This is a genomic window from Nonomuraea sp. NPDC000554 (assembly GCF_040300065.1).
Taxonomy (GTDB): Bacteria; Actinomycetota; Actinomycetes; order Streptosporangiales; family Streptosporangiaceae; genus Nonomuraea.
This window is the reverse complement of sequence record NZ_JBEPDC010000002.1, coordinates 456,972-512,645: the sequence shown is the minus strand read 5'-3', so window position 1 is coordinate 512,645 and position 55,674 is coordinate 456,972. Positions and strand designations below refer to the sequence as shown.

Below are 55,674 nucleotides of genomic sequence, written 5' to 3'. Positions count from 1 at the left end.
TGTTGGGCTGCCGTCGGGGGCGCGGTCTCGTTTGTGTCGGGCGCCGTGAGGTTTTGCGCCACGGGTGCGTGGCGCCCTTTGCGTCTGGGGGCCGTCCGGCGCTGGCGTGGGTGGTTCGGCGCGCCGCCGTGCCGGTGAGGCCCACGGTCTTGTACGGCTTCGCATGGGTTGCCCGCACCGCCGTACCGGGCCGGCGTCCGTCGAGCGCTGGTCGTGAAGGCTCACGGGGTGCTCGCCGATACAACGCGTTCTTGGACGGGCTCACGCGATTCTCATGCGCGTCTCATCGCCCGGTGAGGACGCCCGCTTAGCGTGCGGATGTGCTGAACATCGTCGCGCGTCCGAAGGCTCGTCAGGCGGGGCTGGGCCTGTTGCTGCTCGCCACCGCCGTGCTGTACGTCTGGGGGCTCGGAGCCTCCGGGTGGGCGAACGGGTTCTACTCCGCCGCTGTGCAGGCCGGTAGCCAGAGCTGGAAGGCGTTCTTCTTCGGGGCGTCCGACGCGGCTGGGGCGATCACCGTCGACAAGACGCCTGCTTCGCTGTGGCCGATGGCGTTGAGCGTGCGGCTGTTCGGGCTGAACTCGTGGAGCATTCTGGTGCCGCAGGCGCTCATGGGCGTGGGTGCGGTGGCCGTGGTGTACGCGACCGTGCGGCGGCTGTTTCCCGCTTGGGCGGGGTTGCTCGCGGGCGCGGTCATGGCGCTCACGCCGGTGGCCGTGTTGATGTTCCGGTTCAACAACCCCGACGCGTTGCTGGTGTTGCTGCTGACCGTGGCCGGATACTGCGTCGTCCGGGCGCAGGAGCGGGGGGCCACCCGGTGGCTGGTGCTGGCGGGAGTGGCGGTGGGGTTCGCGTTCCTGGCCAAGATGCTGCAGGCGTTCCTGGTGTTGCCCGGGTTCGCGCTGGTGTATCTGGTGACCGGTCCGGTGGCGGTCTGGCGGCGGGTGCGGCAGTTGCTGCTGGCCGGGCTGGCCATGGTGGTGTCCGCCGGGTGGTGGGTGGCGGTCGTGGCGCTCGTGCCCGCCGCTGACCGGCCGTACATCGGCGGGTCGCAGGGGAACAGCGTCCTGGAGCTCGCGCTGGGCTACAACGGGATCGGGCGGCTCAACGGGGCGGACTACGGCGGGCTGGGGAACCTGAACCAGCAGGCCGGGTGGCTGCGGTTGTTCGACACCGAGGCCAGCGGGCAGATCTCGTGGCTGTTGCCGGCGGCCTTGGTGCTGCTGGCCGTCGCCACCTGGGTGACCCGGCGGGCGCCTCGGGCGGATCCGGTCCGGGCCGCCTTCTGGACGTGGGGGAGCTGGCTGGTCGCCACCGGGCTCGTCTTCAGCCTGATGCAGGGGATCTTCCACGCGTACTACACCGTCGCGTTGGCTCCGGCGATCGCCGTGCTGGTGGGGATGGGGATTGCCCTGCTGTGGGAGCGGCGGGCCTTCGCCGCGTCGGCCGTGGTCACCGCGGTGACGGCGGTGTGGGCGTACGTGCTGCTGTCGCGCAGCGCCGAGTGGAACTCGTGGCTCGGCCTCGTCGTGGGCGTCGTGGGGCTGGCCGCCGCCGGCGTGCTGGCCTTCGGGCGGTTGCTCGCCGTGCCGAGGTGGCGCGGGTGGGTGCTGGGGGGAGTGGTGGCGGCGCTGCTGGCGGGACTGGCGGGGCCCGCGGCGTACGCGCTCGACACCGCCTCCTCGCCGCACACCGGGGCGATCCCGGCAGCGGGCCCCTCGACGGGCGGATTCGGTGGGCGGCCCGGCGGCGCGTTCCAGAGAGGCGCGTTCAGGCAGCCGCCCGGCGGCTTCCGGCAGCCTGGCGGCGGCGTGCGGGGTCCGGGCGCTGACGGTGGCTTCCGGGGGACGGGCGGGCGGCCTGGCGGCATGGGCGGGCTCCTGGAAGCCGGGACGCCCGGGGCGGAGCTGACCGCGTTGCTGGAGGGCGGCGCGTCCGGCTACACGTGGGTGGCGGCGACCGTCGGGTCCAACAACGCGGCCGGGTATCAGCTCGCCACCGGCTCGCCCGTGATGGCGGTGGGCGGCTTCAACGGCACCGACCCCGCGCCGACGCTGGAGCGGTTCCAGCGGTACGTGGCCGAGAAGAAGATCCACTACTTCATCGGGGCCGGCATGGGCGGCGGCCGCAACACCGGCCGCGGCACCGGAGGCTTGGGAGGCACGGGAGGCACCGGCGGCAGTGGCGGGAGCGACGAGGCGGTCAGGATCGCGTCCTGGGTGGGGAGCACGTTCACCGCCACCACCGTCGCCGGCGTCACCGTGTACGACCTGACCCGCTGACCTGGAAGCTGCTCAGGCTGCGCGGACTTTCATGATCGCGCTCGTGTCCATGTAGTCCCTCGTGTGGACGATCAGCCCGTCCCGGATGCGCAGGATCAGCAGGCCAGGCACGGGGAGGACCTGCCCGCCGACCGTGACGACCGTCTCGTGCTCCGCGACCACCACCTCCGGGTCGGTGGTCTGGTGCATCACCACGGCGCGGATCTCGCTGACCTCCGCGACCATCGCGCCCCACATGGCGGTGTAGCCCGCGCGGACCTCTTCGCGCCCCTTGAACGGCGGCAGGCCCCCGAAGGGGAACTCGTGCAGGCCGTTCTCGGCGTACAGGTCGGCCAGTTCGTCGGGCGACTTGTGCCGCATCGCGGCGCGGTACCTGGTGACGATCTCGGCGTGGGACATGCGAAACCCCAATTCCTCAACGGGTGTTGACTCAACGAGCGTAGAGCGAAATGAGGGCGTCGGTCAACGGATGTAGAGTCGGCGCTGTGAGTGAGCTCCCGCGGGCGGAACGCCGCCGCAGAACCGAGCGGCGCATCCTCGACGCGGCTCGCGAGCTGTTCGCCGAGCGCGGCTTCGAGCGCACCACGATCAGGGCCGTCGCGCAGTCGGCCGGGGTCGATCCCGCGCTGGTGATGCAGTACTTCGGCAGCAAGCAGGAACTCTTCAGCGCGGCCGTGCGGGTGACGCCCGCGCCGGTGGCCGGGCTGGGCCCCGAGGAACTGGTCGAGCAGGTGCTGGCCTCGCTCGGGATGAAGCTCGGGGAGATGCCTCAGGCGTCCCTCGCGATGATGCGGTCCATGCTGACCCATCCGGAGGCCGCCGCGTCGGCGCGGGCCGTCCTGAGCGGGCAGATCGCGCAGATCGGCGAGTCGATGTCGGGCGAGGACGCCCGGCTGCGTGCCGCCCTGATGACAACGATCATGCTCGGCGTCACGGTCGGCCACCAGCTGCTCGAACTGGACGAGCTCCGCGACGTGCCGCCGGAGAAGATCGCCCGGTTGCTGCGTCCCTGCCTGCGCGCGCTCGCCGGGCCGGACGTCCCATAACCGCGCAGTAACAAGTTATTGGAATGCGTTCCAATTTCTTCGATCACCGCTACCGTGATGGCAGCACGTTGTCTCCTGAGTGCACTCCGCGACGAGGGAAGGTGACCGGTGGGCGTCGAGGTCGTGGTCGACGGGCTGACCAAGTCGTTCGGCCGGCAGGTCATCTGGGAGGACGTCTCGCTCACCCTGCCCGCGGGCGAGATCTCGGTGCTGCTCGGCCCCTCGGGCACCGGCAAGTCGGTGTTCCTGAAGACGCTGGTCGGCCTGCTCAGGCCCGATCGCGGGCACATCTGGATCGACGGCCACGACCTCGCCAACTGCAGCGAGAACAAGCTCTACGAGCTGCGCCGCCTGTTCGGCGTGCTGTTCCAGGACGGCGCCCTGTTCGGCTCGCTGAGCCTGTACGACAACGTCGCCTTCCCGCTGCGCGAGCACACCAGGAAGAGCGAGTCCCGGATCCGCGAGATCGTCATGGAGAAGATGGAGCTGGTCGGTCTGACCGGCGACGAGGCCAAGCTGCCGGGTGAGATCTCCGGCGGCATGCGCAAGCGGGCCGGTCTCGCCAGGGCGCTGGTGCTCGACCCGGAGATCATCCTGTTCGACGAGCCAGACTCCGGGCTCGACCCGGTCAGGACCGCCCTCCTCAACCAGCTCATCGTCGACATCAACGCCGAGACCGAGGCGACGTTCCTGATCGTCACGCACGACATCAACACCGCCCGTACGGTCCCCGACGACATCGGCATGCTGTTCAGGCGGGAACTGGTCATGTTCGGCCCCCGCGAGATGCTGCTGTCGAGCGACGAGCCCGTGGTTCGGCAGTTCCTGAACGCCAGGAGGCACGGGCCGATCGGGATGTCCGAGGAGAAGGACGTCTCCGAGCTGGAGGCCGAGGCCCAGCTCGGCCACGACTCCGGCGTGCTGCCGCCGATCCCGCCGCAACTCATGCCGACCGGCAACCGGATCCGCCGCACCCAGCAGGCGCCCGGCACCTGGCTGGCGGCCAACGGGGTCATCCCGCCGCAGGGCTCGTTCGTGGACGAGCGCGGGCGCAACTGGCTGGAGGAGTACCCCCGCCTGGTCAACGCCCATCTCAACGGCGTCAGCTAGACCACGGGCCCGCCGAGCTGCCATCTCCCGTCATTCCGGGCATGCCAGCAGGGCTCGCGGGTTATGATCCGGCGGGCGGAAGGGGGAGCACACGTGGCGGAGCTTGCTCGACCCTCTCGCATCCCGGTCACCGTGCTCGCCGTCCTCGCCGCGGTGCTCGCGGTGGGGGTGGTCTGGGCGTACCTGAAGGACCGCGACGCGCAGGCCAGGGCGGACGACCGCGAGGCGGCCCTGCGCGCGGCGGGGAACCACGCGGTGAGCCTGCTGTCGCTCAACTACAAGACCATCGACGCCGACATGCGGCGCATCCTCGCCACCTCCACCGGCGGGGCGAGATCGGCGTACGAGGCCAACGCGGGCCGGCTCAAGGAGACCACGGTCGCCAACAAGGTGATCCAGCACGGCGTGCTCCGCGCGTCCGGGATGGTCTCCCAGGCGGAGACGGCCGCGCAGGTGCTGGTGGTGGCCGACGTGGACATCCGCTGGGACGGCTCCAAGACCCCGGCGCAGGAGCGCTTCTACCGGTGGGCCATGGACGTGACCAAGGTCGGCGGCGTCTGGCTGGTGTCGAAGGCGGTGCAGGTCGAGTGAGGTGGGTGGGGATCACGCTGCTCGGCGTCGTCGTGGCGGCCCTGGCCGGGGTGGGCCTGTTCCTCGGGCTGGACCTGCGGGCCATGAGCCAGGCACAGGACGCGGGAGCCGAGGCCATGGCCTCGGCCCGGGCCGTCGCGCCCGACCTGCTCTCCTACGACTACCGCACGATCGAGCGGGACCTGGCCAGGGCGGGCGGGCACACCACGGGCCAGCTCACTCAGCACTACAAGGACCTGTCGGCCACGCTCGTCCCGAAGGTCAAGGCGCAGAAGATGGTGCAGACGACCACCGTGGTCGCCGCCGCGGTCGAGCAGGCGGACGTCGACCGGGTAGAGGTTCTGCTCTTCGTGAACACGGGTACGGTCAAGGAGATCGCCGGGAAGGCCGAGCCTCAGCAACTCGTGAGCAAGAACCGGGCCAGGTTCGTCATGATCCGGCAAGATTCTCGCTGGCTGGTGGCCGATCTCTCGACGCTCTTGGGCGCGGCGTGACCCCTCGGCGCGCCGCTTACTTCAATTGTTACCAAAAAACAGGTTTAGCGAAGCCTTCGTCATGGGTATCTCAGTCACAGCTACACCGGTTGTCGGCATGGGTTCGACCCTCGGTGTGACGGAGCGTTAACCGTCCCCGTTCGCGGGTATCGTCTTGGGCCTGACGGTAGGCGTCCGATCACACAGGGGAGAAAACCCAGCGTCCGGGCCCAGAGTCGGCGAAAAGTCGGGCTTGCGGGCTTGACGTATTCGCTCGAACGGGCGATGCTGCGACCAACGTGGAGCATGCAGCGAGAGCGAAGTTGCCAGGCGTGTGCCGTTCGGCTACACTGCCCCTTTGCGCTGCCCTTTGACGACCCGCTCCGCTGCTCACGTTGCGAGGTTGTCTGGCGTGCGTGTAGTCAGTCCGCCGCGAGCCCTCGGAAGGACATCTGTTGGCAGCCTCGCGCAACGCCTCCGCCGTACCCGCCGGTCCCCGTCGCGTCTCATTTTCGCGCATCCAGGAGCCCCTCGAAGTTCCTGACCTTCTCGCCCTGCAGACCGAGTCGTTCGACTGGCTGCTCGGGAACGAGAAGTGGAAGGCCCGGGTAGAGGCGGCTCGTCAGGCCGGGCGCAAGGACGTCCCGACCCAGTCGGGCCTCGAAGAGATCTTCGAAGAGATCAGTCCGATCGAGGACTTCTCGGGGACCATGTCCTTGTCGTTCCGCGACCACCGGTTCGAGCCGCCCAAGTACTCAGTCGATGAGTGCAAAGACAAGGACATGACCTTCTCCGCCCCGATGTTCGTGACGGCGGAGTTCATCAATAACACCACCGGTGAGATCAAGAGCCAGACGGTGTTCATGGGCGACTTCCCGCTCATGACGCCGAAGGGCACCTTCATCATCAACGGCACCGAGCGTGTCGTGGTCTCCCAGCTCGTCCGGTCGCCCGGCGTCTACTTCGAACGCAACGTCGACAAGACGTCCGACAAGGACCTGTACGGGTGCAAGGTCATCCCCTCCAGGGGTGCCTGGCTCGAGTTCGAGATCGACAAGCGCGACAGCGTCGGTGTGCGCATCGACCGCAAGCGCAAGCAGGCCGTCACCGTGCTTCTCAAGGCACTGGGGTGGACCAACGAGCAGATCCTCGAGCGCTTCGGCCAGTACGAGTCGATGCGGGCCACCCTGGAGAAGGACCACACGGCCGGCCAGGACGACGCCCTGCTCGACATCTACCGCAAGCTGCGGCCGGGTGAGCCGCCGACCAAGGAGTCGGCGCAGACCCTGCTGGAGAACCTCTACTTCAACCCCAAGCGGTACGACCTCGCCAAGGTGGGTCGTTACAAGATCAACAAGAAGCTCGGGGTCGACTCGGAGATCACGCAGGGCACGCTGACCGAAGAGGACATCGTCGCGACCATCGAGTACATCGTCCGGCTGCACGCCGGCGAGGAGTCGATGCCCGCTGCCCAGGGCGCGCCGACCGACACGGTGATCGTCGAGGTCGACGACATCGACCACTTCGGCAACCGCCGCCTGCGCAGCGTCGGCGAGCTGATCCAGAACCAGGTCCGCCTGGGCCTGGCCCGCATGGAGCGCGTCGTGCGCGAGCGGATGACCACGCAGGACGTCGAGGCGATCACGCCGCAGACCCTGATCAACATCCGCCCGGTCGTGGCGTCGATCAAGGAGTTCTTCGGCACCTCGCAGCTGTCGCAGTTCATGGACCAGACCAACCCGCTGGCCGGCCTGACGCACAAGCGGCGTCTGTCCGCGCTGGGCCCCGGTGGTCTGTCGCGTGAGCGGGCCGGCTTCGAGGTCCGCGACGTGCACCCGTCCCACTACGGCCGGATGTGCCCGATCGAGACCCCTGAAGGGCCGAACATCGGCCTGATCGGCTCGCTGGCCTCCTACGGCCGCATCAACGCATTCGGCTTCGTCGAGACGCCGTACCGCAAGGTCGTCGACGGCAAGGTGACCGACCAGATCGACTACCTGACCGCCGACGAGGAGGACCGCTTCGTCAAGGCGCAGGCCAACACGGCGCTCAACGCCGACGGGTCGTTCGCCGAGGCCCGCGTCCTGGTCCGCACCAAGGGCGGCGAGACCGAACTGGCCCGTGCCGAGGAGGTCGACTACATCGACGTGTCGCCGCGCCAGATGGTGTCGGTGGCCACCGCGATGATCCCCTTCCTCGAGCACGACGACGCCAACCGCGCGCTCATGGGCTCCAACATGCAGCGCCAGTCGGTGCCGCTGCTCAAGAGCGAGGCGCCGCTGGTCGGCACCGGCATGGAATACCGTGCCGCCACCGACGCCGGCGACGTCATCAGCGCCGAGAAGGCCGGCGTGGTCGAGGAGGTCTCCGCCGACTACGTCACCGTCATGAACGACGACGGCACCCGCACCACCTACCGTGTCGCCAAGTTCAAGCGTTCCAACCAGGGCACCTCGTTCAACCAGAAGCCCATCGTCGCCGAGGGCGACCGGGTCGAGGTGAACCAGGTGATCGCCGACGGGCCGTGCACCGACAACGGCGAGATGGCGCTGGGCAAGAACCTGCTCGTGGCGTTCATGCCATGGGAGGGCCACAACTACGAAGACGCGATCATCCTGTCCCAGCGTCTGGTGCAGGACGACGTCCTCTCCTCGATCCACATCGAGGAGCACGAGGTCGACGCCCGCGACACCAAGCTGGGTCCCGAGGAGATCACCCGCGACATCCCGAACGTCTCCGAGGAGGTCCTGGCCGACCTCGACGAGCGCGGCATCATCCGGATCGGCGCCGAGGTCGTCCCCGGCGACATCCTCGTCGGCAAGGTCACGCCCAAGGGCGAGACCGAGCTGACCCCCGAGGAGCGGCTGCTGCGCGCGATCTTCGGTGAGAAGGCCCGCGAAGTGCGTGACACCTCGCTGAAGGTGCCACACGGTGAGCAGGGCAAGGTCATCGGTGTCCGCGTGTTCTCCCGTGAGGAGGGCGACGAGCTGCCGCCGGGTGTCAACGAGCTGGTCCGCGTCTACGTGGCCCAGAAGCGTAAGATCACCGACGGCGACAAGCTCGCCGGCCGGCACGGTAACAAGGGCGTCATCTCGAAGATCCTGCCGGTCGAGGACATGCCGTTCCTGGAGGACGGCACCCCGGTCGACATCATCCTCAACCCCCTCGGTGTGCCCGGTCGAATGAACGTCGGCCAGGTGCTGGAGACCCACCTCGGCTGGATCGCGGCCAGAGGCTGGGACATCTCCGGCGTCCAGGAGGCCTGGGCCGAGCGGCTGCGCGACAAGGGCTTCGACAAGGTCGAGCCGCGCACCAACATGGCGACCCCGGTCTTCGACGGCGCCCACGAGGAGGAGATCGTCGGGCTGCTCGACAACACCGTCGCCAACCGCGACGGCGACCGGATGGTCCAGCAGAGCGGCAAGGCCCAGCTCTTCGACGGCCGTTCCGGTGAGCCGTTCCCGTACCCGATCTCGGTCGGCTACATCTACATCCTCAAGCTGCTCCACCTGGTCGACGACAAGATCCACGCCCGGTCGACCGGCCCGTACTCCATGATCACCCAGCAGCCGCTCGGCGGTAAGGCCCAGTTCGGTGGCCAGCGCTTCGGTGAGATGGAGGTGTGGGCGCTGGAGGCGTACGGCGCCGCCTACGCGCTCCAGGAGCTGCTGACCATCAAGTCCGACGACGTCCTCGGCCGCGTGAAGGTGTACGAGGCCATCGTCAAGGGCGAGAACATTCCCGAGCCGGGCATCCCAGAGTCCTTCAAGGTCCTCATCAAGGAGATGCAGTCGCTCTGCCTCAACGTCGAGGTGCTCTCCAGCGACGGCATGTCCATCGAGATGCGCGACACCGACGAGGACGTCTTCCGCGCCGCGGAAGAGCTCGGAATCGACCTGTCCCGGCGTGAGCCGAGCAGCGTGGAAGAAGTCTGAGGGGGAGATCGCACATAATGCTGGACGTCAACTTCTTCGACGAGCTTCGGATCGGGCTGGCGACGGCCGACGACATCCGTCAGTGGTCGCACGGTGAGGTCAAGAAGCCAGAGACCATCAACTACCGGACTCTCAAGCCGGAAAAGGACGGGCTCTTCTGCGAGAAGATCTTCGGTCCGACCCGCGACTGGGAGTGCTACTGCGGCAAGTACAAGCGCGTCCGCTTCAAGGGCATCATCTGTGAGCGCTGTGGCGTCGAGGTGACTCGCGCCAAGGTGCGTCGTGAGCGGATGGGCCACATCGAGCTGGCCGCGCCCGTCACGCACATCTGGTACTTCAAGGGCGTTCCTTCGCGCCTCGGCTACCTGCTCGACCTGGCCCCGAAGGACCTTGAGAAGGTCATCTACTTCGCGGCCTACATGATCACGCATGTCGACACCGAGATGCGTGAGCGTGACCTGCCCTCGCTGGAGGCGAAGATCTCCGTCGAGCGGCAGCACATCGAGCAGCGCCGCGACGCCGACGTCGAGACCAGGCAGAAGAAGCTCGAAGGCGACCTGGCCGAGCTGGAGGCCGCCGGCGCCAAGGGCGACCAGCGCCGCAAGGTCCGCGAGGGCGCCGAGCGCGAGATGCGTCAGCTCCGCGACCGGGCCCAGCGCGAGCTGGACCGCCTCGACGAGGTCTGGAGCCGCTTCAAGAACCTCAAGGTCCAGGACCTCGAGGGCGACGAGCTGCTCTACCGCGAGATGCGCGACCGCTTCGGCCGCTACTTCAAGGGCGGCATGGGCGCGCAGGCGATCCAGGACCGCCTGATCAGCTTCGACCTCGACGCCGAAGCCGAGAACCTGCGCGAGACGATCCGCAGCGGCAAGGGCCAGAAGAAGGCCCGTGCGCTCAAGCGGCTCAAGGTCGTGTCGGCGTTCCTGAACACCACCAACTCGCCGCGCGGCATGGTCCTCGACTGCATCCCGGTCATCCCGCCGGACCTGCGCCCGATGGTGCAGCTCGACGGTGGCCGGTTCGCGACGTCCGACCTGAACGACCTGTACCGCCGGGTGATCAACCGGAACAACCGCCTCAAGCGTCTGCTCGACCTCGGCGCGCCCGAGATCATCGTGAACAACGAGAAGCGGATGCTCCAGGAGGCCGTCGACGCGCTGTTCGACAACGGCCGTCGCGGTCGCCCGGTCACCGGGCCCGGCAACCGTCCGCTGAAGTCCCTCAGCGACATGCTGAAGGGCAAGCAGGGCCGGTTCCGTCAGAACCTGCTGGGCAAGCGAGTCGACTACTCCGGCCGTTCGGTCATCGTCGTCGGCCCGCAGCTCAAGCTGCACCAGTGCGGCCTGCCCAAGCAGATGGCGCTGGAGCTGTTCAAGCCGTTCGTGATGAAGCGCCTGGTCGACCTGAACCACGCGCAGAACATCAAGTCGGCCAAGCGGATGGTCGAGCGTGCCCGTCCGGTCGTGTGGGACGTGCTGGAAGAGGTCATCACCGAACACCCGGTGCTGCTCAACCGCGCTCCGACGCTGCACCGTCTGGGCATCCAGGCGTTCGAGCCGCAGCTGGTCGAGGGCAAGGCCATCCAGATCCACCCGCTCGTCTGCACCGCGTTCAACGCGGACTTCGACGGCGACCAGATGGCCGTGCACCTGCCGCTGTCGGCTGAGGCCCAGGCCGAGGCTCGCATCCTGATGCTCTCGACCAACAACATCCTCAAGCCGGCCGACGGCAAGCCCGTGACGATGCCCACCCAGGACATGGTCATCGGCCTGTACTGGCTCACCACGCAGAAGGACGGCGCCGAGGGCGAGGGCCGGGTCTTCGGCTCGATCGCCGAGGCGCAGATGGCCTTCGACCGTCGCGAGCTGGAGATCCAGGCGAAGATCCAGATCCGGCTCAAGGACGTCCTGCCGCCTCGCGACTGGGTCGCGCCCGAGGGCTGGGAGCAGGGCGACCCGATCCGCCTGGAGACGACGTTCGGGCGGTGCCTGTTCAACCAGACGCTGCCCGCGAGCTACCCGTTCGTCAACTTCCAGGTCGGCAAGAAGCAGCTGTCCACGATCGTGAACGAGCTGGCCGAGACCTACCCCAAGGTCGAGGTCGCCAACTCGCTCGACGCGCTCAAGGACGCCGGCTTCCGCTGGGCGACCCGCTCCGGTGTGACGATCTCGATCGACGACGTGGTCGCGCCGCCGAACAAGTCCGACATCATGGAGAACTACGAGCGCCGGGCCGACAAGGTCCAGCGTGAGTACGAGCGTGGTCTGATCACCGACGAGGAGCGCCGCCAGGAGCTCATCGAGATCTGGACCCACGCGACGGCCGACGTCGAGACCGACATGGTCAACGCCTTCCCGGCGACCAACCCGGTCTGGATGATGGTCAACTCCGGCGCCCGAGGCAACAAGATGCAGGTGCGCCAGATCGCCGGTATCCGTGGCCTGGTGTCCAACACCAAGGGTGAGACCATCCCGCGTCCGATCAAGGCCTCGTTCCGCGAGGGCCTGTCGGTGCTGGAGTACTTCATCTCCACCCACGGTCAGCGAAAGGGTCTGGCCGACACCGCCCTGCGTACCGCCGACTCGGGTTACCTGACCCGTCGTCTGGTGGACGTCGCGCAGGACGTCATCGTCCGCGAGATCGACTGTGGCACCGACCGCGCGGTCCCGCTGCACGTCGGCGAGCGCGACGCGTCCGGCAACCTGGTCAAGGCGGAGAACGCCGAGTCCAACGTGCACGGCCGCATCCTGGCCGAGGACGTCGAGGTCGACGGCAAGGTCATCGTGTCGGCGGGCTCGGACATCAACGACATCCACGTCACCAAGCTGGTCGACGCCGGAATCGAGACGGTCCGCACCCGCAGCGCGCTGGTCTGCGAGGCCAAGATCGGTGTCTGCGCGACCTGCTACGGCCGCTCGCTGGCCACCGGCAAGCTCGTGGACGTCGGCGAGGCGGTCGGCATCATCGCCGCCCAGTCGATCGGCGAGCCCGGCACGCAGCTGACGATGCGTACCTTCCACACCGGTGGTGTGGCCGGTGCCGACATCACGCACGGTCTGCCCCGAGTCCAGGAGCTGTTCGAGGCGCGCATCCCCAAGGGTGTCGCCCCGATCTCCGAGGCCGAGGGCAGGGTCCGCATCGACGAGACCGACAAGGCCAGGAAGCTGGTCATCACCCCCGACGACGGGTCGGAGGAGATCGCCTACCCGGTCTCGATGCGCTCGCGCCTGCTGGTCTCCGACGGCCAGCGCGTCTCGGTCGGCCAGCAGCTGGTCGCCGGTGCGGTCAACCCGAACGAGGTGCTGCGCATCCTCGGCCCGCGTGCGGTGCAGCTGCACCTGGTGGCCGAGGTCCAGCAGGTGTACCGGTCGCAGGGTGTGTCGATCCACGACAAGCACATCGAGATCATCGTGCGCCAGATGCTCAAGCGGGTGAACGTGCTGGAGTCGGGCGAGACCGACCTGCTCCCCGGCGAGCTGGTCGAGCGTCCGCGCTTCGAGCAGATGAACCGCGAGACGGTGGCCGAGGGCGGCTCTCCCGCCGCCGGCCGTCCGGTGCTCATGGGCATCACGAAGGCGTCGCTCGCCACCGAGTCGTGGCTGTCGGCAGCCTCCTTCCAGGAGACGACCAGGGTCCTGACGGACGCGGCGATCCACGCCAAGTCCGACTCGCTCCTGGGCCTGAAGGAGAACGTCATCATCGGTAAGCTCATCCCGGCCGGTACGGGTATGCCCCAGTACCGCAACATCCGGGTGGAGCCGACCGAGGAGGCCAAGGCCGCGATGTACACGGTCGGCGGCTACGACGGCTCGGCGGCCGACTACACCTTCGGCACGGGCAGCGGCGAGGCCGTCCCGCTGGAGGAGTACGACTTCGGCCAGTACAACCGGTAACACGGCGTAAGGCGACGCGCCCGGTCTCTTCGGAGACCGGGCGCGTTCGTTTTGAGACGACTTCCGTCGGTCGTGGGACCGTGCGGCCGTGACCGTTCAGGTGCCCGCAGGCGGGACTGGGTGTCAGGGGCATCGGGGCCTGTTCTGCCAGGTGGGACGTTCGTCGGCCATCTCGGACGCAGCCGGTTGACGTAGTGCGAGAGCACTCGTTGTGGGTCGGCGTGTGGCGGGAAGATTTTCGGATATATCGGAGTAACTCGGTCTTTGCTCAGGTCTGTGCTGGATCGTCGCGGGCCTTTCCGATGCTCTTTGTCGATTGCTTCGGCTCGCGTCCTGGCGCGTGGGTGCGGCTGCGGCGGGTGCGGGTGCTGGTGGCAGGCGCGCGGGTGCCGCGTCGGGCCACGGTGACGCTGGTGAGGCGCGGTGCTGGAGTGGGGATCGTCATCACGGGCTTGGGCTGCCGCGCCGGTTCTCCGCACCTTGCCGGCGCCCCTGTGCGCGCCGCTGTGGCCCTGCTCTACCGGCGGCCGGGCTTGAGGGGTGGCTGGCACGCTGCGCGTCGGTGAGCGGGCGAACGGCGTCCCCGATCGGGCGGTCCTGGGGCCGGTCAGGCACACCGTGGAGGGGGCGGTGTGTGCAGGGTGGTGCACAAGATCGCGCAGTGACTCGATGTCCCCGTATGCGGCGTCCGGGGGGAGGGGCGGGCGGCCGAGGCAACGGTCATGGGTACGAACGATGGTGCCGCCACCATGGAGCCGGCGCGCCAGGTGCACGTGTTGTGGGTGTCGGCCATCCTCGGTGGCAGCGCGCGAGGACTTCCCCTTGCACGGCGTCCTGTCCGTCCACAGGATTCTGTTCGTCCACTGGGGCGTAGGGCGCGGTGCCGGGTGTTCATGTGATGGACCCGCGGCGCGCCTTGCCGCAGTCACGTTCGCCCGGCGTCGGCCCCGACGCGGGCCTGCGCCGCGTGCGGGAGGCGCCCGGCCCGTCCGCTGTCCTGTCGAAGCGCGCCGAAACGCTCCCCGAGCCGGATATCATGTCTCGGGAGCAGTAGCCGGGCATGGATCGAGCAGGCTCAGTGACCAGCGGAGTGACAAAGCTTGTCCGCTTTGTCGCGCTGCTTTGACGTGTCGCATGGGCCTGGGTAGTCTTGTGCATCGTGCCCGTTGCTAGCGGGCTCTCGACCGTGCGCTCATTGCGGGAGCGCGGGACGGCTTCCTGGCTCGTAGTCCTCGTGGATGTGTTTGTGCGAAGAGCGCGACACGCCCGAGCGCGGGGGCGCGGGAGCAAGGAATACCAGCAGGTCATGACACCGGCAGAACCTGCGAAATGAACAAACAGACGTAACACCGGCCAGGCACGAAACGGAGTGGCAGTGCCCACTATTCAGCAGTTGGTCCGCAAGGGCCGGCAGGACAAGGTCGCTAAGACCAAGACTCCTGCCCTCAAGGGGAGTCCGCAGCGGCGCGGTGTGTGCCAGCGCGTTTACACCACGACTCCGAAGAAGCCCAACTCGGCACTGCGCAAGGTGGCCCGCGTTCGGCTCACGAACGGCATCGAGGTCACGGCCTACATCCCCGGTGTGGGTCACAACCTGCAGGAGCACTCCATCGTGCTCGTGCGTGGCGGTCGTGTGAAGGACCTGCCGGGTGTTCGCTACAAGATCATCCGTGGCTCGCTCGACACCCAGGGTGTCCGCAACCGCAAGCAGGCCCGTAGCCGTTACGGCGCGAAGAAGGAGAAGAGCTAACAATGCCTCGCAAGGGTTCTCCTGGCCGTCGTCAGCTGATGGCTGACCCGGTTTACAGTTCGCCGCTGGTCACCGCTCTGATCAACAAGGTGCTCCTGGACGGCAAGCGCTCCATCGCGCAGTCGATCGTCTACGGCGCCCTCGAGGGCTGCAGGGAGAAGACGGGCAACGACCCGGTCGTCACCCTGAAGCGCGCGCTCGACAACGTCAAGCCGACCCTCGAGGTCCGCAGCCGTCGAGTCGGTGGCGCGACCTACCAGGTCCCGGTTGAGGTGCGCGCCGCGCGCAGCACCACCCTGGCCCTGCGCTGGCTGGTGCAGTACTCCCGCGCCCGCCGCGAGAAGACCATGACCGAGCGCCTCATGAACGAGCTCCTCGACGCCAGCAACGGCCTCGGGGCGAGCGTGAAGAAGCGCGAGGACACCCACAAGATGGCCGAGTCCAACAAGGCCTTCGCCCACTACCGCTGGTAACCCCGGCGGGTTCGACGAGACGACGAGGACGCGAGAGAAGTGGCCACCACGACCGCTCTTGACCTGGCCAAGGTCCGAAACATCGGGATCATGGCCCATATCGACGCGGGCAAGACCACCACGACCGAGCGCATCCTGTTCTACACCGGCATCAACTACAAGATCGGTGAAGTCCACGAGGGCGCTGCCACCATGGACTGGATGGAGCAGGAGCAGGAGCGCGGCATCACGATCACGTCTGCCGCGACGACCTGTGAGTGGCTCGGTCACACCATCAACATCATCGACACCCCGGGCCACGTCGACTTCACCATCGAGGTGGAGCGTTCGCTCCGCGTCCTCGACGGCGCGGTCGCCGTGTTCGACGGTGTCGCTGGTGTCGAGCCGCAGTCGGAGACGGTGTGGCGCCAGGCTGACCGCTATGACGTACCCCGCATCTGCTTCGTGAACAAGATGGACCGCGTCGGCGCGGAGTTCCACCGCTGCGTCGACATGATGATCAACCGTCTGGGCGCGACCCCGGCGGTCATCCAGCTTCCGTGGGGCGTTGAGGCCGACTTCAAGGGCGTCATCGACCTCATCAGGATGAAGGGTCTCATCTGGAGCGCCGAGGCGGCCAAGGGCGAGATGTACGACACCGTCGACATCCCGGCCGACCACGCCGAGGCGGCGCGCGAGTGGCGCGACCGGCTGATCGAGACCGTCGCCGAGAACGACGACGAGCTGATGGAGCTCTTCCTCGAGGGCGTCGAGCCCACCGAGGACCAGCTGGTCGCGGCCATCCGCCGCGCCACGGTGAGCAGCGCCATCAACCCCGTGCTGTGCGGCACCGCGTTCAAGAACAAGGGCGTGCAGCCCCTGCTCGACGCGATCGTCGCCTACCTCCCCGCCCCGACCGACATCCCGGCCTTCAAGGGCCACGCGGTCGGCAAGGAGGACCAGGTGATCGAGCGTCACGCGGACCCGAGCGAGCCGTTCTCCGCGCTGGCCTTCAAGATCGCCAGCGACCCGCACCTGGGCAAGATCACCTATATCCGCATCTACTCGGGCACGCTCGAGGCCGGTTCACAGGTCATCAACTCTGTGAAGGGCAAGAAGGAGCGGATCGGCAAGATCTACCAGATGCACGCCAACAAGCGTGAAGAGCGGCCCACGGCCACCGCTGGTCAGATCGTCGCCGTCATGGGTCTGAAGGACACCACGACCGGTGACACGCTGTCCGACCCGTCGAACCAGGTCGTGCTCGAGTCGATGACGTTCCCGGCTCCGGTCATCAACGTCGCCATCGAGCCCAAGACCAAGGGCGACCAGGAGAAGCTGTCCACCGCGATCCAGCGCCTGGCCGAGGAGGACCCGTCCTTCCAGGTCCGTCGCGACGAGGAGACCGGCCAGACCGTCATCTGGGGCATGGGCGAGCTTCACCTGGAGATCCTCGTCGACCGCATGCGGCGCGAGTTCAAGGTCGAGGCCAACGTCGGCCGTCCGCAGGTCGCCTACCGCGAGACCATCCGCCGCAAGGTGGAGAAGATCGACTACACCCACAAGAAGCAGACCGGTGGTTCCGGTCAGTTCGCGCGGGTCATCATCAACCTCGAGCCGCTCGGTGAGGGCAACGACGGCTACGAGTTCGAGAACAAGGTCACGGGTGGTCGTGTCCCGAGGGAGTACATCCCGTCGGTCGACGCGGGCGCTCAGGAGGCCGCCGAGTTCGGCGTGCTGGCCGGCTACCCGATGGTGGGCGTGAAGGTGACGCTGACCGACGGTGCCGCGCACGACGTCGACTCCTCGGAAATGGCCTTCAAGATTGCCGGCTCGATGGCCTTCAAGGAGGCCGCGCGCAAGGCCGACGCTGTGCTCCTTGAGCCGATGATGGCCGTCGAGGTCACCACGCCCGAGGACTACATGGGTGACGTCATCGGCGACCTTAACGGTCGTCGCGGACAGATCCAGGCGATGGACGAGCGGGCAGGCGCCCGAGTCGTCCAGGCGCTCGTGCCGCTGTCTGAGATGTTCGGCTACGTGGGCGACCTGCGTAGCAAGACGCAGGGGCGCGCGAGCTACAGCATGCAGTTCGACTCCTACTCGGAGGTGCCTCCGGGCATCGCCAAGGAGATCGTCGCGAAGGCCCGGGGCGAATAGTCCCGGGACCCCAATGGCGGGTGCCGAGTGATCGGCGCCCAGCCGCCATAGGGGCCTCGGCCCCTGGTGAGGCGGTGCGAGCCGCCTCACCGCTTAGGGGTTCGGGAACACCCGGGCCCGAGTGTGCAGACGAAAGTCAGTCAGATTCTCAAGGAGAGAACCAGTGGGCAAGGCCAAGTTCGAGCGGAACAAGCCGCACATGAACATCGGCACCATTGGGCATATCGACCACGGTAAGACCACTCTGACCGCGGCGATCACCAAGGTGCTTCACGACCGTTTCCCCGAGCTGAACCAGGCTACGCCGTTCGACAAGATCGACAAGGCGCCCGAGGAGAAGGCCCGCGGTATTACGATCTCCATCGCGCACGTCGAGTACCAGACCGAGAAGCGCCACTACGCCCACGTGGACTGCCCCGGTCACGCCGACTACGTGAAGAACATGATCACCGGTGCCGCTCAGATGGACGGCGCGATCCTCGTGGTCGCCGCCACCGACGGCCCGATGCCGCAGACGAAGGAGCACGTCCTCCTGGCCCGCCAGGTCGGCGTTCCCTACATCGTCGTGGCCCTGAACAAGGCCGACATGGTCGACGACGAGGAGATCCTGGAGCTCGTCGAGCTCGAGGTCCGCGAGCTCCTGTCCGCTCAGGAGTTCCCCGGCGACGACCTGCCGGTCGTCCGCGTCTCCGCGCTCAAGGCTCTTGAGGGCGACGAGAAGTGGGCCGACAGCATCATCGAGCTGATGAACGCCGTCGACGAGAACGTGCCCGAGCCGCCGCGTGAGACGGACAAGCCGTTCCTCATGCCGGTCGAGGACGTCTTCTCGATCACCGGTCGCGGTACGGTCGTCACCGGCCGTATCGAGCGCGGTGTCGTCAAGATCAACGAGCAGGTCGACATCATCGGCATCAAGCCGGAGAAGACCACCACCACCGTCACCAGCATCGAGATGTTCAACAAGATGCTCGACGAGGGTCACGCGGGTGACAACGCCGCCCTGCTGCTCCGCGGCATCAAGCGCGACGACGTCGAGCGCGGCCAGTGCATCATCAAGCCGGGCACGACCACCCCGCACACCGAGTTCAACGGCCAGGTCTACATCCTGTCCAAGGACGAGGGCGGCCGCCACACGCCGTTCTTCAACAACTACCGTCCGCAGTTCTACTTCCGTACGACTGACGTGACCGGTGTGGTGAACCTCCCTGAGGGCACCGAGATGGTCATGCCGGGCGACAACACCGAAATGCGCGTTGAGCTGATCCAGCCCATCGCCATGGAGGAAGGCCTCAAGTTCGCGATCCGTGAGGGTGGCCGCACCGTCGGCGCCGGTCGGGTCACGAAGATCATCAAGTAGCACGACCGCGGGGCGGCGGTCGGCCCCCACACCGGGGGCCGACCGCCGAACCACGAGGGGCGGGAACCGGCACGGTTCCGGCCCCACAGGGCTCCACGAAAAAGCCGTGATCTCGCAGTCACTTCGGCGTGACCGAAGTAACTGCCGGATCACGGAAGAAACGGCAGACGCCATACGTCTGCCACGTGGGGTCATGCGGGCTCGACCTGCATGAACAGCGGCAACAGGCCGCACGATACTTTTTCAGACGACAGCGAAGGACACCGAGGCCACTATGGCGGGACAGAAGATCCGCATCCGGCTTAAGGCCTATGACCACGAGGTCATCGATAGCTCGGCCAAGAAGATCGTCGAGACGGTGACGCGGACTGGCGCGAAGGTCGCGGGCCCGGTGCCGCTGCCGACCGAGAAGAACGTGTACTGCGTCATCCGCTCGCCGCACAAGTACAAGGACAGCCGCGAGCACTTCGAGATGCGCACGCACAAGCGGCTGATTGACATCATCGACCCGACGCCCAAGACCGTCGACTCGCTCATGCGGCTCGACCTCCCCGCGGGCGTCGACATTTCGATCAAGCTCTGAGGGAACGCACTGACATGGCTAAGACGATCAAGGGCGTCCTGGGCAAGAAGCTCGGCATGACCCAGGTCTTCGACGCGGACAACCGGATGGTTCCGGTGACCGTGGTCGAGGCCGGTCCGTGTGTGGTGACCCGCGTCCGCACCGCCGACAAGGACGGCTACTCCGCCATCCAGCTCGGCTTCGGGCAGGTCGACCCCCGGAAGGTCAACAAGCCGCTCGGCGACTACCTGCGTAAGCACGACATCACCCCGCGCCGTTACTTTGCGGAGATCCGCACCAACGACGCGAGCGACTACACCCTCGGCCAGGAGCTGCTGGCCGACACCTTCGAGGCCGGCCAGTTCGTCGATGTGACGGGCAAGAGCAAGGGCAAGGGCTTCGCCGGTGTCATGAAGCGGCACGGCTTCGGTGGTCTGGGCGCGTCGCACGGTACGCAGCGCAAGCACCGCTCGCCGGGTTCCATCGGTGGCTGCGCCACCCCGGGCCGCGTTTTCAAGGGTCTGCGCATGGCTGGTCGGATGGGCAACGTCCGCACCACGGTGCAGAGCCTCAAGGTTCACGCCGTCGACGTCGAGAAGGGCCTCATCCTGATCAAGGGTGCGATCCCCGGCGCCAACGGCAGCCTGGTCCTCGTCCGCACCGCTGCCAAGAAGGGGGCTGCCAAGTGACCAGCATTGACGTCCTCGACGCCAGCGGCGCCAAGACCGGCTCCGTCGACCTGCCCGAAGACATCTTCGGCGCCAAGGTCAACATTCCTCTGATCCACCAGGTGGTCGTGGCTCAGCTCGCCGCTCGCCGGCAGGGCACCCACAAGGCCAAGACCCGTGGTGAGGTCAGCGGCGGTGGCAAGAAGCCGTACCGCCAGAAGGGCACCGGCCGCGCCCGTCAGGGCTCGACCCGTGCGCCGCAGTTCACCGGCGGTGGCGTCGTCCACGGCCCGGTGCCGCGCGACTACTCGCAGCGGACTCCCAAGAAGATGAAGGCCGCCGCGCTGCGCGGCGCCCTGTCCGACAGGGCGTCCGGCGGTCGCGTGCACGTGGTGAGCAGCCTGGTCGCCGGCGAGACGCCGAAGACCAAGGCGGCGCTCACCGCCCTGCGCAAGATCACCCAGGCCAAGTCGGTGCTCGTCGTCGTCGGCGAGACCGACGAGATGACCTGGCTGAGCCTGCGTAACGCTCCCGAGGTCCACCTGCTGGACGCCGGGCAGCTCAACACCTACGACGTTCTCTGCTACGACGACGTGGTCTTCACCCAGGAGGCGTACGACCAGGTCGTGGCGAGGCTGTCGGCTCAGGCGGCAGCTCAGAGTGAGAAGGAAGACGCCTGATGGAGAAGATCGCCGACCCGCGCGACATCATCATCAAGCCGGTCGTCTCCGAGAAGAGCTACGGCCTGATCGATGAGAACAACAAGTACACGTTCCTGGTGAAGAAGACCGCGAACAAGACCCAGGTCAAGATCGCGGTTGAGCAGATCTTCGGGGTCAAGGTCACCAGCGTGAACACGATCAACCGGCAGGGCAAGCGCAAGCGCACCCGTACCGGTTTCGGCAAGCGTCCCGACACCAAGCGCGCGATCGTGAGCCTGGTCGAGGGCGATCGGATCGACATCTTCGGTCAGATCGGCTAACAGCCATAGAAGTAAGCGGGCCCGCAAGGGCCTGCGCGGGGCCGAGACCGCCGCACTCCTGTGCGGCGGGCTCACCCATGTAACCGACGAAGGATGAACGAAAAAGATGGGCATCCGTAAGTACAAGCCGACGACGCCGGGTCGCCGCGGTTCGAGTGTCTCGGACTTCTCCGAGATCACCCGCAGCACGCCCGAGAAGTCGCTGCTTGCGCCCCTTCACAGCAAGGGCGGCCGCAACGTACACGGCCGGGTCACCGCTCGCCACCAGGGCGGCGGTCACAAGCGCGCCTACCGGATCATCGACTTCCGTAGGCATGACAAGGACGGCATCCCGGCGAAGGTCGCTCACATCGAGTACGACCCGAACCGCACTGCCAACATCGCTCTGCTGCACTACGCCGACGGCGAGAAGCGCTACATCATCGCGCCGACGGGCCTCAAGCAGGGCGACCGTATCGAGAACGGCCCTGCGGCCGACATCAAGCCGGGCAACTGCCTGCCGCTGCGCAACATCCCGACCGGTACCTTCATCCACGCGGTGGAGCTCCGTCCGGGCGGCGGCGCCAAGCTCGGCCGTTCCGCGGGCGCTCAGATCCAGCTGCTCGCGAAGGAAGGCCAGTACGCCACGCTGCGTATGCCGTCCGGTGAGATGCGCATGGTCGACGTGCGCTGCCGGGCGACGGTGGGCCAGGTCGGCAACGCCGAGCAGGCCAACATCAACTGGGGCAAGGCCGGCCGTATGAGGTGGAAGGGCAAGCGCCCGACCGTCCGCGGTGTCGCGATGAACCCGGTCGACCACCCGCACGGTGGTGGTGAGGGCAAGACCTCCGGTGGTCGCCACCCGGTGAACCCGAAGGGCAAGCCCGAGGGCCGTACCCGCCAGGCCAACAAGGCCAGCGACCGGTTGATCATCCGTCGTCGCAGCAAGAGGAAGAAGCGGTAGGAGCAGCCGAAATGCCACGTAGCCTTAAGAAGGGTCCCTTCGTGGACGAGCACCTTCAGAAGAAGGTCGACGTCCAGAACGAGAAGGGCACCAAAAACGTCATCAAGACGTGGTCGCGGCGCTCCATGATCGTTCCCGACATGCTGGGGCACACGATCGCCGTTCACGACGGCCGCAAGCACGTCCCGGTGTTCGTCACCGAGTCGATGATCGGTCACAAGCTCGGAGAGTTCGCCCCGACGCGGACGTTCCGCAGCCACGTCAAGGAAGACCGCCGCAGCCGGCGATAACGGCCTTCAGAAGTAAGAGGAGTAAGCGATGGAAGCCAGGGCTCAGGCGCGGTTCGTCCGCGTCACGCCCCAGAAGGCCCGCCGCGTGGTGGACCTTATTCGCGGGCTGCCCGCTTCGGAGGCGCAGGCCGTGCTGCAGTTCGCTCCCCAGTCGGCGAGCGAGCCGATCTACAAGGTGCTCTCCAGCGCCATGGCGAACGCAGAGCACAATTTCGATCTCGACCCTCAGTCGCTCGTCGTGAGCCGCGCGTGGGTCGATGAGGGCCCGACGCTGAAGCGGTTCCGTCCGCGTGCCCAGGGTCGTGCCTATCGGATCAACAAGCGGACGAGCCACATCACTGTGATCGTGGAGTCCCGCGAGCCGAAGGGAAGGACCCGATAGTGGGCCAGAAGGTTAACCCGCACGGGTTCCGCCTCGGCATCACGACCGACTTCAAGAGCCGGTGGTACGCCGACAAGCTGTACAAGTCGTACGTCGCCGAGGACGTGTCGATCCGCCGCATGCTGCAGAAGGGCATGGAGCGGGCCGGCATCTCCAAGGTCGAGATCGAGCGCACGACCGACCGCGTCCAGGTCGACATCCACACCGCGCGTCCGGGCATCGTCATCGGCCGTCGCGGGGCGGAGGCCGACCGCATCCGCGGTGACCTGGAGAAGCTGACCAAGAAGCAGGTCCAGCTCAACATCCTCGAGGTGAAGAACCCCGAGATCGACGCCCAGCTCGTCGCGCAGGGCGTCGCCGAGCAGCTCTCCAGCCGTGTCTCGTTCCGTCGCGCCATGCGCAAGGCGATGCAGTCGGCCATGAAGAGCGGCGCCAAGGGCATCCGGGTTCAGTGCTCGGGTCGTCTTGGCGGCGCCGAGATGTCGAGGTCGGAGTTCTACCGCGAGGGTCGCGTGCCGCTGCACACGCTCCGCGCTGACATCGACTACGGCTTCTACGAGGCCCGCACCACCTTCGGCCGCATCGGCGTGAAGGTCTGGATCTACAAGGGCGAGGCTCCGACCAGCCGCGCCGAGCGCGAGGCGGCCGCCGCCGGTGCTCGCGCCGGCCAGCGTCGCGAGCGCGACGACCGTCGCGGTGGCGGCGACCGTCCCCGTCGCGGTGGCGCCGGTGGCGCCCGTCGCGGTGGCGGCCGCTCGGACCGCGCCCCCCGCACTGAGGCAGCCGCACAGGCCGCCCCCGAGACCGGCCCGGCTGCGCAGCCGGGTGCTGAAGGGAGCTGACCATGCTGATCCCGCGCAGGGTCAAGCACCGCAAGCAGCACCGGCCCGACCGCAGTGGTGCCGCCAAGGGCGGCACCAGGGTCGTGTTCGGCGAGTTCGGCATCCAGGCGATTGAGCACTCCTACGTGACCAACCGCCAGATCGAGTCGGCTCGTATTGCGATGACCCGTCACATCAAGCGTGGTGGAAAGGTGTGGATCAACATCTACCCTGACCGCCCGCTGACCAAGAAGCCGGCCGAGACCCGCATGGGCTCCGGTAAGGGTTCGCCCGAGTGGTGGATCGCGAACGTCAAGCCGGGGCGCGTCATGTTCGAGCTTTCCGGCGTCGCCGAGCCGATTGCCCGTGAGGCACTCACTCGCGCGATCCACAAGCTCCCCATGAAGTGCAAGATCGTTAAGCGTGAAGTTGGTGAGGCGTGATGGCTAAGGGCCTGACCGCCGGCGAGCTGCGGGTGGAGGACCAGGACACCCTGGTCCAGAAGCTCAAGGAAGCCAAGGAGGAGCTGTTCAACCTCCGCTTCCAGTCAGCGACCGGTCAGTTGGAGAGCCACGGGCGGCTGCGCGCCGTCCGCCGCGAGATCGCCCGTATCTACACCGTGATGCGCGAGCGGGAGCTCGGCATCGTCACGGTCGAGAAGGAGACGAGCGATGGCTGAGACCGAGACCACTGAGACCACCGACGCGCGGAACTTCCGCAAGGTCCGCGAGGGCCTGGTCGTCAGCGACAAGATGGACAAGACCGTCGTCGTCGCCGTCGAGGACCGCGTCAAGCACCGTCTGTACGGCAAGGTCATCCGCCGTACGACCAAGTACAAGGCGCACGACGAGGGCAACGCCTGCGGCGTCGGCGACCGCGTGCTGCTGATGGAGACCCGCCCCCTCTCCGCCACCAAGCGGTGGAGGGTCGTGGAGATCCTCGAGAAGGCCAAGTAAGGCTCTCTCGGATATACCGCGCCTCGTGGGGGTGGAGACACCCCCACGACGGCGTCCAAGGACGGGCGAGCCTCCGCTCGCCCGTCGCCTGCGGTGCGGCTCCACGCGGAGCTGTGGCCGGAGGAACAAGACAACGACGGGTTCCGCCAGGCTCAGCGATGAGAACCGGCGCGACTAACAGGAGCTAACGTGATCCAGCAGGAGTCGCGGCTCAAGGTCGCCGACAACACGGGTGCCAAGGAGATTCTCTGCATCCGCGTTCTCGGTGGCTCGGGCCGACGCTACGCCGGTATCGGCGACGTCATCGTCGCCACTGTCAAGGACGCCCTGCCCGGCAGCACGGGCGTCAAGAAGGGCGACGTGGTCAAGGCCGTCATCGTCCGCACGGTCAAGGAGCGCCGCCGGCCTGACGGCTCCTACATCCGCTTTGACGAGAACGCCGCCGTCATCATCAAGGACAGCGGCGACCCTCGCGGCACTCGTATCTTCGGCCCGGTGGGCCGCGAGCTGCGCGACAAGAAGTTCATGCGCATCATCTCGCTCGCCCCGGAGGTGTTGTAATGCCGAAGCTGCATGTGAAGAAGGGTGACCTCGTCCAGGTCATCGCCGGCAAGGACAAGGGTGCCAAGGGTCATGTGATCGCTGCCTACCCGCGGGAGGACCGCGTGGTGGTCGAGGGCGTCAACATGATCAAGAAGCACTCCAAGGAGACCAACCAGGGTCCGCGTGGCGCCAAGACGGGCGGCGTGCAGACCATGGAGGCCCCCATCCACGTGAGCAACGTGAAGAAGCTCAAGGACGACAAGCCCGCCGACAAGAAGGCCGACAAGGCCGACGAGACGGGTGAGGACAGCTGATGACTGCCACGACCACCGAGACCGAGCGCCCGACGCCGCGCCTCAAGACGAAGTACCGCGAGGAGATCGCGGCCAAGCTTCGCGAGGACTTCGGCATCGAGAACGTCATGCAGACCCCTGGCCTGGTGAAGATCAAGGTCAACATGGGTGTCGGCGAGGCGGCCCGCGACTCCAAGCTCATCGAGGGTGCCGTCCGCGACCTCACCGTGATCACCGGTCAGAAGCCGGCCGTCGTCCGGGCCCGCAAGTCCATCGCGCAGTTCAAGCTGCGTGAGGGCATGCCGATCGGCGCGCACGTCACGCTTCGCGGCGACCGGATGTGGGAGTTCCTCGACAGGCTGCTGTCGCTGGCGCTGCCCCGTATCCGCGACTTCCGCGGTCTGTCGCCGAAGCAGTTCGACGGCAACGGCAACTACACGTTCGGTCTGACCGAGCAGGTCATGTTCCACGAGGTCGACCAGGACAAGGTCGACCGGCCGCGGGGCATGGACATCACTCTCGTGACCACCGCGAAGAACGACGACCAGGGCCGGGCGCTGCTGAAGCTCCTCGGCTTCCCGTTCAAGGAGGCCTGACATGGCGAAGAAGTCGCTGATCGCCAAGGCAGCGCGCAAGCCCAAGTTCGAGGTTCGCGCGTACACCCGCTGCTCGCGCTGCGGGCGCCCGCGCGCCGTCTACAGGAAGTTCGGCCTGTGCCGCGTGTGCTTCCGCGAGATGGCGCACCGGGGCGAGCTGCCTGGCATCACCAAGTCCAGCTGGTAGTTACCCTAGGGGGCGGCCACTTGTCGCCCCCTAGGTGGCTGCGAGCCGTACATATCGATAGAAATGTCAAACCCAGGGGCTCTCGACGAGAGTCCCGATGACCGCGCCGAAGGTCCACCGGCAGAGCAGTGCTGAGGCACTGGGCTTCGCTGGATGTGAAACCGCGGCGAGGAAGGCCACTGGCCATGACGATGACCGACCCGATCGCAGACATGCTCACGCGTCTGCGTAATGCGAACTCGGCGTACCACGACAGCGTGTCGATGCCGTACTCGAAGATCAAGGCGCACATCGCCGAGATCCTCCAGCAGGAGGGTTACATCCAGGCTTGGACCGTCGAGGACGCCAAGGTTGGAAAGAACCTCGTGGTGGAGCTCAAGTTCGGGCCAACCCGTGAGCGTTCGCTCGCGGGCCTGCGCCGGGTTTCCAAGCCCGGTCTGCGGGTTTATGCGAAGAAGGACAACCTGCCTCGAGTCCTGGGCGGGCTGGGCGTCGCGATCATCTCGACGTCCGCCGGTCTCATGACCGACAAGCAGGCCGGCAAGCGTGGTGTGGGCGGGGAAGTCCTCGCCTACGTCTGGTAGAGGGGAGGAACACAGCATGTCGAGAATCGGACGGCTGCCCATCCCTGTGCCCAGTGGCGTAGACATCACGATCACCGGCCGGGATGTCCAGGTCAAGGGCCCGAAGGGCACGCTTTCTCACAAGGTCGCCGAGCCCATCGCCGTGGCTCGTGACGACGACGGCGCCATCGCCGTCACCCGGCCCAACGACGAGAACAAGGTCCGTGCGCTGCACGGCCTGTCCCGGACGCTGATCGCCAACATGGTGCAGGGCGTCACTCAGGGGTACTCCAAGACCCTGGAGATCGTCGGCGTCGGTTACCGCGTCCAGGCCAAGGGGCCGACGCAGCTGGAGTTCTCGCTGGGCTTCAGCCACCCGGTCATCGTCGACGCTCCTGAGGGCGTCTCCTTCCGCGTCGAGAAGCCGACCCTGTTCCACGTCGACGGCATCGACAAGCAGAAGGTCGGCGAGGTCGCGGCCAACATCCGCAAGTTGCGCAAGCCCGACCCGTACAAGGGCAAGGGCGTTCGCTACCAGGGCGAACAGATCCGCCGCAAGGTCGGAAAGGCTGGTAAGTAGGCATGGCTCCGAAGACTGCGTTCAGCAAGCACACGGCTGCCCGCACGCTCTCGCGGGCCCGCCGTCACCGCCGCGTCCGCAAGAACGTCGTCGGCACGGCCGCGCGTCCGCGCCTGGTCGTCAACCGTTCGACCCGTCACCTGTTCGTGCAGATCGTGGACGACACGGTCGGCCACACGCTGGTGAGCGCGTCCACCATGGACGCCTCGCTGCGCACGCTGGAGGCGGACAAGACCGAGAAGGCCAAGAAGGTCGGCGAGCTCCTCGCTCAGCGGGCCAAGGATGCCGGGATCACCGCTGTCGTCTTCGACCGTGGTGGCAACCGCTACGCCGGGCGCATCGCCGCCCTGGCGGACAGCGCCCGCGAAGGCGGGCTCGAGTTCTAATGGCTACTGAGATGAGGAACCACTGATGGCTGCAGCTCCGCGTCGCGGTGGCGGCACCGGTGGCGAGCGGCGGGACCGTCGTGACGATCGCCGCGGTGGCGCCGCCGACAAGGGCGTCTCGTACATCGAGCGCGTAGTGAAGATCAACCGAGTGGCCAAGGTCGTGAAGGGTGGTCGTCGCTTCAGCTTCACCGCCCTGGTTGTCGTCGGTGACGGCAACGGCCTGGTCGGCGTCGGCTATGGCAAGGCCAAGGAAGTCCCCGCGGCCATCGCCAAGGGTGTCGAAGAGGCGAAGAAGCACTTCTTCAAGGTGCCTCGCATCCAGGGCACCATCCCGCACACGGTGCAGGGCGAGGAGGCGGCCGGTGTCGTCTTCCTGCGTCCGGCCTCGGCCGGTACCGGCGTCATCGCCGGCGGCCCGGTGCGCGCGGTCCTGGAGTGCGCCGGCATCCACGACGTGCTGTCGAAGTCGCTCGGCTCCGACAACCCGATCAACATCGTGCACGCCACGGTGGCCGCTCTGAAGGGCCTGTCCCGGCCCGAGGAGATCGCCGCCCGCCGTGGCCTGCCGATCGAGGACGTCGCTCCGGCCCGGATGCTGAAGGCTCAGCGCGAAGGCATCGCCGAAGCGGCGGCCGCCAAGGCGGTGAGCTAGTCATGGCACGCCTGAAGATCACTCAGGTTCGCTCGAAGATCGGTGGCAAGCAGAACCAGCGTGACTCGCTGCGTTCGCTTGGCCTGAAGCGAATCGGCGACGTCGTCGTCAAGGAGGACCGGCCCGAGATTCGCGGGATGGTCTCCGTGGTGACGCACCTCGTCGAGGTGGAAGAGGTCGACTAGTCATGACTGACAAGGCTCCGCTCAAGATTCACGACCTGCGTCCGGCCCCCGGCGCCAACAAGGCCAAGATCCGCAAGGGTCGCGGCGAGGCGTCCAAGGGCAAGACGGCCGGTCGCGGCACCAAGGGCAGCCGCGCCCGTACCACGGTTCCCCTCGGCTTCGAGGGTGGCCAGGTGCCGCTGCAGAGGCGTCTGCCGAAGCTCAAGGGCTTCTCCAACGCGCTGTTCAAGACGACCTACCAGGTCGTCAACCTCGACCGGATCAGCGAGCTGTTCCCCGAGGGTGGCGAGGTCACCGTCGAGGCGCTGGTTGCCAAGGGTGCTGTTCGCAAGAACCAGCTCGTCAAGGTGCTGGGCACCGGTGAGATCTCCGTCGCGGTCGACGTGAAGGTGCACGCCTTCTCGTCCGCCGCGAAGGAGAAGATCGCCGCGGCCGGTGGCTCCGTTACCGAGCTGTAAGAGGTATTACGAGGCGTGGGGGCTCCGACAATGGGCCCCCACGCCCGTAGTGCGTTAGAGTTCGCGAGACGGCAGGCATCTGTCCGGCTCGTATGACCTGATACTTCAGATGGCAGATCCCCGCACCATCGCATACTCACATCGCCTCATAGGCGCGCAGGAGGGACCGTGCTGACCGCGTTTACCCGGGCGTTCCGGACACCGGACCTGCGCAAGAAGTTGCTCTTCACGCTGGGCATCATCGCGCTGTTCCGGCTGGGTTCGGTACTTCCGACCCCGGGCGTCCACGTCCAGAACATCGCGGCCTGTTTCGATCAGGTCCGCAACGGCCAAAACGGCAACATCTACGGGATGGTGCAGCTGTTCAGCGGCGGCGCGCTCCTGAAGCTGTCGGTATTCGCGCTGGGCATTATGCCGTACATCACCGCGAGCATCATTTTGCAGCTGCTCGTCGTGGTCATTCCCAGGCTTGAGGCGCTCAAGAAGGAGGGCCAGGCCGGGCAGACCAAGATCACGCAGTATACGCGTTATCTGACGATCGGTCTCGGCATCCTCCAGTCGACGGCGTTCATCGCGCTCGCGCGCTCTGGTCAGCTCTTCCAGGGCTGCGACCGGGACGTTCTGCTCGACCCCGACAACGTCTTCATGATCATCACGATGGTCGTCATCATGACGGCCGGCACGTCCGTGATCATGTGGCTGGGCGAGCTGATCACCGACCGTGGTGTCGGCAACGGTATGTCCATCCTGATCTTCACCCAGGTCGTCGCGGTCTTCCCGTCCGAGCTGGCCAACATCTTCTCCGCGAACAAGTTCACCTTCGCGGTCGTCATGGTCGTCGGCGTCTTCATGATCGCCGCGGTCGTCTTCGTCGAGCAGGCGCAGCGGCGCATTCCCGTCCAGTACGCCAAGCGGATGGTCGGGCGCCGGATGTACGGCGGCACGTCCACCTACATCCCGCTCAAGGTCAACCAGGCCGGCATCATCCCGGTCATCTTCGCGTCCTCGTTGCTCTACCTGCCGCAGCTGCTGACCTCGCTGTTCGCGAACGCCGAGAACCCGAACGCGGTCGTGCAGTGGATCTCGCAGCACCTCGTCAAGGGTGACACGCCCATCTACATGGGCACGTTCTTCCTCCTGATCGTGTTCTTCACGTACTTCTACGTGTCCATCACGTTCAACCCCGCTGAAGTCGCTGACAACATGAAGAAGTACGGTGGGTTCATTCCGGGCATCCGACCGGGCCGGCCGACGGCTGAATACCTGAACTTCGTGCTCACCCGTCTGACCGCGCCTGGCGCGCTCTATCTGGGTCTGATCGCCATGATCCCGATCGTCGCGTTGGCGGTGTCCGGTGCGAGCCAGAACTTCCCGTTCGGAGGGACGAGCATTCTGATCATGGTTGGCGTCGGCCTTGATACGGTGAAGCAGATCGAGAGCCAGCTGCAGCAGCGCAACTACGAAGGTTTCCTGCGGTAGTGCGTCTCGTTCTCGTCGGGCCCCCCGGAGCGGGTAAGGGGACACAAGCCCAGTACATCGCGTCGAACCTGTCCATCCCGAAGATCTCGACAGGTGACATCTTCCGTGCCAACGTCTCTGGCGGCACGGAACTCGGCAAGCTCGCCAAGACCTACATGGACCGCGGCGACCTAGTGCCTGACGAGGTCACGATCGCGATGGTTCGTGACCGTCTCTCGGAGGAGGACGCGCAGGACGGTTTCCTGCTCGACGGCTTCCCGAGAAACGTGCCGCAGGCCGAGATTCTCAAGAAGATGCTCAACGAGTGGGGCCAGTCTCTCGACCTGGTCCTCGAGTTGGTCGTCGACGACGACGAGGTGGTCAGGCGGCTCGCGGGGCGGCGTACCTGCAGCCAGTGCGGGCGCATCTGGCACGTGGAGTTCGACGACAAGCAGGACGACCGGTGCGACGCCTGCGGCGGCACGCTGTTCCAGCGTGACGACGACAAGGAGGAGACCGTCAGGCACCGCCTGGAGGTCTACCAGGAGCAGACCGCGCCGCTGGTCTCGTACTACGCCGACGAGGGCATCCTGGTGGGCGTCGACGCGACCGGCCCGGTCGAGGAGGTCACCGCGCGCGCCATGGAGGCGATTCGCCCCTACATGGGATAGTTTCTGCCGACGTACTGCGGAGGTGGCACGGAATTCCGTGCCACCTCGCGGCTATTGTGGGGGAATTGGGCTCCCACGTCGGCCCGTTCAAACCCCGGGGGGTGCCGAAAGAATGTTCAAGAAGAACCGACACGGAATCCAGATCAAGTCGCCGGAGCAGCTCGAGAAGATGCGCGCGGCGGGTCTGGTGGTCGGGCGTACGCTCGACCTGCTCGCGCGCTCAGTGGAGCCCGGCATGACGCCGCTCGACCTCGACGTGATCGCCGAGAAGGCGATCAGGGACGAGGGCGCGATCCCGTCCTTCAAGGGATACCAGGGCTTTCCCGCGTCGATCTGCGCGTCGGTCAATCACGAGGTCGTGCACGGGATCCCGACGAACGCCCGCAAGCTCCGCGAGGGCGACATCATCTCGATCGACTGCGGCGCCATCCTCGACGGCTGGCACGGCGACTCGGCCGTCACGGTGCCCGTCGGCGAGGTGGATCCGAAGCTGACCGAGCTGATGCGGATCACCGAGGAGGCCATGTGGCGCGGGATCGCCGCGCTCAGCGCCGGCCGCCACCTGTCCGACATCGGCCACGAGGTGGAGCGGTACGTCAAGTCGCAGGGACGCTTCGGCATCCCGCCTGAGTACGGCGGGCACGGCATCGGCACCGAGATGCACATGGACCCGTGGATCGCCAACCAGGGCAAGCCAGGGAGGGGGCCCGCGCTGGAGGTCGGGATGTGCCTGGCGATCGAGCCGATGGTCAACCTCGGCACCGAGCGCACCCGCGTGCTGGCCGACGACTGGACGGTCGTCACCGTCGACGGCAAGCCGTCCGCACACTTCGAGCACAGCGTCGCGGTGACACATAATGGTCCTTGGGTGCTAACCGCCCTCGACGGGGGCAAAGAGCGCCTCGCCCAACTGCAGAACTAGCCGGGAGTGGTGGGTATGGCGCAGAGCCCCGAGATGCGTGCCTCCGACGTCGACCGCGACCGGGTGGCCGCCATACTCCGCGAGCACACCGCCGACGGCCGCATCACCATGGACGAGTTCAACGAGCGGCTGGAGCAGCTCTACAAGAGCAAGACCTACGGCGAACTGGCCAAGCTCACCGCCGACCTGCCCGACGTGGACCTGCGCGCCAGGCCCGCCAAGGTCGCCCCCACGCCCGCGCCGAGAGCCGGCATGCATCCCGGCATTCGCGCGGCCTGGGGAGCCTGGGCCGCGGTGAGCTCCATCAACTGGGTGATCTGGTTGATCACCAGTATCGCGAGCAGTCACCTGATCTACCCCTGGCCGCTCTGGGTGATGGGGCCGTGGGGCGTGGTGCTGGTGATGAGCACGATCTTCGGGAACGCGCCCGGCAAGCAGCGGTGAACTGCCGCTGTGTGGAGGAGTGCACTGTGTGTATTTCTCCGCAGAAGGGATGAACGATTCTTCCTAGCGTGAGTGGTGTCGAAAGCACCACTCTCCCGGAGGAAACGACATGCGTAAGCTCCTTGCGGCCGCCGCCCTCACCGGCGCCATCGCCACTGGCCTGGCCTGGCCGTCGCCCCCACCCCCGCCAACGCGTCGAGCGCGTCTCAGGCGAGCACGGTGCACAACTGGGGCAAGTTCTACTCCAGCAACCACAAGGCCTACACGTTCGGCTCCACGTACGCGTCGCACGGCAAGGTCTACACGAAGTGGCACGGCAAGGAGTCGACCCCGAGGCTCGGGTACGTGTGGTTCAAGTACTACTCGAACGGCGGCTGGCACACGTTCTCCCGCAAGTGGGACGGGACGCACAGCGAGAGCTGGTCGGGGCGGGGGATCACCAAGGTCTACACCTACACCTGCTGGGGCAGCGCCAGCACCTTCTGCGGCAAGGTGTACCGCATCTACTAGTCAGCGCGGCGCCTCAACGAGTGTCCGCGGCACGGTGAAGGTGAGTGGCGTCAGGCAGTCGGGTGGCTGGGATGACGTCCCTCTCAGCGAGTTGGCGGCCACTCCTTGCTTCCGCTCGTAAGGCCCACCGGTTGGCTCCGGTGGGCCTTACGTTGTTCCTGCGGGCCTCCTGCGGGCCTCCTGCGGGTGGGGCGGCCGATTCCGCTGGTGTGGCCTTGTTCCGCGGTGAGCGTCGACGGGAGGGAGCGGCGGCTTGGGCCGCGAGGCCCTGCGGGCTGCTTTGCCGGTCCTTGCGGGAATGGCGGAGCGCGGTGACAGGTTGGGGTAAACTGGCTCATGGTTGTGTCAGGACACCTGGCACGCGCTTCGCGTTTTGGGCTCAGGTGTCGTACACTCCTTAGTCGGCTCACTATGACTATCACGCGTCGGCGGTCCTTGCAGATCGCCGCTCTCTTCGAAGCGTGAAGTCGCGGCTGCTTAGTGAACCGGAGCCTCAGACGACCGATCAGTGAAACGCGAGGGATTTTGGCCAAGAAAGACGGCGCCATCGAGATCGAGGGCACTGTGGTTGAGTCGCTCCCGAACGCCATGTTCCGGGTGCAGCTCGACAACGGCCATAAGGTCCTGGCCCACATCAGCGGACGGATGCGGATGCACTACATCCGAATCTTGCCTGACGACCGGGTGGTCGTGGAACTGAGCCCCTACGACCTCAGTCGTGGGCGGATCGTCTACCGATACAAGTAAGACGTCTGAGGAACACGAAGGACTATGAAGGTAAAGCCGAGCGTCAAGAAGATCTGCGACAAGTGCAAGGTGATCCGCCGGCACGGTCGCGTCATGGTGATCTGCGACAACCTGCGCCACAAGCAGCGCCAGGGCTAGTCGCCGCAAGGCTTCTCCGAGTCCGCCCCAGCAGGGTGCGGGCTCGACGCATGAGAAGCCTGAGCCAGTAATCGCGCGTCACACCTGGGCAGGCGGCGCAGGCCGTACCACTCAGGAGACCCCCGGTCGGAGGCCGGGGCCCTCACCCCGGGCATGGGGAGGGGTAGTGAGGCGCAAGACCTCCGCCAAAGTGAAGGAGAATGCCCGACCATGGCTCGCCTGGTTGGCGTCGACCTCCCCCGCGAGAAGCGGCTGGAGATCGCTCTCACCTACATCTACGGAATCGGCCGCACCCGGGCCCAGGAGATCCTCCAGGCCACCGGTGTCAGCGGCGACATTCGCGTGCACCAGCTCACCGACACCGAGCTCGTCCCGATGCGTGACTACATCGAGGCGAACTTCAAGATCGAGGGTGACCTGCGCCGCGAGGTCCAGGCCGACATCCGTCGCAAGATCGAAATCGGTTGCTACCAGGGCATCCGGCACCGCAAGGGGCTGCCTGTCCACGGTCAGCGCACGCAGACCAACGCGCGCACCCGCAAGGGCAAGAAGAAGACCGTGGCCGGCAAGAAGAAGCCCGGTAAGAAGTAGTCCGCGCAGCCGCAGGACCGAACACCTCAGGAGTGAAGGCAAAGGATGCCTCCTAAGAGCCGCCAGGGTGCGCCGAAGAAGGTGCGCCGCAAGGAAAAGAAGAACGTCGCTCACGGGCACGCCCACATCAAGAGCACGTTCAACAACACGATCGTCTCGATCACCGACCCGAACGGGAACGTGATCTCCTGGGCCAGCGCCGGCCACGTGGGTTTCAAGGGCTCCCGTAAGTCCACCCCGTTCGCCGCTCAGATGGCCGCTGAGAACGCCGCCCGCCGGGCCATGGAGCACGGCATGCGCAAGGTCGACGTCTTCGTCAAGGGTCCCGGCTCCGGCCGCGAGACCGCGATCCGCTCCCTCCAGGCCACCGGCCTCGAGGTCGGCTCGATCCAGGACGTCACGCCGGTTCCGCACAACGGCTGCCGTCCGCCGAAGCGCCGCCGCGTCTGATCCCCAGGAGATATTGAGAAATGGCTCGTTACACGGGCGCGGACTGCAAGCTCTGCCGTCGCGAGAAGACCAAGCTCTTCCTCAAGGGCAGCAAGTGCGAGTCCGCCAAGTGCCCCATCGAGATCCGTCCTTACCCGCCGGGTGAGCACGGCCGCGGACGTCCCAAGGAGTCCGAGTACCAGCTTCAGCTTCGCGAGAAGCAGAAGACCCGCCGCATCTACGGCGTCCTCGAGAAGCAGTTCCACAACTACTACGAGGAAGCCAGCCGCAAGACCGGCAAGTCGGGTGAGGTCCTGCTCCAGATCCTGGAGAGCCGCCTCGACAACGTGGTCTACCGCGCTGGTTTCGCCCAGTCGCGCGACGCCGCTCGCCAGCAGGTCCGTCACGGCCACATCACGGTGAACGGCAAGAAGGTCGACATCCCGTCGTACCGCGTGCGCGAGCACGACATCATCGAGGTCCGCGAGTCCAAGCGGAACCTGCTGCCGTACGAGGTGGCCCGCGCCACCGCCGGCGAGCGCACGGTTCCGGCCTGGCTGGGCGTCGTGCCGGAGAAGCTCCGCGTCCTGGTGCACCAGCTGCCCGTCCGGCAGCAGATCGACACCCAGGTCCAGGAGCAGCTCATCGTTGAGTACTACTCCAAGTAGTCACTCATAGTTCGGGTACAGCATTGCGCTGTACCCGAACTAAGCTGTTTATCGGAGTGGCGTCATATAGCGGTCGCCACACGACAGGGGGAGAACCCGCATGCTGATCGCTCAGCGTCCGACTCTTCTCGAAGAGTCCATCGACGACACCCGGTCCAAGTTCGTCATCGAGCCGCTGGAGCCGGGCTTCGGTTACACCATCGGCAACTCGCTCCGCCGCACGCTGCTGTCGTCCATTCCGGGCGCGGCCGTGACGAGCATCCGGATCGAGGGTGTGCTGCACGAGTTCTCGACCGTTCCCGGGGTCAAGGAAGACGTCACCGACATCATCCTGAACCTCAAGGAGCTGGTCGTCTCGTCCGAGCACGACGAGCCGGTCGTGATGTACCTGCGCAAGCAGGGCCCGGGTGAGGTCACCGCCGCCGACATCGCGCCGCCGGCCGGTGTCGAGGTGCACAACCCCGAACTGCGCATCGCCACGCTGAACGGCAAGGCGAAGCTGGAGATGGAGCTGACCGTCGAGCGCGGTCGCGGCTACGTCTCCGCCGCGCAGAACAAGCAGCCCGGCCAGGAGATCGGCCGCATTCCGATCGACTCGATCTACTCGCCGGTGCTCAAGGTCACCTACAAGGTCGAGGCGACCCGAGTCGAGCAGCGCACCGACTTCGACCGCCTGATCCTCGACGTCGAGACCAAGCCGGCCATGAAGCCGCGCGACGCGGTGGCGTCCGCCGGTAAGACGCTCGTCGAGCTCTTCGGCCTGGCCCGTGAGCTCAACGTCGAGGCCGAGGGCATCGACATCGGCCCGTCGCCGACCGACGCCGCCCTGGCCGCCGACCTGGCGCTGCCGATCGAGGAGCTGAACCTGACCGTTCGCTCCTACAACTGCCTCAAGCGCGAGGGCATCCACACCGTGGGTGAGCTCGTCGCCCGCAGCGAGCAGGACCTGCTTGACATAAGGAATTTCGGCGCCAAGTCGATCGAAGAGGTCAAGCAGAAGCTGCACGAGATGTCGCTGGCGCTCAAGGACTCCCCGCCCGGGTTCGACCCGAGCGCGGTGGCCGGCGCCGGTTACGACGACGACGACAGCGCGTACGTCGAGACCGAGCAGTACTGATTTCCGCGAGATCCCTCGCGAGCCCCCGCGCCAGGCGGCCCAGCCGCCCGGCGCGGGTGACAGGAACGGACCACACCTGACGGGTGCGTCCGGCCCGACTCCGGTACCTGGCACGGCCGGGGCGGGTTAACTCACAAGGAGAACGCAATGCCCAAGCCCACCAAGGGGGCACGCCTTGGCGGCAGCCCGGCGCACGAGCGGCTGATCCTGGCGAACCTCGCCACGGACCTGTTCCGCCACGGCAAGATCCGCACCACGGTCACCAAGGCCAAGCGTCTCCGCCCGCTGGCGGAGCGTCTGATCACCAAGGCGAAGAAGGGCGACATCCACAACCGTCGCCAGGTGCTCACCGTCGTCAAGGACAAGGGCGTCGTCCACCAGCTGTTCACCGAGATCGCGACGACGTTCGCCGAGCGTCCCGGTGGCTACACCCGCATCACCAAGGTCGGGCCGCGCAAGGGCGACAACGCCCCGATGGCGGTCATCGAGCTGGTGACCGAGCCGCTGAACGCGGTCCGCGTCTCCCGCCCCGAGGCTCCGGCCGCCGCCGCTGCGGCGCCTGCCGCCGAGGAGGCCCCGGCTGCTGAGGCTCCCGAGGCTCCGGCCGCTGAGGCTGCTGAGGCTCCGGCTGCTGAGGCCGAGGCCGCCGAGGCCCCGGCCGCTGAGGGTGGCGAGGCGAAGAAGGACGAGGCCTGATCCGTCAGGCCGCCAGGAACGGGTCCGGCCCCCTCGCGGGGGCTCCGGGCCCGTTTCGCATTTCACCGGCCCGTTTGTGCTGGGTTGTTGAGTTTTCAGGAGGATGATCGTGGTACGGCTCCGCCTCGACCTCGCGTACGACGGGACGGGCTTCAGAGGGTGGGCCCGCCAGCCTGGGAAGCGGACCGTCCAGGGGGAGATCGAGGAGGCCCTCGGCAAGATCCTGCGTCTGCCCGAGCCGCCCATGCTGACGGTGGCGGGACGCACCGACGCGGGCGTCCACGCCCGGGGGCAGGTGGCGCACGTGGACCTGCCTGTGACCGCCCTGGCCGAACTGGACCGCAACCGCCGCGCTGCCGTTGCCACTGTCCTCGGTGAGGTAGGTGGTGCTGGTGAGGTGAGCGGTACCGGCGGTGGTCCCCGTGAGGTGGGGGCAGCCGTCGAAGGCGGTGCCGTCGTCGTGGGCGTGGCTGCGGCGGGAGGCCCGGGTGCGAGTGGCCCGTCGGATGCGGGTGGCTTCGCGATGGGCGCTTCCGGGACGTGGGGCGCCGCGAACGGCTTCGTCGCGGGTGCTGGGGCCCTGGGCGTGTCCGGAGGGGACAACCCCGCGGTTGGTGTGTCCGGTGAGGACGGCCCCGCGGGTGAAGGGCCTGGCGCGGGCGAGGAGTTGCCCCTGGACGCGGGTGAGCGGCTTGCTGCGCTGGTGCGACGCCTGGCCGGGGTGCTTGACCCGGATGTGCGGGTTCATCGCGTCACAGTCGCTCCTGAGGGCTTTGACGCTCGGTTCGGCGCGATGTCGCGCCGGTACGCCTATCGGGTGAGCGACGCGCCCGGAGGTGTGGACCCGTTGCGGCGCCACGAGGTGGTCTGGCACAACCGGCCGCTCGACCTCGACGCGATGAACGCGGCCGCCGCGCGGCTGCTGGGTGAACACGACTTCGCGGCGTTCTGCAAGAAGCGCGAGGGAGCGACCACGATCAGGGAGCTCCAGCGGCTCGAGTGGGTACGCGATGACGACGGAGTCCTGGTCGCCACGGTGGTGGCAGACGCGTTCTGCCATTCGATGGTGCGGGCCCTGGTGGGGTCGCTGCTGGCCGCCGGTGACGGGCGCAGGCCGGTGGAGTGGCCGGGCGAGGTGCTGACGCGCGCCGTACGGGACTCGGGGGTGCACGTGGCGCCCGCGCACGGGCTCTGCCTGGAAGAGGTCACGTACCCGCCGGACGAGGAACTGGCGGCACGGGCGGCCCTGACCCGCCGGGTCCGGACGCTCTGACGGGAGCCTGGCGGGGCTCCCGCACGAGGGTCAGCCCTTGGCGAGGCGGCGTTCCAGGACGAGGGACATCTGGTCGCGGAAGGCGCTGCTCAACTTGCTGAGGGCCTTCTCCTTGGACGTGGGAGTGTGCCCGTCGGCGTAGGTGGCGTAGCTGAACACGATGTAGCGCCCCCAGACGAGCCCCGCCGCGTAGCCGCCCGCGATGTGGACGCGGTCGCCGCCCGTCCCCGCCGCCGCCGGAAGTGCGCGGAACCACAGATTGCGGCCGAGGTTCTTCGCCTGGTCAGCCTCGATGGCGGCGTCCCTGGTGGGCAGGACGGCGATGCCGGTCGTCACGGCGTACCGCTTCTTGGAGTCGACGTAGGTCGCCCTGAGCACGCGGCTGCACTTCTGCTCCCGCAGCGCGTCGGCGAACGGACCCGCGGCCGCCTGGCCGCAGTTGGTCGCCAGGTTCGTCTTGACCCTGTCGAACGCCGATCCCGCCGCTTGGATCTTCTTCTGCGGGAACGCCTCCGTGAGTGACAGCTTCTTGGGGTCCGTCTCCTCGGAGTTGAGCATGGACGCGCTCGGCTGCTCCGGGGGCGGGCTGGTCGAAGGGGAGGCGGTGGGGGTGGGCGCGGCGGCCTGGGACTTGGCGGGTGAGGCGCTCGGGGTGCTGGACGTCGCCTTGTAGGCGAAGAAGCCTCCGGTGGCGACTCCGGCCATCGCGAGCACGCCGAGCGTGACCAGCAGGGCCTTCCTGCTCCTGCCGCGCTGGGGGGCGGGAGGCGGGAGCTGGAACTGCGGCTGCTTGAACGCGCCCGGCGGGAAGGCGGGGGCGCCGTGAGGCGGGGTGGGCTGGTCGCCGGGAGCCGGGGGGAGGGCCAGCGGCGTGCGGGTGGCCGGTTGGGTGGGCTTCCCGCTCCAGATGTCCGCGCCGAACGGGAGCTCTGGGAGTTGGTCGCCCTGAGGGGACTCGTGGGCGGGCAGCGGTGGCCACACCGGCACGTCTCCGGGCTCGGCCGGACGCGCCTGGACGTTGGGGTCGAACAGCGACGGAGGCGTGTCGTCGGAGGGCGACGGGCCCGCGTTGAGGGAATGCGGCGCGGTGGCGTTGGGGTCGAGCCGCTGGGGCGGGGGGATGTTCGGGACGAGTTGGTGCGGCGCTGTCGCGTTGGGGTCGGTGTCTTCCGGAGCTGTGGTGTTCCAGCCCGCCTGACGTGGTGCGGTCGGGTTCGGGTCGGTGTCTTCCGGTGTGGGGGTGTTCCAGCCGGTCTGTCGTGGTGCGGTCGCGTTGGGGTCGGTGTCTTCCGGCGTGGTGGCGTTCCAGCCCGCCTGACGTGGTGCGGTCGGGTTCGGGTCGGTGTCTTCCGGCGTGGTGGCGTTCCAGCGCGCCTGTCGTGGTGCCGTCGCGTACGGGTCCAGCGGCTGCGGCGTCGCAGGGGTGGCTTCGCCGGCGGGGGCGCCGGACGCGGGCTCGTCCTCGGTGTCGGGGTCGAGTTCGCCGGTGGCGGCCGGCCACGGCGGCATGGCGGGCGGGCCGCCCGGGGGCCACACCTGCATGCCGGCTGCCGCCGCGGTGAAGGCCGGGGGCGGCTCCCATGGGGGAGCGCCCGGGGGCGCCCAAGGGGAGGCGTCGGCGGGCGTCGGGCCGGCGGTCACCGGCGGGTGGTCGTGGTTGACGACCGGGCCGCTGGTGGGCGGGAGGGCGGACTCGTCCGGGGAGTCCGCGAACCAGTCGTACGGCGCGGCGTCGTCCTCGGACACTTCCCATGGCTGCGCGCCCGGGAAAGCGGGGAGGCCGCTCTCGCCGGCCACAGGCTCGGGCGGGCTGGTCTGGGGGACGCCTCGCCACGCGTCGGGGGACCACGCCTCGAACGGCGGCGGGCCGGAGGGCTCGTTGCCCGGTGAGGTGTCGTCCGGTTGTGGAACGTTCTGATCGGTCGGCGGCTGCTGGCCGAAGCTCGGCGGCGGCGTCGCCGGTGTGGCCGAGCCGTCGGATTCCCTACGCTCGTGCTCAGACCCAGGTCCCCGCATAGGGCGAGCCTAGCGAGAGTCGCGAGATCGTCATGCCGGTATGGGCGTTCCCGGCCGGATCGGCAGCCCTGTTTGCCCTCCTAACTCGTCGAAAGACCGAGTTCAGGCCGGGTAGCCGGTCAGGGTCCGGGAGTCCAGGGCCTTGAAGACGCTCGCCTTGGTGAAGTCGTCGATCGCCTCGAAGAGCCGCTTGGTGCCCTTCTTGTCGGGCTTCGTGCCGTCCTTGGTCTGCACCCAGGCCATCACGGCGTAGTGGCCGTGAGTCCACACCTTGGTGCCGCCGCTGCCCGTGCCGACGAGCTTGGTGACGGAGTCCTTGCCGGCCAGCGGCTTGACGTAGTTCTTCTGGTCGCCGATGGCCGCCACCTTGCCCGCGTTCGTGGCGGTGCTGAGGTTGGCGACGCCGACGGTGCCGATCACCTTGCCGGCCTTGTCGCGGAAGCTGGCGCGTACCACCTGGGTGCACTTGGCCTTCTTGAGCGCCTTCTGGAGCTTGTCGCCGATGACCACGTCAGCGCACTTCTTGGCCTTGCCGGTGACCGTCATCTGGTACGAGCGGCCCTCGAAGGCGAGCTTCTTCCTCGGGAACAGCTCCTTGACCGTGAGCGGCTCCGGGTCGGTCGAGCGGTTCTCCGCGTAGCCGTACTTGCCGGGAGGCGTCGTCGGGAGCGGCGCGGACGACGGCCGACTCGCCTCGGTCTCCGCCGACTGCGGCCCATCGGCGTTCCACATCACCCACAGGCCGGCGCCGAGCAGGCCCAGCACCGCCACTCCGCCGATCGCGAACCAGAGCGGGCCGCGGGAGCGCTTGCCCTCGGCGTAGGGGCTCCACGTCTGGGCTCGGGGGGCGGCAGGCTCGTTGGCCTTGTCGCGAGGCTCCTTGGTCTTGTCGCGGTCCTTACGTGAGCGGCGGGGGACGCTGCTCTGCGTGCTGGACTCGCCTTCCTCGGGAAAACCCATGCGGGTGACACTATCGCGAGGCGGCTCAGGGGTAACCGAAGTCCTGCGTCCACCAAGGCCCGCCGGGCCCGGCCACGACACCCACCCCGATGGTGCCGAGCCGGCAGTTGAGGATGTTCTTCCGGTGGTCGGGGCTGGCGAGCCAGGCGTCCACCGCCTCTTGGGGGGACGAGTAGCCGCGTCCGATGTTCTCGGCGGCGCCCAGGCCGTACCCGGCGCGCTCCATCCGGTCCCACGGCGAGGAGCCGTCGGGGGAGTCGTGCGAGAACCGGCCGGTACGGGCCATCTCCAGCGAGTGCGTACGGGCTGAGCCGGCGAGCCTGGAATCCACCCTGAGCCCGCGGCACCCGTGCTCGACCCTGGCGGCGTTGGTGAGCGTGACGACCTGGGACGCCATCGCCGGAAGCGCTTCGACGGGCTGCCCGCCGAGCACCTGGGTGGGGTCCTCGGCGGTGAATCCGGGCACCTCGCCCGTCGGACGTCTGGTCGGCTTGGACGTCACCCTGCCGCGCGGGACGGCCGTGGTGATCTCCCTGGCCACCCGGCCGGCGTGTTGCTGCGACTTCTTGGGCGTCGGCACGGCTTTCAGCGCGGCCGCGGGCGGGGTGGTCTCGTTGAGGTAGACGTGGCCGGTCGGCTCGGCCGTGTCGGACAGCCGTCCGAGCAGCACACCCGTGAACAGGGCGGCCATGAGGCAGGCGAGCGCCCCCAGATGGTTCCGCCGCCTTGCGCTCCGCTGGGTGTGCCGGTTGAGAAAGCTCTGCCACATGCCGGAGCCAACGATAGAGAGGACAGGTCCTGGTGAAGAAGGGGTCCCAGGGAACCGAAATCGAACCGTTCTGTGTCAGGTAGACTCGACGCGGGTTACCGGTCTTTGACCACCACCCGTTGGGGCAGGTAGCCTAATCGTTCGTTGTGTGCATAGGTCCCGCGTGACCGATGCGCGGCGCGTCCGGCGTCATCTCCCATCAGCGACCCATTCGGGCGGGGAGACGGAAGGTCCGGGCCGTCGTGTGCCCGCACCGACCGACCAATGTAGCTGTCACATCCGACAGCGCCGAAGACGCGAGCATAAAGAAGGCTACGACCGTGCGCACGTTCTCACCGAAGCCCGCCGACGTCCAGCGTCAGTGGTACGTCATCGACGCGACCGATGTCGTGCTGGGCCGGCTGGCCAGCCACGTCGCGACCCTGCTCCGCGGCAAGCACAAGCCGATCTTCGCCAACCACGTCGACACCGGTGACTTCGTCATCGTCATCAACGCCGACAAGATCGCGCTGAGCGGCAACAAGCTTGAGCAGAAGAAGGCGTACCGCCACTCGGGCTACCCGGGCGGTCTGCGTTCCGTCAGCTACGGCGAGCTCATGGAGAAGCGGCCCGACAAGGCCGTCGAGAAGGCCGTCAAGGGCATGCTGCCGAAGAACTCCCTCGGCCGGAAGATGGCCAAGAAGCTGAAGGTCTACGCGGGTTCCGAGCACCCGCACCAGGCCCAGCAGCCGGTGCCGTTCGAGATCACCCAGATCGCCCAGTAGTAGTTCGAAAGAGTTAGAGGAGAACCGTGGCTGAGCCCACCGGTGTCGAGACGGCCGTCGAGGCCGAGCTGGAGGACTACTCCGGCGAGGAGTTCCCGTCCGAGTACACCACCGAATCCACCGCCAGTGCTGACGCTCCCGTGCGCAAGCCCGTCACCACGGGCAACTCGTACGGCACCGGCCGCCGCAAGGAGGCGATCGCCCGCGTGCGCATCGTCCCCGGCACCGGCAAGTGGACGATCAACGGTCGTTCGCTTGACGTCTACTTCCCGAACAAGGTCCACCAGCAGATCGTCAACGAGCCCTTCGTGGTGCTCGGGGCCGAGGAGGCCTTCGACGTCATCGCGCGCATCGACGGCGGCGGCGTGACCGGCCAGGCGGGCGCGCTCCGCATGGGCCTGTCCCGCGCGCTGGCGATCCTGGACGTCGAGGTCAACCGCCCGCCGCTGAAGAAGGCCGGCTTCCTCACCCGTGACGCCCGCGCCACGGAGCGGAAGAAGTACGGCCTCAAGAAGGCCCGTAAGGCTCCGCAGTACAGCAAGCGCTAAATTGGGGCGCCTTTTCGGCACCGACGGGGTACGTGGGGTCGCGGGTCGCGACCTCACCGCCGAGCTCGCCATGGACCTCTCGGTCGCGGCGGCTCACGTCCTCGGCGATGCAGGCGCGTTCACCGCTACCGGGCGCCGCCCGGTAGCGGTCGTAGGCCGGGACCCGCGTGCCTCGGGAGAATTTCTCGAGGCCGCCGTGGTCGCCGGCCTCGCGTCGTCTGGAGTGGATGTGCTGCGCCTCGGCGTGCTGCCCACCCCGGCCGTCGCCCACCTCACGTCCGCGCTCGGCGCCGACCTCGGCGTCATGCTGTCGGCGTCGCACAACCCGGCGCCCGACAACGGCATCAAGTTCCTGGCGCGCGGCGGCTTCAAGCTGTCCGACGCGGACGAGGACGAGATCGAGCGGCGGCTCGGCGAGGAATGGAGCTTTCCCGTCGGCTCGGCGGTCGGGCGCGTCCGCGACGCGTACGGCGAGGCCGACCGCTACATCTCGCACGTGCTGACCAGCATCGACGGCAGGCTCGACGGCCTCGACATCGTCGTCGACTGCGCCCACGGCGCCGCCCACATGGTGGCCCCCGAAGCGCTGGTGCGTGCCGGGGCCAGGGTCGAGGCGATCGGCGCGAGGCCCGACGGCCTCAACATCAACGCCGGGCACGGCTCCACCCATCTCGACAAGCTGCAGCAGATCGTGGTCTCGCGCGGCGCGGACCTCGGCATCGCCTACGACGGCGACGCCGACCGCTGCCTCGCGGTTGACCACACGGGCGCGATCGTCGACGGCGACCAGATCATGGCGATCCTCGCGGCCGCCATGCACGCCGAGGGCACGCTGGCCAAGGACACCGTGGTCGCGACCGTGATGTCCAACCTGGGTTTCAAGCTGGCGATGCGCGACGCGGGCATCAACGTGATCGAGACCGCGGTGGGCGACCGCTACGTGCTGGAGCGGATGAAGTCCGACGGCTACAACCTGGGCGGCGAGCAGTCGGGGCACGTCATCATGCTCGACCACGCCACCACGGGCGACGGCCTGCTCACCTCGCTCCACCTGCTGTCGGTGGTGGCGGCCTCGGGCAGGTCGCTCAGAGAGCTGGCGGCCGTCATGACCCCGCTGCCGCAGATCCTGATCAACGTCAAGGACGTCGACAAGGCCAAGTCCACGGCGTCCGAGCTCACGGCGGCCGTGGCTGAGGCCGAGGCGGAGCTCGGGGAGACGGGCCGCGTCCTGATCAGGCCGAGCGGCACCGAACCGATGATCCGCGTCATGGTCGAGGCCTCCTCGGAGGACCAGGCCACCAAGGTCGCGGAACGCCTCGCGGACGTCGTCCGCGCCGCCTGCGTCTGACTTCCGGCCCGGCCTGCACCAGGCAGCTGCGTGCAGGCCGGGACGTCGGCGGGCTACTCGTCGCCCGTGAGGGAGAACGCGCGCAGGCGCTGTCCGGCCCAGAAGACGGCGACGACGGTCACGATCACCAGGGCCGGGATCGCGAAGCCGAGAGTGACGTCGGCCTTCAGGAACGGCGAGTCGGAGACCTGGTCGGCGATCGACTGGGCCCACTGCTGGATGGAGAAGTCCTTGGCCCCGCGTACGAGGTTGCCGATGAGGCCCTCCCAGACCAGGGCGTAGATGATGCCGATCGTCACCGCGTGGCGGGTGATCACCCCCAGCAGGAGGAAGACGGCGGCGTAGGCGATACCCGCTACCAGGGCGCCCAGCGCGTAGCCGGGGGCGATGCCGTCCTCGTTCCCCACCAGCAGCCAGGCCGCGACGTACGTCGGGACCGCGGCGAACACCGCCAGCAGGGACGCCGCCACCAGGAACTTGGTCTGGGCGATGGCGGGGCGGGAGATCGGCTTGGACATCAGGTGGATGATCGTGCCGTCGTCGATCTCGGGGGCGATCACGCCGGTGCCGGTGATGAGGCCGAGCAGCGGCAGCATGGTGCTGATGGCGAAGTTCTGCATCAGCATCCAGGCCGAACGCTGGTCGTCGTTGCCCGTCAGGCGGAGCAGCAGGGCCAGGCCGATCAGCGCGAGCGGAAGCAGGATCAGCAGGACGATCCGGCGCCTGCCGAGCAGTGCCCGGTAGGTGATGCCGGCAACGACTGTGTTCATGGCCTCACTCCGTTCGGCGGCTCGGTCGCTGAGGTCCGGCGTCTTCCTTCGTCGCTGTGGTCGCTTCGCTCCCGCCGCTCCTCTGTCCAGACGCCGGCGCTCCCTCGCGGGTTCATGGCCTCACTCCGTTCGGCAGCTCGGTCGCTGGGGTCCGGCGTCTTCCTTCGTTGCTGTGGTCGCTTCGCTCCCGCCGCTCCTCTGTCCAGACGCCGGCGCTCCCTCGCGGGTTCATGGCCTCACTCTGTGAGGCGGCTGGGGGGCGGTGGGTCGGCATCAGGTGCTCCGGGTGATCAGGTAGGCGAAGACGCTTTCGAGGTCTTCGTCGGCGGGGGAGACCTGGTGCAGGCTGATCCCTTCTGCGCGGGCGACGCGCGGCAGCAGCCAGGCGAAGCGCCGGTACTCGACGGCGCGCACCTCCAGCCCGTCGGGGCCGAGTTCCACGCCGCCCGCCGAGCTGTCGACGATCAGGGCGGCGGCGAGCTTCCTGTCGTCGCTGGAGCGGATCCTGAACAGGTGGGGCCTGTCGGTCATCAGCCGGCGGATCTCGCGGAAGTTGCCGGACGCCGCGTGCCTGCCCGCCACCAGGACCTCGATGTGCTGGGCGACCCGCTCGACCTCCTCCAGGATGTGCGAGCTGAACAGGATGGTCTTGCCCGAAGCCCCCATGGAGCGGATGAGGTCCATCAGGTGCATGCGCTGGCGCGGGTCCATGCCGTTGAACGGCTCGTCGAGCAGCAGCACGGGCGGGTCGTGGACGAGCGCGGCGGCGACCTTCACCCGCTGGCGCATGCCCTTGGAGTAGGTCTCGACGCGGCGGTCCTTGGGTTCCTCCATCTCGACCGTGGCCAGCGCCTTGCGGGCGGCTTCGACAGGGTCGGGCAGGCCGTGCAACCTGGCCGCCGACAGGACGAACTGCCAGCCAGTGAGGAAGCCATACACTCCCTCCCGCTCCGGCACGAGACCGATATTTCGGTAAACGTGGTGGTTCTTCCAGACCGGTTTGCCGTCCAGCGCGACCGTGCCGCCCGACGCGGGCAGGAAGCCCGACATCATGTGCAGCAGCGTCGACTTGCCGGCGCCGTTGGGGCCGAGCAGGCCGGTGACACCCGGGCCGATGGTCATCGTGACGTCGTTGACGGCCACCACGTTGCCGTACCAGCGCGAGACCTGGGAGAGCTCGATCTTCATCGCGAGGCCGCCTTCCGGTAGCGAAGCGCGAGGACCGCCGCCGCGACGGCGACCAGCACGACCACGATGACGGCGGGGACGGGCCCGGGCGGGTAGCCGCCCTCGGAGTTGGGCGTGGTGCCGAACAACCACACCTGCACGGCGTCGACCAGCCAGAACGGGTTGATCAGCCAGGCCCACCTGGCCGCGGCGTCGTTGCCGGTGGAGAGCAGCGTCGCGTAGATGACCGGGACGGACGCCGACGCGAGCAGGTACACGGCGATGACCGAGGCGACCCCCAGCCCGCGCCTGGGCGTCAGCGAGGCGAGCGCCAGCCCGAACGACGACAGCAGGACGGACAGCACCGCCGCCATCGCCAGCGCGCCCAGGTACTCCTTGGTCTGCGGCGGGCCCTTGAGGTCCACGAGCAGCTCGCCCACGTAGATCAGCGTCAGCGGGACGGAGACCAGCAGGAACAGCGCCGCCGTCATGGCCACGACCTTGGCGCCGACGTACTCGCCGATCGTGACGGGACGCGACAGGTACAGCGGCAGCACCCGGTAGCGCAGGTCGGGAGCCACCACGGTGGGCGCCTGCGAGGCCAGGAAGATCGCCAGGACGGGCTGCATGAAGACGGCGAACCCGCTGTAGCTCATCCCGCGCTGCTTCATCAGGGCCATCATCGCGACGGACACCACGGCGGGCAGCAGCATGATGGCGCCCAGGGCGAACGGCATGATCTTGCTGCGCGCAGTGCGTCCGAGGCCGAAGATGCCGCGCAGGCTGTGGACGGCGAGCGCCCGCGAGGAGTAGCCGCGGCCGTGCCGGGGGCCGTCGTAGTGGCGGTAGCCGATGTCGTAGATCTCAGACACGCTCGGCCTCCTCCCTGAAGACGTCCTCGATGCGGTGGCGGCCCTGCTCCAGGCGGATCAGGCACAGGTCGAGGTCGACGGTGGCGTCGCGGATGGCGTCGAACGTCTCGGGCCCGAGCACCTTGACGAGCAGCAGGCGCCCGTGCGGGGTGACGGTCTGGCCCAGCTGCGCCAGGCGGTCCGCCAGCGGCTGCGTGCCCTCCTCCACCTCGACCGTGACGGTCTGGGTCGACTGGGTGAACTCGGCGATCGCGGACGAGCGCAGCAGCCGCCCGGCGTCGATCACGACGACGTGGTCGCAGATGCGTTCCAGCTCGCCGAGCAGGTGGGACGTGACGAGCACGCTGATGCCGAACTCGGTGCCGATGCGCCTGATCAGCATGAGCATCTCGTCGCGTCCGCGCGGGTCGAGGCCGTTGGTGGGCTCGTCCAGGAAGATCAGTTTGGGGTCGTGCACGAGCGCCTGGGCCAGCTTGACCCGCTGCTTCATGCCCGTGGAGTAGCCGCCGATCGCTCGGTAGCGCTCTTCGGCCAGGCCGACGTGGCGCAGCACGTCGGCGGCGCGTTCGCGGGCCGCCGTGCGCGGCAGCCCGGACATCTGGGCGAGATGGACGACGAACTCGGTGGCGGACACGTCGGGCGGCAGACAGTCGTGCTCGGGCATGTAGCCGACACGGCGGCGGATCTCCGGGCCCTGCTCGGTCACGTCCAGGTCGAGCACGCGGGCGCTGCCCGCGGACGGCGGCAGCAGGCCCAGCATGATCTTGATCAGCGTCGACTTGCCCGCGCCGTTCGCGCCGACCAGCCCGGTGACGCCGGGACCGACGCTGACCGTGAGCTGGTCGAGCGCGGTGACGGTCGGGAAGCGTTTGGTCAGCCCCTCGGTCGCGAGGATGTGCATGATCCGGACCCTACCCGCAGGTGTGACCGTCCGGCCTCGTTCAAAGGGATGAACGGCGTCCTACCTGAGGCCAGAATCTGCGCTGGACCATCAGCGTCACGGTGCCGGAGATGATCATCCCGAGGATGTTCAGCGCGAGCTGCGCGACCGAGCCGGGAACCTCCTTCCAGTCGCTCAGCGCGAGCGCGACCGCCACGTACCCGGCGGCGGGGACCGTGGTGACCGAGATGAAGACGCCGACCAGCGCGGACGACTTGCCCGCCGTGACCGACAGCACCCCGGCCGCGCCCGCGAGCAGCGCCACGATGAACGACCAGCGGTCGGGCTTGACGATGAACTGGACCTCCGCGTTGATCCGCAGGTTGTGCAGGTCGATCCACCCCAGCCAGTACGAGACCAGCGCGCAGGCGAACGTCACCGCGATCCCGGCCGCGAAGCCGAGGACGAGCGTCCTGAGGGACGTGGTGACCAGTCGCCACCTGCCGCCCAGGAGACCGAAGCAGATCGCCGCGATCGCGCCGAACTCCGGGCCGAGCACCATCGCGCCGACGATCAGGATGGGCGAGTTCTGCAGCACGGCGATGCCGGCGAGCTGGGTCGCGATGGCCATGAACGCCAGGTACGCCCAGGTGATCCGGGAGTCGGCGCGCACCTTGTGCGCGAACTCCTCCCAGATCACCGCGTCGTCGGGCTCGCCGGGGGCCTTCTCGACGGCCTCCTCCGCCACCTTGGACAGCGCGAGGTCGACCTGCTCGATGGCGATCGACCCCTCCTCTTTCAGCCACTTGAGCCGGTCGATCACCTCGTTGCCCGACTCGCGCGCCGCGTCGCAGAGGATCAGGTCGCCGCTGGGCTCGCGCGCCGCGCCCGGCACGATGACGATGTTGGTGACGCCGGGGCAGTCGTCCAACACCGCTGCGACCTCGTCGGTGCGGGCGGGCGGGCTGATCAGTCTCAAATGGAGCACAAGCCCCATTGTCGACTATCGGATATTGATGATCTGTTGACCACCGTCCGGGAGGCTTGTCCCATGACGACGTTCACCTGCCACGGTCAGGACGAGGAATGCTGGTTCGCCGACATCGACGACCAGGGGTGCGCGGGCCGGTTCGCGAGCTATCTGTTCGAGGAGACGTTCAGGTTCGGCGAAGCCGTACCCGCCTGACCGAGTGGTCACGCCCCTTCTGCAGGACGAGGTCGGCCCGGCCGCGGGTGGGGGCGATGTTCTCGACCAGGTTGCGCTCGTTGATGTCCCGCCAGACGTTGACCGCGAACTCCGTCGCCTCGTCGTAGGAGAGTTCGGCGATGTACTTGAAGTACGACTTCGGGTCCTCGAAGGCGGTCCGGCGCAGCTTGTGGAAGCGGTCGACGTACCAGGTCCTGACGTCCTCCACCTTGGCGTCGACGTAGATCGAGAAGTCGAAGTAGTCGTTGACGGCCAGGGCCGTGGGCGGGGCGGGCTGGAGGACGTTGAGCCCCTCGATGATCAGGATGTCGGGGTTCTTCACGAGCTGGGTCTCGCCGGGGACGATGTCGTACTCGAGGTGGCTGTAGATCGGGGCCCGCACCTCGGGCATGCCCGCCTTCACCTCGGCCACGAACCGCACCAGCGCCCTGCGGTCGTAGCTCTCGGGGAAGCCCTTGCGGTGCATGATCCCCTTGGCCTCCAGTACCGCGTTCGGGTAGAGGAAGCTGTCGGTGGTGATCAGTTCGACGTGCGGATGCTCGGGCCAGCGGGCCAGCAGCGTGTGCAGCAGCCGCGCGGTCGTCGACTTCCCGACCGCGACGCTGCCCGCGATGCCCAGGACGTACGGGACGCGCTGCTCCGGGTGCTCGAGGAACGCGCTCAGCACGCTGCTGCGCTGCTTGGATCCGGTGAAGTGCAGGTTCAGCAGCCGGGTGAGAGGAAGGTAGATGTCGGTGACTTCAGTGAGGTCGATGGGGTCGTCGATGCCGCGCAGCTCTTCCAGCTCTTCTGCGGTGAGAGTCAAGGGCGTGTTCTTGCGGAGTTCGCTCCACTGCTCCCTGCTCAGTTCCACGTAGCCGTTTGTCACCTAGGCAGCGTAGCGACGCGCGGCGAACCGCCCCTCGGCCGGGTCGCGCCCGCCGTCCGTCCACAGCCTGTGGACAAAATCGTGGGATTGCCGACACCCAGTTCGGGGAATGCCTATTCTTTCGCACCTCCGAAGCGGCGAAACCCGGGATGCGGCACGGCGTTCGGAGCTACCGTTCCGGCAGGAGTGGCCTGGGAGGTCTCGTGGACCGTCGTCGCTTTCTCGCCGCCGCCGTGGGTTTCGCAGGGCCGTTCGCCGGGGTCGCCTGCGCCGGGGTTCAGGGCGGGGTCAGACCGGTGACCGGCTACGGGCGGCTGCGGGCGGTGGCCGACCTGCGTGACGGGAAGGTCCGCCTGCACCTGCCCGACGGGTTCAGCTACCGGTCCTTCAGCGCGACGGGCGAGAGGTTCTCCGACGGGTCCACCGTTCCGGGCAAGCACGACGGGATGGCCGCGTTCCGCGGGCCTCGTGGGGCCGCGATCCTGGTCAGGAACCACGAGGTCGGCGGGCCGGTGGGGGCGTTCGGCGACCGGGCGGGCGCCTACGACCCGATGGCGGGCGGCGGCACGTCCACACTGCACGTCACCCGGTACGGCGAGGTCGTCACCAGCAGGCCCTCGCTGAACGGCACCATGCTCAACTGCTCGGGCGGCCCGATGCCGTGGGGGGCGTGGGTGAGCTGTGAGGAGACCGTCAACGGGCCCGACGTGGGCGACGACTCCTCCGGCGGCGACAACGCGAAGCTGACCGAGAAGCACGGCTACATCTTCGAGGTGCCGATCGGGCGGGCGTCCAGCGGCAGGCCGATCAGGTCCGCCGGCAGGTTCCCGCACGAGTCGGCGGCGTTCGACCCCGCGAGCGGCGCCCTCTACCTGACCGAGGACAACTTCGCGTTCGCGTCCGGCTTCTACCGGTATCTGCCGCCGCGCAACCCGCTCAAGGCCGGGCACATCCTCGACGGCGGCAGGCTGCAGATGCTCGCCGTGCGCGGGGCTCCCCGCACGGACCTGTCCGCCGGGCAGCAGCCGGGGGCCGCGTACGAGACGGCGTGGGTGGACGTCGACGACCCCGACCCGGACTTCCCCGGCAGGCCGTCCAACAAGCGGGCCGTCCAGGCGGTGGGCAGGCAGGGACGGGCCAAGGGGGCGGCGATCTTCTCCAGGCTGGAGGGCGCCGTGTACCACCAGGGCACCGTGTACTTCGTCTCGACCCAGGGCGGGGCCACCGCGGCGGGCGACAGGCCGCCCTCCGGGTTCGGCAAGGGGCGCGGGCAGGTGTGGGCGTACGAGACGTGGAGCGGGCGGCTCAGGCTCGCGTACGAGTCGCCCAGGTCGGCCGTGCTCGACCTGCCCGACAACGTCACCGTCAGCCCGAGGGGGACCCTGGTGCTGTGCGAGGACGGCGACGGCGCCAACTACCTGCGCGGCCTGACCCGGCGCGGCGAGATCTTCGACTTCTGCAGGCTGGAGCCGGTGCCCGGCGACCCGGGCGCGGAGTTCGCGGGCGCCACGTTCGGCCCCGGCGGGCTGACGCTGTACGTCAACGTCCAGTCCGCGGTGGGGCGCTCGTTCGCCATCTGGGGCCCCTGGGAGAAGGGCGCCTTCTGACCGTAGCCTTGGATGATGATCCTGGGCATCGGTGTGGACGTGGTGGACATCGACCGGTTCGGCAGATCGCTCGAACGCACGCCTAATCTGCGCGAACGGCTGTTCACGGAGGGCGAGCGGCCGTTGCCGGTGCACTCGCTGGCGGCCAGGTTCGCCGCCAAGGAGGCCGTGGCCAAGGCGCTGGGCGCGCCGAAGGGGCTCGCCCACCTGGAGGCCGAGGTGCGCTGCGACGCGAACGGCAAGCCCGAGCTGCACGTCTCGGGCAAGGTCGCGGAGGTCGCCTACGGGCTGGGCGTCAAGCGCTGGCACGTGTCTCTCAGCCACGACGCGGGCGTGGCCGTGGCCTACGTGATCGCGGAGGGATAGCTTCTGATCATGCGTACCGCGTACACGGCCGACCAGATCAGGGCGGCGGAACAGGCGCTGATGGCCAGGCTGCCGGAGGGCGCGCTCATGCAGCGGGCCGCCGCCGGGCTCGCCGCCGTCTGCGCGCCCCTCCTCGGACGGGTGTACGGCTCGCGCGTCCTGGTGCTGGTCGGCAGCGGCGACAACGGCGGCGACGCCCTGTACGCCGCGGCCAGGCTGGCCCGGCGCGGGGCCAGGGCCGAGGCCGTCCTCGCCGGGTCGAGGACCCACCAGGCGGCGCTGGAGGCGTTCCTCGCCGCCGGGGGCCGGGTCGCCGACGCCCACGCGATCGAGCACGCGGACCTGGTCATCGACGGCCTGGTCGGCATCGGCGCGGCGGGCGCGCTGCGCGAGCCGTACGCGGGGCTGGCGGCCGCCGCCAACGCCGCGCCCGCGATGGTGGTCGCCGTGGACGTGCCCAGCGGCGTGGACGCCGGAACCGGGGTCGTCGAGGGGGCCGCCATCGAGGCCCAGGTGACCGTGACGATGGGCGCCTACAAGACCGGCCTGCTCGTCGATCCCGGGGCCGCGCACGTGGGCGCGGTCGAGCTGATCGACATCGGGCTCGGGCCGTACCTGCCCGATCCGGACGTCGCCGCCCTCACCCACGGCGACATGGACGTCCTGCTGCCGCGTCCGGCAGGCGAGTCCGACAAGTACCGCAGGGGTGTGCTCGGCGTCGCGGCGGGCAGCGACCTGTACACGGGCGCGGCCGTGCTGGCGGTCGGCGGGGCGCTGCGGGCGGGCGCCGGGATGGTGCGCTACGCCGGGCCGAGCGCGCCGATCGCGCAGGTGCGCTCGCACTGGCCGGAGGCCGTCGTCACCGAGCTGGACCACCCGTCGATCGCCGAGGTCGGACGGGTGCAGGCGTGGGTGCTCGGTCCGGGGCTCGGCACCGGTGACTGGGCGCACGAGCTGGCCGCCCAGGTGCTGGCCAGCGACGTGCCCGTGCTGGTCGACGCCGACGCGCTCACCCTGGTCGCCAGGGACAGGGGGCTGCTCCGGCGTGCCGCGCCCGTGCTGATCACGCCGCACGCGGGCGAGCTGTCGCGGCTGATCAGGGCCGACCGCGACCAGATCGAGGGACGCAGGCTGGAGCACGCCCGCCGGGCGGCGGCGGAGCTGGGCGTGACCGTGCTGCTCAAGGGGTCCACCACGGTCGTGGCCGAGCAGGACAGGCCGGTGCGGGTGAACGGGACGGGCACCTCGTGGCTGGCCACGGGCGGCACGGGCGACGTCCTGTCGGGGGTGGCGGGCTCGCTGCTGGCGCAGGGGCTGAGCTGCTACGACGCCGGATCGTGCGGCGCGTACCTGCACGGGCTGGCGGGACGCGTCGCGGCCTGCGGCGCCCCGCTGACGGCGGCCGACGTGGCGGCGGCGCTGCCCTCGGCCATCCGCGCGGTGAAGGCGGGAGGCGGCGCGCGATTCGCGCTCGACCACGTCGGCGAGCTGCCAAACTAGAGGGATGTACTCCCCGAAGGCGACGCCCGCCGAGGCCCGCGTGGATCTGGCCGCCATCAGGCACAACGTCGCGCTCCTCAAGGAGCACGCGGCCGGCGCCGAGCTGATGGGTGCCGTCAAGGCCGACGCCTACGGCCACGGTCTGGTCCCCGCCTCGAAGGCCGTCCTGGAGGGCGGCGCGAGCAGGCTCGGCACCGCCTACATCAGGGAGGCGCTGGCGCTGCGCGAGGCGGGCGTCACCGCGCCGGTGCTGTCGTGGATCATCACTCCGGGCGAGCCCCTCGACGAGGCCCTGGAGGCCGACGTCGAGCTGTCGGCGGCCGACGAGGGCCTGCTCGACGAGATCGCCGCAGCCGCCCGCCGCACTGGGCGCACCGCCCGCATGCACCTCGAAGCCGACACCGGCATGAGCAGGGGCGGCGCGCCGCTGGCCGCCTGGCCGGGCCTGGTGGCCAGGGCGCTGGCGCTGCGGGCCGAGGGCGTCGTGGAGATCGTCGGGCTCTGGTCGCACTTCGCCTGCTCCGACCTTCCCGGCCACCCCTCGATCGAGCTGCAGATCGACGCGTTCGACACCGCGCTGAAGCTGGCCGAGCAGGCGGGCGCGGGCGGGTCTCACGTGATCAGGCACCTCGCCAACTCCGCCGCCACCGTCACGCTGCCACGCGCCCGCTACGACATGGTCCGCACGGGCATCGCGATGTACGGGCTCAGCCCCATCCCCGAGCTCGGCGACTTCGGGTTCGTCCCGGCGATGACGCTGGTGGCCAGGGTCGCGCTGGCCAAGCGGGTGCCCGAGGGCTCGGGCGTCTCCTACGGGCACCTGCACGTCACCGACCGCGAGACCACGCTCGGGCTGGTGCCGCTCGGGTACGCCGACGGGATCCTCCGGCACGCGACCGGGCGGGCCGAGGTGCTGGCGGGGGGCCGTCGAAGGCCGGTCACCGGCCGGGTGTGCATGGACCAGTTCATGATCGACATGGGCGACGACCCGCTGCGGGCGGGCGACGAGGTGGTCCTGTTCGGGCCGGGAGGGGAGGGGGAGCCGACCGTTCAGGAGTGGGCGGATACCCTCGGCACGATTACGCATGAGATCGTGACCAGGATCGGTTCGCGGGTGCCGCGGGTGTACAAGGGATCGGGGACATGACGACGACAACACGGCAGAAGGTCGGGATCGCGGGCGCGATCGTCGGTGCCGCGTCGGCAGGCGTCGCGGCGGCCGCGCTGGCCAAGCGTTACGCGGTGGGCCGGATCAGGCTCCGTCCCGAC

At 68.2% G+C, this 55,674-nt stretch carries 63 protein-coding genes and 2 pseudogenes (1 of these 65 cut by a window edge); 55 read left to right on the top strand and 10 right to left on the bottom strand.

The window, feature by feature from the left end:
- Nucleotides 1-320: 320 nt before the first annotated feature.
- Complete coding sequence (locus tag ABT294_RS06365) at nt 321-2,282, top strand: glycosyltransferase family 39 protein (RefSeq protein ID WP_350803949.1); 1,962 nt, start codon at nt 321-323, stop codon at nt 2,280-2,282.
- A gap of 12 nt (nt 2,283-2,294) precedes the next feature.
- Here ABT294_RS06365 and ABT294_RS06360 read toward each other — a convergent pair whose 3' ends face one another.
- Complete coding sequence (locus tag ABT294_RS06360) at nt 2,295-2,681, bottom strand: nuclear transport factor 2 family protein (protein WP_350803947.1); 387 nt, start codon at nt 2,679-2,681, stop codon at nt 2,295-2,297.
- 86 nt (nt 2,682-2,767) lie between these two features.
- Between ABT294_RS06360 and ABT294_RS06355 the strand changes: the two genes are divergently transcribed.
- The 45 genes and pseudogenes from ABT294_RS06355 to ABT294_RS06135 form a co-directional block, all read left to right on the top strand.
- Nucleotides 2,768-3,328 (top strand): TetR/AcrR family transcriptional regulator, encoded by a 561-nt coding sequence (locus ABT294_RS06355; protein ID WP_350803945.1) that lies wholly within the window; start codon nt 2,768-2,770, stop codon nt 3,326-3,328.
- 108 nt (nt 3,329-3,436) lie between these two features.
- Nucleotides 3,437-4,438 carry an ABC transporter ATP-binding protein gene (locus tag ABT294_RS06350; RefSeq protein ID WP_350803944.1) on the top strand — a complete coding sequence of 334 codons (1,002 nt, stop codon included), beginning with the start codon at nt 3,437-3,439 and terminating at the stop codon, nt 4,436-4,438.
- A gap of 93 nt (nt 4,439-4,531) precedes the next feature.
- The gene (locus tag ABT294_RS06345) at nt 4,532-5,029 is read left to right on the top strand and encodes an Rv1363c family protein (RefSeq protein ID WP_350803943.1); all 498 of its coding nucleotides are present in this window, start codon (nt 4,532-4,534) and stop codon (nt 5,027-5,029) included.
- Nucleotides 5,030-5,034: 5 nt separating this feature from the next.
- Nucleotides 5,035-5,523: an Rv1363c family protein gene (locus ABT294_RS06340; protein WP_350803942.1), complete on the top strand. Its 489-nt coding sequence runs from the start codon at nt 5,035-5,037 to the stop codon at nt 5,521-5,523.
- A 434-nt stretch (nt 5,524-5,957) separates the two neighbouring features.
- Entirely contained in the window at nt 5,958-9,437 is a 3,480-nt protein-coding gene (gene rpoB, locus ABT294_RS06335) for a DNA-directed RNA polymerase subunit beta (protein ID WP_350803940.1), read from the top strand.
- 17 nt (nt 9,438-9,454) lie between these two features.
- Nucleotides 9,455-13,330 (top strand): DNA-directed RNA polymerase subunit beta', encoded by a 3,876-nt coding sequence (locus tag ABT294_RS06330; protein ID WP_350803938.1) that lies wholly within the window; start codon nt 9,455-9,457, stop codon nt 13,328-13,330.
- 1,375 nt (nt 13,331-14,705) lie between these two features.
- Complete coding sequence (gene rpsL, locus ABT294_RS06325) at nt 14,706-15,080, top strand: 30S ribosomal protein S12 (RefSeq protein ID WP_043623420.1); 375 nt, start codon at nt 14,706-14,708, stop codon at nt 15,078-15,080.
- Between the two features lie 2 nt (nt 15,081-15,082).
- Entirely contained in the window at nt 15,083-15,553 is a 471-nt protein-coding gene (gene rpsG, locus ABT294_RS06320; protein ID WP_020542314.1) for a 30S ribosomal protein S7, read from the top strand.
- Between the two features lie 90 nt (nt 15,554-15,643).
- Complete coding sequence (gene fusA, locus ABT294_RS06315) at nt 15,644-17,692, top strand: elongation factor G (RefSeq protein WP_502911972.1); 2,049 nt, start codon at nt 15,644-15,646, stop codon at nt 17,690-17,692.
- A gap of 163 nt (nt 17,693-17,855) precedes the next feature.
- Nucleotides 17,856-19,049: an elongation factor Tu gene (gene tuf / locus ABT294_RS06310; protein ID WP_350803936.1), complete on the top strand. Its 1,194-nt coding sequence runs from the start codon at nt 17,856-17,858 to the stop codon at nt 19,047-19,049.
- 274 nt (nt 19,050-19,323) lie between these two features.
- The gene (gene rpsJ / locus ABT294_RS06305; RefSeq protein ID WP_012887830.1) at nt 19,324-19,632 is read left to right on the top strand and encodes a 30S ribosomal protein S10; all 309 of its coding nucleotides are present in this window, start codon (nt 19,324-19,326) and stop codon (nt 19,630-19,632) included.
- Nucleotides 19,633-19,646: 14 nt separating this feature from the next.
- Nucleotides 19,647-20,300 (top strand): 50S ribosomal protein L3, encoded by a 654-nt coding sequence (gene rplC / locus ABT294_RS06300; RefSeq protein ID WP_350803935.1) that lies wholly within the window; start codon nt 19,647-19,649, stop codon nt 20,298-20,300.
- Nucleotides 20,297-20,959: a 50S ribosomal protein L4 gene (rplD, locus tag ABT294_RS06295; protein ID WP_350803933.1), complete on the top strand. Its 663-nt coding sequence runs from the start codon at nt 20,297-20,299 to the stop codon at nt 20,957-20,959. Before rplC ends, rplD begins: the two co-directional genes overlap by 4 nt.
- Nucleotides 20,959-21,261 (top strand): 50S ribosomal protein L23, encoded by a 303-nt coding sequence (gene rplW, locus ABT294_RS06290; protein ID WP_111180891.1) that lies wholly within the window; start codon nt 20,959-20,961, stop codon nt 21,259-21,261. Before rplD ends, rplW begins: the two co-directional genes overlap by 1 nt.
- 106 nt (nt 21,262-21,367) lie before the next feature.
- Nucleotides 21,368-22,204 (top strand): 50S ribosomal protein L2, encoded by an 837-nt coding sequence (rplB, locus tag ABT294_RS06285; protein ID WP_080043237.1) that lies wholly within the window; start codon nt 21,368-21,370, stop codon nt 22,202-22,204.
- Nucleotides 22,205-22,215: 11 nt separating this feature from the next.
- Nucleotides 22,216-22,494: a 30S ribosomal protein S19 gene (gene rpsS / locus ABT294_RS06280; protein WP_049572698.1), complete on the top strand. Its 279-nt coding sequence runs from the start codon at nt 22,216-22,218 to the stop codon at nt 22,492-22,494.
- A gap of 28 nt (nt 22,495-22,522) precedes the next feature.
- Entirely contained in the window at nt 22,523-22,876 is a 354-nt protein-coding gene (rplV, locus tag ABT294_RS06275) for a 50S ribosomal protein L22 (RefSeq protein ID WP_350803932.1), read from the top strand.
- Nucleotides 22,876-23,718 carry a 30S ribosomal protein S3 gene (gene rpsC / locus ABT294_RS06270; protein WP_350803930.1) on the top strand — a complete coding sequence of 281 codons (843 nt, stop codon included), beginning with the start codon at nt 22,876-22,878 and terminating at the stop codon, nt 23,716-23,718. The genes rplV and rpsC overlap by 1 nt, the downstream gene beginning before the upstream one ends.
- A 2-nt stretch (nt 23,719-23,720) precedes the next feature.
- Nucleotides 23,721-24,140, top strand: a complete 420-nt coding sequence (gene rplP / locus ABT294_RS06265; RefSeq protein ID WP_049572692.1) for a 50S ribosomal protein L16 — start codon at nt 23,721-23,723, stop codon at nt 24,138-24,140.
- On the top strand, nt 24,140-24,376 hold the full coding sequence (gene rpmC, locus ABT294_RS06260) for a 50S ribosomal protein L29 (RefSeq protein ID WP_138694754.1): 237 nt from the start codon (nt 24,140-24,142) through the stop codon (nt 24,374-24,376). The genes rplP and rpmC overlap by 1 nt, the downstream gene beginning before the upstream one ends.
- Nucleotides 24,369-24,653 (top strand): 30S ribosomal protein S17, encoded by a 285-nt coding sequence (gene rpsQ, locus ABT294_RS06255; RefSeq protein ID WP_350803929.1) that lies wholly within the window; start codon nt 24,369-24,371, stop codon nt 24,651-24,653. Before rpmC ends, rpsQ begins: the two co-directional genes overlap by 8 nt.
- 189 nt (nt 24,654-24,842) lie before the next feature.
- The gene (gene rplN / locus ABT294_RS06250) at nt 24,843-25,214 is read left to right on the top strand and encodes a 50S ribosomal protein L14 (RefSeq protein WP_026214151.1); all 372 of its coding nucleotides are present in this window, start codon (nt 24,843-24,845) and stop codon (nt 25,212-25,214) included.
- Between the two features lie 8 nt (nt 25,215-25,222).
- Nucleotides 25,223-25,510: a 50S ribosomal protein L24 gene (gene rplX, locus ABT294_RS06245; protein ID WP_350803975.1), complete on the top strand. Its 288-nt coding sequence runs from the start codon at nt 25,223-25,225 to the stop codon at nt 25,508-25,510.
- Nucleotides 25,510-26,085, top strand: coding sequence for a 50S ribosomal protein L5 (gene rplE / locus ABT294_RS06240; RefSeq protein ID WP_350803928.1), 576 nt, complete (start codon nt 25,510-25,512; stop codon nt 26,083-26,085). Before rplX ends, rplE begins: the two co-directional genes overlap by 1 nt.
- Before the next feature lies 1 nt (nt 26,086).
- Nucleotides 26,087-26,272 (top strand): type Z 30S ribosomal protein S14, encoded by a 186-nt coding sequence (locus tag ABT294_RS06235; RefSeq protein ID WP_350803927.1) that lies wholly within the window; start codon nt 26,087-26,089, stop codon nt 26,270-26,272.
- A gap of 185 nt (nt 26,273-26,457) precedes the next feature.
- The gene (gene rpsH / locus ABT294_RS06230) at nt 26,458-26,856 is read left to right on the top strand and encodes a 30S ribosomal protein S8 (RefSeq protein ID WP_090930448.1); all 399 of its coding nucleotides are present in this window, start codon (nt 26,458-26,460) and stop codon (nt 26,854-26,856) included.
- Nucleotides 26,857-26,872: 16 nt separating this feature from the next.
- A complete protein-coding gene (rplF, locus tag ABT294_RS06225; RefSeq protein WP_350803925.1) occupies nt 26,873-27,415 on the top strand; it encodes a 50S ribosomal protein L6 in 543 nt (180 codons plus the stop codon).
- 2 nt (nt 27,416-27,417) lie between these two features.
- Complete coding sequence (rplR, locus tag ABT294_RS06220) at nt 27,418-27,801, top strand: 50S ribosomal protein L18 (protein WP_350803923.1); 384 nt, start codon at nt 27,418-27,420, stop codon at nt 27,799-27,801.
- A 25-nt stretch (nt 27,802-27,826) separates the two neighbouring features.
- A complete protein-coding gene (gene rpsE / locus ABT294_RS06215; RefSeq protein WP_049572667.1) occupies nt 27,827-28,456 on the top strand; it encodes a 30S ribosomal protein S5 in 630 nt (209 codons plus the stop codon).
- Nucleotides 28,457-28,458: 2 nt separating this feature from the next.
- Nucleotides 28,459-28,641: a 50S ribosomal protein L30 gene (gene rpmD / locus ABT294_RS06210; protein ID WP_080043226.1), complete on the top strand. Its 183-nt coding sequence runs from the start codon at nt 28,459-28,461 to the stop codon at nt 28,639-28,641.
- A 2-nt stretch (nt 28,642-28,643) separates the two neighbouring features.
- On the top strand, nt 28,644-29,099 hold the full coding sequence (gene rplO, locus ABT294_RS06205; RefSeq protein WP_350803922.1) for a 50S ribosomal protein L15: 456 nt from the start codon (nt 28,644-28,646) through the stop codon (nt 29,097-29,099).
- Nucleotides 29,100-29,267: 168 nt separating this feature from the next.
- The gene (gene secY, locus ABT294_RS06200; RefSeq protein ID WP_350803921.1) at nt 29,268-30,578 is read left to right on the top strand and encodes a preprotein translocase subunit SecY; all 1,311 of its coding nucleotides are present in this window, start codon (nt 29,268-29,270) and stop codon (nt 30,576-30,578) included.
- Complete coding sequence (locus tag ABT294_RS06195) at nt 30,578-31,228, top strand: adenylate kinase (RefSeq protein WP_350803920.1); 651 nt, start codon at nt 30,578-30,580, stop codon at nt 31,226-31,228. The genes secY and ABT294_RS06195 overlap by 1 nt, the downstream gene beginning before the upstream one ends.
- Before the next feature lie 112 nt (nt 31,229-31,340).
- A complete protein-coding gene (map, locus tag ABT294_RS06190) occupies nt 31,341-32,150 on the top strand; it encodes a type I methionyl aminopeptidase (protein ID WP_350803918.1) in 810 nt (269 codons plus the stop codon).
- Between the two features lie 15 nt (nt 32,151-32,165).
- Complete coding sequence (locus ABT294_RS06185) at nt 32,166-32,594, top strand: DUF1707 SHOCT-like domain-containing protein (protein ID WP_350803917.1); 429 nt, start codon at nt 32,166-32,168, stop codon at nt 32,592-32,594.
- A 219-nt stretch (nt 32,595-32,813) separates the two neighbouring features.
- Nucleotides 32,814-33,104, top strand: a complete 291-nt coding sequence (locus ABT294_RS06180) for a hypothetical protein (protein ID WP_350803916.1) — start codon at nt 32,814-32,816, stop codon at nt 33,102-33,104.
- A 525-nt stretch (nt 33,105-33,629) separates the two neighbouring features.
- Nucleotides 33,630-33,851 (top strand): translation initiation factor IF-1, encoded by a 222-nt coding sequence (infA, locus tag ABT294_RS06175; RefSeq protein ID WP_012887858.1) that lies wholly within the window; start codon nt 33,630-33,632, stop codon nt 33,849-33,851.
- 24 nt (nt 33,852-33,875) lie between these two features.
- Entirely contained in the window at nt 33,876-33,989 is a 114-nt protein-coding gene (gene rpmJ / locus ABT294_RS06170) for a 50S ribosomal protein L36 (RefSeq protein WP_003956441.1), read from the top strand.
- A 210-nt stretch (nt 33,990-34,199) separates the two neighbouring features.
- A complete protein-coding gene (gene rpsM / locus ABT294_RS06165) occupies nt 34,200-34,580 on the top strand; it encodes a 30S ribosomal protein S13 (protein ID WP_350803915.1) in 381 nt (126 codons plus the stop codon).
- Between the two features lie 45 nt (nt 34,581-34,625).
- A complete protein-coding gene (gene rpsK, locus ABT294_RS06160) occupies nt 34,626-35,030 on the top strand; it encodes a 30S ribosomal protein S11 (protein WP_020542285.1) in 405 nt (134 codons plus the stop codon).
- 20 nt (nt 35,031-35,050) lie between these two features.
- Nucleotides 35,051-35,677, top strand: a complete 627-nt coding sequence (gene rpsD, locus ABT294_RS06155) for a 30S ribosomal protein S4 (protein WP_350803914.1) — start codon at nt 35,051-35,053, stop codon at nt 35,675-35,677.
- A 100-nt stretch (nt 35,678-35,777) separates the two neighbouring features.
- Entirely contained in the window at nt 35,778-36,794 is a 1,017-nt protein-coding gene (locus ABT294_RS06150) for a DNA-directed RNA polymerase subunit alpha (RefSeq protein WP_350803913.1), read from the top strand.
- 147 nt (nt 36,795-36,941) lie between these two features.
- A complete protein-coding gene (gene rplQ / locus ABT294_RS06145; protein WP_350803912.1) occupies nt 36,942-37,490 on the top strand; it encodes a 50S ribosomal protein L17 in 549 nt (182 codons plus the stop codon).
- Nucleotides 37,491-37,593: 103 nt separating this feature from the next.
- A pseudogene (locus ABT294_RS06140) lies at nt 37,594-37,815 on the top strand (tRNA pseudouridine(38-40) synthase TruA); the annotation flags it as partial.
- Between the two features lie 354 nt (nt 37,816-38,169).
- Nucleotides 38,170-38,763 (top strand): annotated as a pseudogene (locus tag ABT294_RS06135) (tRNA pseudouridine synthase A); the annotation flags it as partial.
- A gap of 30 nt (nt 38,764-38,793) precedes the next feature.
- On the opposite strand, the gene ABT294_RS06130 reads toward ABT294_RS06135, so the two are convergent.
- The 3 genes from ABT294_RS06130 to ABT294_RS06120 all read right to left on the bottom strand — a co-directional run bounded on the left by ABT294_RS06130 (nt 38,794) and on the right by ABT294_RS06120 (nt 42,508).
- Nucleotides 38,794-40,779, bottom strand: coding sequence for a hypothetical protein (locus ABT294_RS06130; protein WP_350803909.1), 1,986 nt, complete (start codon nt 40,777-40,779; stop codon nt 38,794-38,796).
- A 102-nt stretch (nt 40,780-40,881) separates the two neighbouring features.
- The gene (locus ABT294_RS06125) at nt 40,882-41,739 is read right to left on the bottom strand and encodes a hypothetical protein (protein WP_350803908.1); all 858 of its coding nucleotides are present in this window, start codon (nt 41,737-41,739) and stop codon (nt 40,882-40,884) included.
- A 25-nt stretch (nt 41,740-41,764) separates the two neighbouring features.
- Nucleotides 41,765-42,508 carry a CAP domain-containing protein gene (locus ABT294_RS06120; protein ID WP_350803907.1) on the bottom strand — a complete coding sequence of 248 codons (744 nt, stop codon included), beginning with the start codon at nt 42,506-42,508 and terminating at the stop codon, nt 41,765-41,767.
- A gap of 320 nt (nt 42,509-42,828) precedes the next feature.
- Between ABT294_RS06120 and rplM the strand changes: the two genes are divergently transcribed.
- Genes rplM through glmM form a run of 3 tightly spaced genes read left to right on the top strand, consistent with a single transcriptional unit; the run spans nt 42,829 to nt 45,168 of the window.
- On the top strand, nt 42,829-43,272 hold the full coding sequence (rplM, locus tag ABT294_RS06115) for a 50S ribosomal protein L13 (protein WP_175600324.1): 444 nt from the start codon (nt 42,829-42,831) through the stop codon (nt 43,270-43,272).
- 26 nt (nt 43,273-43,298) lie between these two features.
- Complete coding sequence (gene rpsI / locus ABT294_RS06110) at nt 43,299-43,820, top strand: 30S ribosomal protein S9 (protein WP_350803906.1); 522 nt, start codon at nt 43,299-43,301, stop codon at nt 43,818-43,820.
- Between the two features lies 1 nt (nt 43,821).
- Nucleotides 43,822-45,168 (top strand): phosphoglucosamine mutase, encoded by a 1,347-nt coding sequence (glmM, locus tag ABT294_RS06105; RefSeq protein ID WP_350803905.1) that lies wholly within the window; start codon nt 43,822-43,824, stop codon nt 45,166-45,168.
- Nucleotides 45,169-45,221: 53 nt separating this feature from the next.
- Here glmM and ABT294_RS06100 read toward each other — a convergent pair whose 3' ends face one another.
- From ABT294_RS06100 to ABT294_RS06080, 5 genes are all read right to left on the bottom strand, one after another.
- On the bottom strand, nt 45,222-45,938 hold the full coding sequence (locus ABT294_RS06100; protein ID WP_350803904.1) for an ABC transporter permease: 717 nt from the start codon (nt 45,936-45,938) through the stop codon (nt 45,222-45,224).
- 273 nt (nt 45,939-46,211) lie between these two features.
- The gene (locus ABT294_RS06095) at nt 46,212-47,126 is read right to left on the bottom strand and encodes an ABC transporter ATP-binding protein (RefSeq protein WP_350803902.1); all 915 of its coding nucleotides are present in this window, start codon (nt 47,124-47,126) and stop codon (nt 46,212-46,214) included.
- Nucleotides 47,123-47,977 (bottom strand): ABC transporter permease subunit, encoded by an 855-nt coding sequence (locus tag ABT294_RS06090; RefSeq protein WP_350803901.1) that lies wholly within the window; start codon nt 47,975-47,977, stop codon nt 47,123-47,125. Before ABT294_RS06090 ends, ABT294_RS06095 begins: the two co-directional genes overlap by 4 nt.
- On the bottom strand, nt 47,970-48,878 hold the full coding sequence (locus ABT294_RS06085) for an ABC transporter ATP-binding protein (RefSeq protein WP_350803900.1): 909 nt from the start codon (nt 48,876-48,878) through the stop codon (nt 47,970-47,972). The genes ABT294_RS06090 and ABT294_RS06085 overlap by 8 nt, the downstream gene beginning before the upstream one ends.
- Before the next feature lie 40 nt (nt 48,879-48,918).
- The gene (locus tag ABT294_RS06080; RefSeq protein WP_350803898.1) at nt 48,919-49,854 is read right to left on the bottom strand and encodes a DUF389 domain-containing protein; all 936 of its coding nucleotides are present in this window, start codon (nt 49,852-49,854) and stop codon (nt 48,919-48,921) included.
- Between the two features lie 54 nt (nt 49,855-49,908).
- Here ABT294_RS06080 and ABT294_RS06075 point away from each other — a divergent pair, with 54 nt between their 5' ends.
- Nucleotides 49,909-50,043, top strand: coding sequence for a hypothetical protein (locus ABT294_RS06075; RefSeq protein ID WP_350803896.1), 135 nt, complete (start codon nt 49,909-49,911; stop codon nt 50,041-50,043).
- Here ABT294_RS06075 and coaA read toward each other — a convergent pair.
- A complete protein-coding gene (gene coaA, locus ABT294_RS06070; RefSeq protein ID WP_350803973.1) occupies nt 50,015-50,917 on the bottom strand; it encodes a type I pantothenate kinase in 903 nt (300 codons plus the stop codon). The two genes, ABT294_RS06075 and coaA, sit on opposite strands and share 29 nt — an antisense overlap.
- A 218-nt stretch (nt 50,918-51,135) precedes the next feature.
- On the opposite strand from coaA, the gene ABT294_RS06065 reads away from it, so the two are divergent.
- The 5 genes in view from ABT294_RS06065 to ABT294_RS06045 are tightly spaced (at most 15 nt apart) and all read left to right on the top strand, a layout consistent with a single transcriptional unit that may run on beyond the window.
- Complete coding sequence (locus tag ABT294_RS06065; protein WP_350803895.1) at nt 51,136-52,539, top strand: PhoX family protein; 1,404 nt, start codon at nt 51,136-51,138, stop codon at nt 52,537-52,539.
- A 15-nt stretch (nt 52,540-52,554) separates the two neighbouring features.
- Nucleotides 52,555-52,905, top strand: coding sequence for a holo-ACP synthase (locus tag ABT294_RS06060; RefSeq protein ID WP_350803894.1), 351 nt, complete (start codon nt 52,555-52,557; stop codon nt 52,903-52,905).
- A gap of 9 nt (nt 52,906-52,914) precedes the next feature.
- Complete coding sequence (locus ABT294_RS06055; protein ID WP_350803892.1) at nt 52,915-54,405, top strand: NAD(P)H-hydrate dehydratase; 1,491 nt, start codon at nt 52,915-52,917, stop codon at nt 54,403-54,405.
- Nucleotides 54,406-54,409: 4 nt separating this feature from the next.
- Complete coding sequence (gene alr / locus ABT294_RS06050) at nt 54,410-55,552, top strand: alanine racemase (RefSeq protein WP_350803891.1); 1,143 nt, start codon at nt 54,410-54,412, stop codon at nt 55,550-55,552.
- Nucleotides 55,549-55,674: the 5' portion of an alpha/beta fold hydrolase gene (locus ABT294_RS06045; protein WP_350803889.1), read on the top strand. Its footprint extends 924 nt past the window's final position; only the first 126 of its 1,050 coding nucleotides appear in the window; it begins with the start codon at nt 55,549-55,551; its stop codon lies beyond the right edge, outside the window. The genes alr and ABT294_RS06045 overlap by 4 nt, the downstream gene beginning before the upstream one ends.

Coding starts and splice junctions, on each gene's coding strand:
- ABT294_RS06100 (WP_350803904.1), bottom strand. CDS start 45,938: ATGAACACAGTCGTTGCCGGCATCACCTACCGGGCACTGCTCGGCAGG.
- rplO (WP_350803922.1), top strand. CDS start 28,644: ATGACTGACAAGGCTCCGCTCAAGATTCACGACCTGCGTCCGGCCCCC.
- rpmJ (WP_003956441.1), top strand. CDS start 33,876: ATGAAGGTAAAGCCGAGCGTCAAGAAGATCTGCGACAAGTGCAAGGTG.
- rplE (WP_350803928.1), top strand. CDS start 25,510: ATGACTGCCACGACCACCGAGACCGAGCGCCCGACGCCGCGCCTCAAG.
- rpsG (WP_020542314.1), top strand. CDS start 15,083: ATGCCTCGCAAGGGTTCTCCTGGCCGTCGTCAGCTGATGGCTGACCCG.
- ABT294_RS06080 (WP_350803898.1), bottom strand. CDS start 49,854: ATGGGGCTTGTGCTCCATTTGAGACTGATCAGCCCGCCCGCCCGCACC.
- fusA (WP_502911972.1), top strand. CDS start 15,644: ATGGCCCATATCGACGCGGGCAAGACCACCACGACCGAGCGCATCCTG.
- ABT294_RS06125 (WP_350803908.1), bottom strand. CDS start 41,739: ATGGGTTTTCCCGAGGAAGGCGAGTCCAGCACGCAGAGCAGCGTCCCC.
- rpsD (WP_350803914.1), top strand. CDS start 35,051: ATGGCTCGTTACACGGGCGCGGACTGCAAGCTCTGCCGTCGCGAGAAG.
- ABT294_RS06130 (WP_350803909.1), bottom strand. CDS start 40,779: ATGCGGGGACCTGGGTCTGAGCACGAGCGTAGGGAATCCGACGGCTCG.
- map (WP_350803918.1), top strand. CDS start 31,341: ATGTTCAAGAAGAACCGACACGGAATCCAGATCAAGTCGCCGGAGCAG.
- rpsS (WP_049572698.1), top strand. CDS start 22,216: ATGCCACGTAGCCTTAAGAAGGGTCCCTTCGTGGACGAGCACCTTCAG.
- rplR (WP_350803923.1), top strand. CDS start 27,418: ATGGCTCCGAAGACTGCGTTCAGCAAGCACACGGCTGCCCGCACGCTC.
- ABT294_RS06360 (WP_350803947.1), bottom strand. CDS start 2,681: ATGTCCCACGCCGAGATCGTCACCAGGTACCGCGCCGCGATGCGGCAC.
- rplB (WP_080043237.1), top strand. CDS start 21,368: ATGGGCATCCGTAAGTACAAGCCGACGACGCCGGGTCGCCGCGGTTCG.
- ABT294_RS06085 (WP_350803900.1), bottom strand. CDS start 48,878: ATGCACATCCTCGCGACCGAGGGGCTGACCAAACGCTTCCCGACCGTC.
- ABT294_RS06150 (WP_350803913.1), top strand. CDS start 35,778: ATGCTGATCGCTCAGCGTCCGACTCTTCTCGAAGAGTCCATCGACGAC.
- ABT294_RS06095 (WP_350803902.1), bottom strand. CDS start 47,126: ATGAAGATCGAGCTCTCCCAGGTCTCGCGCTGGTACGGCAACGTGGTG.
- ABT294_RS06075 (WP_350803896.1), top strand. CDS start 49,909: ATGACGACGTTCACCTGCCACGGTCAGGACGAGGAATGCTGGTTCGCC.
- rpmC (WP_138694754.1), top strand. CDS start 24,140: ATGGCTAAGGGCCTGACCGCCGGCGAGCTGCGGGTGGAGGACCAGGAC.
- rplF (WP_350803925.1), top strand. CDS start 26,873: ATGTCGAGAATCGGACGGCTGCCCATCCCTGTGCCCAGTGGCGTAGAC.
- ABT294_RS06120 (WP_350803907.1), bottom strand. CDS start 42,508: ATGTGGCAGAGCTTTCTCAACCGGCACACCCAGCGGAGCGCAAGGCGG.
- rplP (WP_049572692.1), top strand. CDS start 23,721: ATGCTGATCCCGCGCAGGGTCAAGCACCGCAAGCAGCACCGGCCCGAC.
- ABT294_RS06330 (WP_350803938.1), top strand. CDS start 9,455: ATGCTGGACGTCAACTTCTTCGACGAGCTTCGGATCGGGCTGGCGACG.
- rplW (WP_111180891.1), top strand. CDS start 20,959: ATGGAGAAGATCGCCGACCCGCGCGACATCATCATCAAGCCGGTCGTC.
- ABT294_RS06185 (WP_350803917.1), top strand. CDS start 32,166: ATGGCGCAGAGCCCCGAGATGCGTGCCTCCGACGTCGACCGCGACCGG.
- rplV (WP_350803932.1), top strand. CDS start 22,523: ATGGAAGCCAGGGCTCAGGCGCGGTTCGTCCGCGTCACGCCCCAGAAG.
- ABT294_RS06055 (WP_350803892.1), top strand. CDS start 52,915: ATGCGTACCGCGTACACGGCCGACCAGATCAGGGCGGCGGAACAGGCG.
- rpmD (WP_080043226.1), top strand. CDS start 28,459: ATGGCACGCCTGAAGATCACTCAGGTTCGCTCGAAGATCGGTGGCAAG.
- ABT294_RS06235 (WP_350803927.1), top strand. CDS start 26,087: ATGGCGAAGAAGTCGCTGATCGCCAAGGCAGCGCGCAAGCCCAAGTTC.
- ABT294_RS06060 (WP_350803894.1), top strand. CDS start 52,555: ATGATCCTGGGCATCGGTGTGGACGTGGTGGACATCGACCGGTTCGGC.
- rpsE (WP_049572667.1), top strand. CDS start 27,827: ATGGCTGCAGCTCCGCGTCGCGGTGGCGGCACCGGTGGCGAGCGGCGG.
- alr (WP_350803891.1), top strand. CDS start 54,410: ATGTACTCCCCGAAGGCGACGCCCGCCGAGGCCCGCGTGGATCTGGCC.
- rplC (WP_350803935.1), top strand. CDS start 19,647: ATGGCTAAGACGATCAAGGGCGTCCTGGGCAAGAAGCTCGGCATGACC.
- rpsK (WP_020542285.1), top strand. CDS start 34,626: ATGCCTCCTAAGAGCCGCCAGGGTGCGCCGAAGAAGGTGCGCCGCAAG.
- rpsM (WP_350803915.1), top strand. CDS start 34,200: ATGGCTCGCCTGGTTGGCGTCGACCTCCCCCGCGAGAAGCGGCTGGAG.
- rpsH (WP_090930448.1), top strand. CDS start 26,458: ATGACGATGACCGACCCGATCGCAGACATGCTCACGCGTCTGCGTAAT.
- rpsJ (WP_012887830.1), top strand. CDS start 19,324: ATGGCGGGACAGAAGATCCGCATCCGGCTTAAGGCCTATGACCACGAG.
- rpsQ (WP_350803929.1), top strand. CDS start 24,369: ATGGCTGAGACCGAGACCACTGAGACCACCGACGCGCGGAACTTCCGC.
- rplQ (WP_350803912.1), top strand. CDS start 36,942: ATGCCCAAGCCCACCAAGGGGGCACGCCTTGGCGGCAGCCCGGCGCAC.